Genomic DNA, 57,671 nt, shown 5'->3' on the forward strand with positions numbered 1-57,671 from the left:
ATGTTTAAACCAGTAAATGCTAACCTTTAGCATAAATAGTGATACAACAAAAGATACGAATGCCGAAACAAAAATATTGACCATCTCTCTCCTCCTTTCTATCTGTCTTCAACCGAACGGAGATTATTTTCGGTGGGGATGGGTTTGTGCGAATTTTCGTGTTTTTGCTTAAAATTTTAAGCAGTAGATACTGCTTCACTAAAAAGATAAACTAAATCATACTCAGGAAAAAAATGTCTTTGAAGTGCAACCGTCTCTTCGAAAGTGAAAGGGTACTTACCTTTTATTTTGTCACTAACAGTCTGATAGCGAACTCCTAAGAGATCGGCCATATCAACCATTCCAACACCTTTTTCTTTTCGTGCCAATTCTATGTTAAGCATATAGACCTCCTTTCTTAAACACGATTTTTCGTGTTTTTTTACTGTTTAAAAAAGCTTTTTCAAGCTTGAATAAATAATAACACGAAAATTCGAACTTGTCAACAAACAATATAAACTTTTTTAGAAATTCTTTTTCTTGACATGCGAAAAATCGCACTGTATAATGTAGAAAAGGAGTTAAGAAATGATCGAAAAGCAACTGAGAGAACTTATGGAATTAAGGTTTGGTTCTGTAAAAGCCTTTGCAGTACAAAATGACATACCTTACTCGACCGTTAGGTCTATTTTAGAACGTGGTGTTCTAAAATCAAATTCAGAAAACATTTTCAAGATTTGTTCCATACTAGGTATCGATCCCAAAGCATTAGTAAAAAACATCACCTTTATACCTGACCAACCAGAAATCGTTTCAATCTACAAACAACTAGAGTCTGAAAGACAGGAAGTCGTTCTAAATACTGCTAAGGAGCAATTAGAAGAACAAAACAAAGTCGTTTCTATGTTCGATAAAAAGATTGATGATGAGGATTATATTACTGATTATGTTGAGGGGCTAGTTGCTGCTGGGCTTGGAACTTTCCAAGAAGACAATCTGCACATGGAAGTGCAATTGCGTTCTGCTGACATTCCAGACAAATATGACACAATCGCAAAAGTAGCCGGCGATAGCATGGAGCCACTTATACAAGACAATGACCTTTTGTTTATTAATATCACTTCACAAGTTGATATTAACGATATTGGTATTTTTCAAATTAACGGAAAAAACTTCGTTAAGAAGTTAAAACGTGACTATGACGGAACTTGGTATCTACAAAGTTTGAATAATGTTTACGAAGAAATTTACTTGTCTGAATATGATAATATCAGAACAATCGGCGAGGTTGTGGATATTTATAGAGATTAGGAGAATAGAATGAAATTCATTTGCAATATTGACGACAGATATAAAGACTTACCTCTAACGATTACTTTAGTAAATACAACTTCTGATAATCCCTATCTAACTAATAATAGTCGAGCTATCGGAGTAATAGTTAAAGATGCTCCGAATTTATTAGATTATATTGACGATGGAGATTTACTACAAATCGAAGGAAGTGCTGGAACAAACAACGATTATCATTTAGCGAAGGTTAGGTTCCAAGGAGATACTGCTTATTTCTCAAAGACTTCCTCTCTCATCAAGGAACTTCCGGTTACAGAAATTGAAATAGCAGATCTAAATCAAGTTGGTATTTTTTCAAAAATCCTTTTCTCAATATCAAAAGCATCAAAAGATGAATTATTGTTCGAAACCAATATGAAACGCTATATCTAATAAATACAGCAACTTCCGTATTATTGGTGAAATTATCGGTAGTTTTACGCCGATTGAGATGTAAAGGAGAAAAAATGTTAGAGAAAGTAGAGCGTCTAATTTCTGAAATAAATAGAATACATCTGGTTTATTCGCAAGATTATTTTGAGACTGGAAAAGTTGAAAAGATTAACCTAAAACATACCGTTTCAAAAGTACCTGTTCAAGCTATTTTAGACTATCGCTTGAACTTACACGAATCCATCAATGATTATTTGATGAAAGCCGACGTTAAAGATATACCTTACGTCTATCGTGTCAAAACGTCAGAAAGCATCTTGGATAAGATTGAACGCTTTTCGCAAAGACAAGATGGCTATCCTGTGAATTCTATTCTTAATGATATCTTTGGCGCTCGTATCATTCTATCTTCTGATGATATTTCACAAGTGATGGAACAACTTGATGGATGGAAAGATACGTTTGATTTTTGTAACTTGAAGAATGATCCATCAGAAAGAAAAGTTCCTATTGATAGAAAAACAATAGAAATCTTATATGTGTATAGACAAAACTATTGGCAAGCAAATATCAAGAATAGAATCTGTTTTGGTGTATCTAATTCAGCATGTAATAAGCTAATTAAAAAGATTATAGGCAGACCCGTCAGAAACCATACTCTGAGGCACACATACGCATCATTTTTGATTTTGAATGGTGTTGACATTGTGACCATCTCCAAGCTTCTTGGTCATGAAAGTCCAGATATTACTCTGAAAGTTTATTCACACCAAATGGAGGCACTAGCTGAGAGAAACTTTGAGAAAATCAAAAGTATTTTTCTAGCGTCATAATTTGGGGCGAATTTGGGGCGAACAGCTCAAAACCCTTGATATATAAAGAGTATTTAAGCCGTCTACCGCCTTGACGTGAGAAAAGTACTCTTGTGAGTGCTTTTTGTTTTCCAGAATAAAAGAAAAAATCGCCTTCAGATGTGGGCGATTTTTTCTTGGATATACCATAGCACTTGAAACAGTGGCAAATTCAGAATGATTACTATCTATAATTTAACCGATCTAGTGGTCTACAAAAGGAGTTGACCCAGTCAAAAAATGTTTCAAGGCCTATAATTCTGCGATTTGGCTAAGATTAACCTCAGCTACTGTATCGTTACCAAACATAGAAATAATCATTTTAACTTTGTGGTTATCGATTTCAGAGACCTTACCTTCATAACCAGAGAAAGCACCATCGATGATGCGGACAGTATCGCCCACTTGGACTTTAATATCGAAATTCTCAACTGTTTGACCCATGGATACCAAGATATGACGAATTTCTTCTTCCAATAGTGGAGTTGGCTTAGAACGGTTCCCGTGGGAGCCCACGAAACCGGTAACGTTTGGCGTGTTACGGACAACAAACCAAGCTTCGTCCGTCATCACCATTTCGACCAAGACATAACCTGGGAAACGGTTCTCTTCTACTTCCTTGACTTCTCCATTTTTCTCAACTCGAACGGTTTGCGTTGGAATTTCTACACGCAAGATATTTTCAAGCATGTTGTAAGTATGGGCACGTTGGAGAAGATTTTCCTTTACCTTATTTTCATAACCAGAGTAAGTCTGAAGAACAAACCAGCCTTTGTCAAAACTATCGTACATCTCTATTTCCTTTCCTTTTGGAACATGTTTTTTAGACGCTAAAAAAAGCCCGAAGGCTTTCGCTTTCTTTTATTATAGCATTACAATTTTCAAAATTGCAAGCAATAACTAGAAATTATTGAGAATTTCACTGACTCCCTTGGACAAAAGAAGGTCAAAGAGGTAAACGATGACCACAAAGAAGGCTGAGTATTGCAAAACGGAAATAAAATCTGTCCATCCTTGCTTCTTACTTGGCCAAGTTGTTCCTTTTAAGATTTGAACCGTATCCTTGAAAAAATTCATCCTGTACTCCTATCTGGTCTCTTTGTGACTAGTGTATTGGCCACAATGTTTACAATATTTATTGACTTCTAACCGTGTTGGTTTTGGGGTACTAGATAGTTTAATCGAGTAATTTCTAGAACCACAAACCGTACATGCTAGGCTTGCTTTTTTTAGTGCCATAAGCCCTCCATCCCTATCATTCTATCATGTTTTCTTTCTTTTGACAACTAGTCAAACCAGCCAGTAATGGAATCCCATAGAGATTTTGCCCTATTGGGTAAATCAGCATCAGAGATGTTTTGCTTGGTCTGATCAATGAGTTCTTGGGCTTTCCCTGTCCAGTAATCTACCTTGCTCTCAGCCTGCTCAGCTGGAGCCTGTGGCGTCTGTGTTCCAACATTTGATATATCCAAACCATTTAAGGCATAAGCATTTTCAACCTGAAAGGCTGTTCCATCGGTATACTGTAAAAGATTGGCTGCAACAGAGCGGAAAACCACTTGATCCATCCATGAATTACTATGATCAATATAATGAGTTTGGTCTGTTTTTTCAAAACCAACCCACTGACTAATCACCAAATCAGGAGTATAACCAATAATCCACTGGTCATTAATAAGGTTGACATCGAAACTTGTTTCTGTTGTTCCTGTCTTACCGGCGATATTATAACCATAGACATCAGCATTAGTAGCTGTTCCGTTAGTAAAGGTCCCTAACATCATGGAAGTCATCTTATCAGCGACAGACTGGTCAATAACCCGCTTGCTATTGGCTTTATGATTGGCAATGATGACACCATTAGCGGTTTCAATGCGACTAATTAGGTGGGCATCCTCCATGATTCCCTCATTTGCGAAGGTTGAGTAGGCTTGGGCCATCTGCAAGGGGTTGGTGGATACGCCACTACCAATCGAAACGCCCAACACACGGTCAACATCATCCATATTCAGACCGAATTTTTGACCGTATTCAAAGGCAGCAGTGAGCCCCAAACTATGAACGGTATTCGCAGCTGGTAGGTTCAGCGAGCGAGCGAGTGCTTGATACATAGGAACAGGCTCTGATGTTGTCCCATCATAATTATGAAGACTGTAGCCATCATAAGTGGCAGTTTGATTGTCTAATTCTCTATTGATAGACCAACCGGCCACTAAGGCTGGAGTGTAGGCAACCAGCGGTTTGATGGTGGAGCCTGGACTTCTCTTTGATTGAGTGGCAAAGTTAAAGCTACGGAAATTCGCATTTTCTGAACTATTGACCCGACCAACTAAAGCACGGACTCCTCCCGTCTTAGGATCCAAGGCAACACTAGCTGCCTGAGCAGATTGACCATCATAAGCCGAGGTAGGAAAGAGGGTCTCGTCATTATAGATAACCTGCATACTAGCCTGTGATTTCTGATCCATTTCCGTATAGATACGGTAACCATTATTGATGATGTCACTTTCCTTGAGGTCATAGCGTTCAATAGCCTCAGCAACAACCGCATCAAAATAAGATGGATAATTGTAATTGCTTTGTTTCCCGCCATAATTATCATAGAGATAGTTGGACATATCCACTTGCGCACCCGCATCAGCAGTTGCTTGATCGATGTAGTTAGCATGGACCATGGCTTGCAGCACTGTATTGCGTCTGTTGGTCGCATTTTCTAGAGAATAATAGGGATTGTATATCTCTGGCCCTTTGAGCATCCCTGCGATGGTCGCCGCCTGCTCCAAGTTCAACTCTGCAGCACTCACAGCAAAGTATTTGTGACTGGCATCTTCAACACCCCATACCCCATTGCCAAAGTAAGCATGGTTGAGATACATGGTTAGAATTTCTTGTTTACTGTACTTCTTATTGATTTCCACAGCCAAGAAAAATTCCTTTGCCTTACGCGTAATGGTTTGTTCCTGGGTCAAAAAAGCATTCTTTGCCAATTGTTGGGTCAGGGTGGAACCACCACCCGATTTCCCCAAGGTTAAAATGGCTAGAAGAGTCCGTTGGTAGTTAATTCCTGAATTTTCATAAAACGATCGATCTTCCGTAGCCACAACGGCCTGCTCCAAATAATCGGAAATAGCATCCAATTCGACATAGGTCCCCTTCTGCCCGGACAGGGTTCCTGCCTCCTCACCATCCTTGTCATAAATGACAGTCGTTGTCTTGAGAGCAGCTTGTAAATCACTGACATTAGCTGTTTTGGCCAAGTAGAAGAGATAGCCACCCACCGTCAATACTGTTAGGCCAATGATAATTAAGAGAATTTTATTGATTTGGTAGCGACGCCAAAAACGACGGATTGGCTCTGGTATCCGTGACTTCTTCTTTGATTTTGGCTCTTTTTCATCACTCTGACCCCGATGGCTTCTGGATCTGGTGGCTCGACGAGAATAGTTCTCCTCTTGATTAGAACCGTATTCCTCACTCATTGCTTTTTCCCTTTCTAGTTTTTTATCATTATACTACAATAGCGCTCTTTTTTCAGCCAAAAGTCTTTTGTTAGGCCTGTGACAGCCCATAAAATCGGTCTTAGGGAGGAAAAAACACTTGACTTTGTGGTAGAATAGACTATTATACACAAAAGGAAATTCTTATGACTGAACTCTATGATATTACCATTATTGGAGGGGGACCTGTTGGTCTCTTTACAGCTTTTTATGCCCATCTCCGCCATGCTAAGGTGAAAATCATTGACTCTCTTCCACAATTAGGCGGTCAGCCTGCCATTCTCTACCCCGAAAAAACCATCTTGGATATTCCTGCCTTTCGCCAATTAACCGGTCAGGAATTAACCGATAATCTCCTGGACCAATTGGAGCCTTTTCAAACAAGCATTTGCTTAGACGAGACGGTAATCGGAATTGAAACCGGAGAAACTTTCCAGATCACAACCAACAAGGGAATTCACGCTACAAAAACAGTGATCATTGCCATGGGAGGAGGCGCTTTTAAAGCACGTCCTTTGGAAGTTGAGAATGCCGATCAATTTGATAATATTCATTATCATGTCGCCAATATCCAGCAATATGCCAATCAAGATATCGTCGTTTTAGGCGGGGGGGATTCCGCAGTGGACTGGTCACTAGCTTTTGACAAAATCGCTAAAAAAACCAGGATCATTCACCGCCGTGATGCCTTTCGGGCTCTTGAACACAGCATGGCGGACTTAAGAGCATCCGATGTCGATATTTTGACACCCTATCTCCCCAAAGCCTTACAGGGACGAGACAAGCAGGCTAAAGAATTAGTCATCCAAAAAGTCAAGAGTGATGAGACTCTAACCATACCTTTTGATCATCTCTTTGTCAACTACGGTTTCAAGTCTTCTGTTGGAACCTTGAAAGATTGGGGAATGGACTTAAAACGCCATCGCATCTTGGTCAATCAGAAACAGGAAACATCTCTTCCTGGTATCTATGCAGTTGGAGACTGTTGCTTCTATGAGGGCAAGGTCGATTTGATTGCGACAGGCTTTGGTGAGGCTCCGACTGCCGTTAACAATGCCATGCACTACATCAATCCGACTGAAAGAGTCCAACCAAAACATTCCACGAGTCTTTAATATGCAATTTACTATTCCTATTCCAGAAGCTCTGCCGACCATGACTGTCAAGGAGCTCTTAGAAGACTACTTCCTCATCCCTCGTAAAATCAGGCATTTCCTCCGCACCAAAAAACATGTTTTGGTCAACGGTGAAACCGTTCATTGGCAAGAAATCATTCAAGCTGGTGACATGATCTCTTTGACCTTTGACCAGGAAGATTATCCTGAAAAAAGCATCCCTTTAGGAGATGCCAATCTGGTTGAAGAGCTCTATCAGGATGAGCATTTTATCATCGTCAATAAGCCAGAAAGCATGAAGACCCACGGTAATGATCCAAGTGAAATCGCCTTGCTCAACCATGTCTCAGCCTATGTCGGACAAACCTGCTACGTGGTCCACAGGCTCGATATGGAAACGAGTGGTGCTATCCTCTTTGCTAAGAATCCTTTTGTCTTACCTATCCTAAACCGGCTCCTAGAAGATAAGAAAATCTCGCGTGAGTATCTGGCTCTCTGTCAAGGAAGTTTCCAAATGGAAAAACTGACCTTACGTCATAAGATTGGGCGCGACCGCCATGACAGGCGAAAACGTGTGGTTGACTCTCGAAAAGGGCAATCAGCTGTTACTCATGTCAGAGTCCTTGAGAAGATTGGCAAGAATAGTTTAGTAGCTTGCCAACTAGAAACCGGACGGACCCATCAAATTCGAGTCCACCTTGCCCACGAAAGTCATGCCATCATTGGCGACCCTCTATACAGTGACATAAGCGCCCCTCGTCTCATGCTCCATGCCAGAAGCCTCCAATTGACTCACCCCTTTACCTTGGAAAAAATCCATGTTATAGCAGACTCAAAATCCTTTGATCACTATTGCTAGTTAAACCACATATAGTTCTAGAAAAGCGTAGATAGATGAGGCACAAATCTAGTGGTAGACAAGAAATTTTACATAACATAGTTTTGACTTTCAAAGAGTAGTATAAATAGAGAAAAAGGCCTAGAAGCAGTGTCAAAATCTTCTAAGCCTTTTTCATTATTTAGTAAAATAAGTCAAGATGAGAAACAAATCTCCCATTCCTTAACCTAAATGTTTACTTGTTCTTCTTTCTTTAACAAGCCTTTCTTCATCCAGTCCTTGCCTTCGACAATTCGAGCAATCATCATGGCCAAACCTGTATCACCGGTTACGTTAACTGCTGTTGCCGGAGCGTCTGTAATGGTTCCGATTAAGACCATGATTGGAATGGCTTCTGGAGGGAAACCAAAGGCAGAGATGATAAATATCTCAGCTACATAGCCACCCGCAGGAATACCACCCATAACAACTGAGGCAATAACAGATACCACAATAGCCATTAAGATATTACGAGGTGTGACAAAGTTGACATCAAAAACTGAACACAAGAAGGCGATTTTTATAATTTGAATAACGCAAGCACCATCTTTATGCAGGTTAGCTCCTAGAGGTATGACAAGGTCGGCAATTTCATCTGGTATTCCCAATTTCTTGGCATGCTCTAAGTTGATAGGTAGAGTAGCTGCTGAAGAACAAGTCCCAAGTGCGGTTAAAGTTGCTGGTACACAGGTTTTCCACCACAACTTCACACCATCCATTCCCGCAGCAAAATAAGCTTCCAGACTTTGAGAAACAATGAAATACAGCACAATGACAACCATATAAAGTCCGATAGCTTTTGATAAAGGACCAACGACATTGCTTCCATTATTACCAATAAGAATCGCGAAATAGCAACCCAAGCCGATTGGAGCAATTTTCATAACAATACCAATCACTTTTACAATGACAGCTGTTAAATTCTCCATTAAATCGACGATTGTCTTTCCTTTTTCGCCCGCTTGAATAATTCCGATTGAGAAAATAACTGTAAAGACAATCAAGGCCATCAAATGGCTCTTAGACAAGAGAAGTGGGAAGTCTCCTACCGTAAACATGCCCAGTACATTGAGACTGCTATTAGCAGTGTCCACTTGCTCAGTAAGATTCAATGTCACACCTGCACCCGTATCAACGAGGATGGATGGAATCAACATGAAAATACAGGAAATAACACCCGTTACAAGAGTCAAAACTAAGAAAATTCCCATAATTTTTGCCAGTTTTGATAAATCTGTCATTTTCGCAATAGCTGCAGATAAGGAACAGAAGATCAAAGGGACAACACAGCAATAGAGTAAGTTGAGGAATGTATCCGCTACTGGCTGTAAAATGGAAGCTCCAGGACCCCAGAAGAAACCAATCATACCACCAATGAACATGGAAGCTAGTAAAAGAATAGAGGATCTATAGGTACGAAATAACTCTTTCATTTTTAGTTCTCCTTTTTATGTGAGTCAATCGCTGTTTTCAGCTGCTCCATTGCTCTAACCACTGTTGAGCGAGGACATGCAATATTAAAACGTTCAAATTGTGCAGTCTCAGGACCAAATATTTTACCCGAATCCAACCACAATTTTGCCTCTTCGACCATAATATGTTCTAATTCTTCATCAGTAAAACCATAGCCAGAAAAATCAATCCAGATTAAATACGTTCCTTCAGGTTCGACAAAGGTTGCTTTAGGAAAGTTCTCTTTTACAAAATCACGGACATACTCCATGTTTCCTTGAAGATAAACCAAGAGTTCGTCCACCCACTGAGCTCCCTTAGTGTAGCAAGCTTTTACAGCTACTTGCCCCATGAGGGCACCGTTTGAATAAGCGGACGCATCATTGGATACGCGATACTTCGCTCTTAGTTCTGCATTTGGAATAATGATATTTGCAGGCTGGAATCCAGCTACATTAAAGGTTTTTGATGGAGATAGGAAGAGTACCAGATTGTCATGATACTTTTCATCTAGATTCATCATACTTGTGAAGGTATTTCCAGGATAAATCAAATCACTATGAATTTCATCATCTAGCATAATGACACCGTGTTTTAAGCAAATATCTGCCAAGCGAATCAATTCTTCTCTAGTCCAGACACGGCCAATAGGGTTATGAGGATTGCATAGAATAAAGACTTTGACTTGATGGTCAATGATCTTTTGTTCAAAATCTGCGAAGTCAATAGTATAGCGGCCATTTTCATAATGCAGTTGGCTATTGATAAATTCTCGGCCATTGCACTCAATGACATTTCGAAATGGATAATAGACTGGTTGTTGAATGAGTACAGCATCTCCTGGCTCTGTATAAGCTGTGACAGCAGTTGCTAAACCATAAACAATTCCCGCACCAAGTGTCACATGTTCTGGATTGATAGTATAACCATTGCGGCTAGAGGCCCAATGATTTAAAGCATCCCAATATTCCTGATCCGGATCGGTATAGCCGAAGATTCCGTGGTCAATTCGCTTGTGAAACTCTTCAAGAATTTCATCTGGCAACTTGAAATCCATGTCCGCTACCCACATTGGCAGAAGGTCGGTACGTCCCATCCGTTCCATCCCATAATCATACTTGATACAACTTGTACCGTAGCGACTAACTTCTTGATCAAAATTATATTTTCCCATTGTTCAATCTCCTTTTCTTTTTTATTTAACCGCAATGGCTTCAATTTCCACACGTGCATTCTTTGGCAAGGCTGCAACTTGGAAGGCAGATCGCGCAGGATAAGGTTGACTAAAGAAATGACCGTAAACCTCGTTCATATCTGAAAAATCTGCTATATCAGCCAATAAGACCGTTGTTTTCACTACATTGCTCAAATCCATATCTGCTTCCTTCAAAATGGCTTGTAAATTCTGAAGTGATTGTTGAGTTTGTAATTTGATATCTTGACCAGCAAATTCTCCTGTCAGGGGATCAATAGGCAATTGTCCAGATACATAGACTGTTTGAGAGGACTGCTGTGTGTCAATAGCAGTAGAATAGGGACCAATTGCTGCCGGAGCAGCTTCACTAACTAGTGTGCGATTCATAATCGCCCTCCTTTAAAATGTTTTGATATTTTTTTTATCTTTTGATAATTATTTTATCTACACGATAATCATACTACTTTTTTCCGAACTTGTAAACGCTTTTTTATCATATTGATAAAAATTTTATCTTATTTCTTTGTTTTTTTAAAAATTTGAGCTATTATATAACTAGAGAACCATTTGTAAATAGACAGAAAGGAGCAAAAATGACCGATCAAGAATTGCTCAATTTTTACATTCAACTCCTCCCTTTCCTAGGTCAGATACTGGGAAATCATACTGAAATCGTGATTCATGATGTTAGCCAGCCTGCGCATTCTCTCATTGCCATAGAAAACCCGATTTCCGGTCGAGCAATTGGCGCCCCATTGACAGATATGTTTCGACAGATGATTGCAGACAAAGAATATGAGGAGAAAGACTTTGTCGCAAATTACAACGGTAGTTCCAAGCATACCAGCTTTCTATCCTCTACTTTTTTTATTAAAAACAAGGGTAAATTAATCGGTCTGCTTTGCGTTAATAAAGATACCAGTAGTGTCAATGATTTTACTCTTTCTTTAAAAAACCTTTTACAGGGTTTTAACCTCTCTCTTCTCCAGAATAGTCAATACTCAGAAACTTTTATCAGTAACTCTATGGAGGATGTCATAAAGGAACGCATTCAAAATACCATTGTCAAGAGCCAAACTCATCCTAAGAGAATGTCGTCAGAAGAGAAAGTCACGGTGATTAGACAACTTCAACAAGAAGGAGTGTTGACCATGAAAGGGGCTGTCAATGAAACTGCCAATCAATTGAATGTTTCCGTCCCCACCCTCTATCGCTACATGAAACGAGCATCCAAAATTGATGAAGATGAATGATCAATATGCTATTTCTTGCTGAACTGTCCTAGCATTTAAAGGGCCAACCGATTAATCTAAAAAATAGGACTAACAAACCCTTGCGCTTGTTAGTCCTATTTTTTATGATTAATCCTCTTTACTTTACTTGCTCGTCATTATAAAACATATTTCCTAAAGCAACCTTTACTTTACCTTCTTTGACATCAATGTCTGTTACGGCTAGGAGAGATTTATAATTGGCTACACTACGAGCCCCCTTTTGGTTCTCTGCAAAGACTGCTACTCCAGCTAAGCTACTGTCAAACTCCGATAGCAGACTGATCATCCCGTTAATCGTACCACCATTTTTCAGGAAATCATCTACAATGAGGACACGGCTCCCAGCAGGTAGACTGCGTTTAGACAGAAACATCTTTTCGATGCGGTCACTGGAACCAGAAACATAGTTGACCGAAACAGTTGAACCTTCTGTGATTTTTAGGTCACGGCGAACGATGACAAAAGGTACGTTTAGAACATTGGCTACAGCATTGGCCAGAGGGACACCTTTCGTCGCTACTGTCATAACCGCATCAATATTTTCGTTTTTAAAAGCATTGGCGATAATGCGGCCCACATCTTTCAAAATATGGGGTGTGGATAGCAAATCAGATGAGTAAATGTAGCCACCTGGCAAAATACGGTTACTTTCCGCAATCTTAACCCGTAAATCTTCTGCAATGGCTAAGGATTCTTCCTCTGAGATAGACGGTGTAAAGACTACTCCCCCGCTGGCTCCCGTTACGGTCTCAATTTGACCAATGGAACTTTCTTCAAAGGCTTTTTTGATGATGGCAATATCTTCTGAAATAGAAGATTTAGCAGACTCGTACTTTTCAGCAAAAGTGTTCAGACTGGTCAATTCGTAAGGGTGATTAATGAGGTAATTTGAGATAACTACCATCCGCTCGCTTCTTCTAAGTTTCATACGCTATTCCTTCTTCATTTTTTTCCATTATACCACAATCAACAGAAAAAACGAACCTTTTACATTTAAAAGCATCCGTTTTTTCGTTTTTTATTTATCAATATTCGGTTTATAGAAAGATCGGTTATCCATGGCGAAGATGCGGTTGGTCATCTCACCCTCACCAACCTTATCCAGAGCAGAAATCATCATCATCATTTCTGCGTCAATATTGTCAATCATATGCAAGATCTCTGCTTCCATGATTTGCGGACGAACAGGGCTACCGTACTCTAGTTGACCGTGGTGGCTCAGGATGAGGTGGCGCAATACTGTCACGTCTTCCTTATCATCGTCAATTCCCAACTCCATCACAACCTTGGTGATTTCTTCATTGATGAGGGAAATATGACCGATGAGATTGCCACGAACTGTATAGGAAGTATTGTCTGGACCTGTCAGTTCGATTACCTTTGCCAAATCATGGAGCATGATTCCTGCAAAGAGCAGACTCTTATTCAGTTGAGGATAAATATCACCGATGGCATCAGCTAAGCGGACCATGGTAGCCGTGTGAAAGGATAGACCCGAATAGAAGGCATGGTGATTGGTTTTCGCAGCCGGATAAGAATAAAATTCCTTGTCATATTTGCTATAGAGAGCGCGGACAATCCGTTGCCAAGTGGCATTCTCAATCCGAAAAACAATCTGGCTCAAGTATTCTTTGGTATCCTTGACATCTACAGGTGGTTTTTCCTTAAAGTCAGCCGGATCTTTTGGTTCGTCAAAACGCGGTAAACGCAGACTGATTTGGTTGACTTGAGGTGTGTTATTGTAAACTTCTCGACGTCCTTGCATGTGGACAACAACACCCGCTTCAAAGTCCTTGATTTTTCCTGGTTGAGCATCCCAAAGCTTGCCTTCTATTTGGCCTGTATCATCTTGGAACACTAAGGCTAGATAATCTTTTCCAGCTCGGGTTTGACGAACTTCCGCCGACTTAATGAGGTAGAAGCCATCAAAGAGTTCATCCTGTTTCATTTGGTTAATTTTCATCTACGTTTCTCTCTTCTTCTCTTACTTGTAAAAGGTTACGGGTTTGATCATCCTCGTAGAGTTCGATGGTTCGCAGGGTCCGCTCAATAGCAGAGGTTCTACGGGTCAAAAGCTCATCGAGATTGCTACTGGCATTGCTGAGGTGTTTTTGGGCTTTGACCAAAATGTCGCCAAATTTACCAAATTCTCCCTTGACATTGCCCAAGATCTTGCTGATATCATCTGCTGATTTTTGGATATTGAGGGTTTTGAAACCAACAGATAAGGAATTGAGCAGGGCAGACAGGGTAGTCGGTCCCGCTACCACAATCTGCTCATTGCGGCGGAGTCCATCAAAGAATTCTGGGTTGCGAACCACTTCCGAATAGAGTCCCTCTGTTGGCAAGAAAAGGATACCAAAGTTCGTGGTTTCAGGAGGATTGAGGTACTTGCCAGCAATATCTTTGGCAAAGCGCTTAATAGAGGCTAAGAGACTCTTGCGATAAAAATCGATTTGTTCCTTGTCCCCCTCCTCGTAAGCTTCTTCCAGACGGTAATAATCAGCCAGTGGAAACTTGGAATCAATGGGCAGATAGACATAGTCCTCGCCTGTCTGCCCTGGCATCTTGATAGCGTACTCCACTCGTTCGCTTGAACCGGATACCGTCACATATTCTCGTTCATACTGATTGGGTGTCAGGATGTCTTCGATAATCTGACCAAGTTGCAACTCTCCCATGATTCCACGGGTTTTGGTATTGGACAAAACTTTGTTGAGAGTACCGACATCGCGGGCCACATTTTGCATCTCACCTAGGCCACGATTGACCGATTCCAACTGTTTAGAGACTGTTTCAAAAGAAGCCTGAAGGCGGGTCTGCAAGGTTTTCTCCAATTTTTCCTCAACGGTCTGCCGCATTTCTTCTAGACGTTTTTCATTGGAAGCTTGTAGAGCCTGAAGGCGTTGGTCGGTTGCATCGCGATTTTGCAAGAGATTCTGAGTCATTTCCTGACGAATTTCTGTCAGGTGTTGGTAGAGTTCCCTACGCAGTTCTGTCAGTTCCTGATTGACAAGACCTTGTTGCATCAGGAGCTTGTGGCTGTTAGCCTCCAACTGATAGGTCAACTGGTCAGAAAGTTGATCTGCTGTTGCTTCCGCTTCTCGCGATAACTGTCGGCTCATATCCTGGTTTTTCATCCAAAGGACAGCCAAGCCGACCAGGACCAAAACCAGTAGGATAATGATGACGATGTCCATTCTAACTCCTATCCTTACTGTAAATGATGACGACATAGCCAGTATCCAAATCAATCTGGATATCGCCTTCTAAAAATTCATTGCTAGAATAGCATTTCTTAAAAAAGAAATTTTCTTCCCCCAATGGGTATTTCGCATTTTGGATGGTCAAACGACTACCATCTGATGGCATAAAGGAAATATAGGTCATTCCCTCCTTAGGCGACAGATGATGCTGACCAGCTGGACGAAAAAGGATACGGTTGTCTGCACCCACCAATTCTATTTGTCCCATAAAAGGAGCAAGCTCCGGTTCACTGGCCAAAAAGAGATTAGAGAGCAGATGATCCATCCGGCCACCCAGAGCACCAAAAACCGTGGCTTGAGCCCTGGGATATTTTGCAAAAACTGTCTTGAGGGCCAATTCCAAATCCGTATCATTCTTTTCAGCAGGTGCCACTAAAACTTCTTTGGTAATTTTCTTGATTTGTTGAAAATCTGCTGGACTGACCGAATCAAAATCTCCAACTGCCAAGTCAAGTGGCAAGTCATTGTCAAGAATAAAAAGAGAACCTGCATCCACTCCGACAAAGACATCAAAGTCTGTCTCCAGTACATCCAGGTCTCCACCTGCAAAGAGGGCAATTCTAGTCATGGAGGACCGCTTTCAAGCTATCGACATTGGCTTGAAGATTGCCTTTGAAAAGGTAAGAGCCGGCCACAAAGACGTTAGCACCTGCCTCTTTAGCAGAGAGGATTGTCTTGTTATCAATACCCCCATCCACTTCGATATCAAAGCTCAAGCCCTTAGCTTTACGCAGAGTTACCAAAGCCGCAATCTTATCTGCCATTTCAGGAATGTAGGCTTGGCCTCCAAAACCTGGATTGACCGTCATAATGAGAACCTGGTCCACTAAGTTAAGAACGTGCTCGATACTAGCTAGTGATGTTCCTGGATTGATGACAACCCCAGCCTTCATACCAGCTGCCTTGATTTTTTGCAATGCCCCGTGTATATGGACCGTTGCCTCGGCATGAATGGTCAAGATATCTGCTCCAGCACGCGCAAAAGTTTCAATATGATTTTCTGGATTGGATACCATGAGATGGCAATCAAATACTAGCTTACTATGTGGACGCATGCTAGCTACCACATCTGCACCAAAGGAAATATTGGGTACAAAATGACCGTCCATGACATCGATATGGACATAGTCAACCCCAGCTTCTTCCAGGCGTTTCAGTTCATGTTCAAAATTGGCATAATCCGCTGCTAGGATGGAGGGAGCAATTTTATAGTGTGACATAGGAACCAACTTTCTATTTTTTAAGACGGTATTGTCTCTGTAGCAACTTCATCTTGCCAAAACCGAGCAATATAAGCTGCCTAAGTGAGAGAAAAACTAAGAACTAAATGATTACTTTTTATTATTGCTTTTTAGAAACTTTCTTATAGGTTTCGCGCGTATTTTCGATTTCACTGAGGAATTGTAGGTAATTATCATACCGACTTTGTGCTACCTGTCCAGTCTCTAAAGCTAACTTAACAGCGCATCCCGGTTCATGAGTATGAGTACAGGTACGGAACTTGCAGTTCTGGCTGATCTCCGCCAATTCTGGGAAACAGTCATTGAGCAACTCGCTCTCTTTGACTTCATAGTCCAAAGAGGAGAAACCTGGCGTATCCGCAATTTTTCCACCTTTAACAGTGAAGAAACTGACGGCTCTTGTTGTGTGGCGACCACGACCCAAACTATCGGAAATCTGACCCGTCTCCAAGGCTAATTCGGGAGCAATTTTATTCAGTAAGGTAGATTTTCCAACTCCTGTCTGACCCATAAAAACGGTCACCTTTTCTCCAAGATGGGAGAGTAAGTCTTCTAGATGATAGAGGAAGGGATAACCAATCTTTTCATACATAGCTTTAAAAGCATCTAATTCAGAGCGGTCTTCTAGCAAATCCAATTTAGTAATATAGATGATTGGATCAATGGTTTTTTGCTCCAAAAGCACCAAGAAGCGATCCAGCAAATTGGCATTAAAATCGGGCTCTTTTGCCGACATGATGACCACAGCCTGATCAATATTGACGATCGGAGGACGAACCAAACTATTCTTCCGCTCATGAATCTTTAAAATATAACCTTCGGAATTTTCCTCAGCTGAAAAATCGACAAAATCTCCCACATAGGGCGTCTGACCTTTTTTCCTAAAATTTCCGCGAGCTCGTGTTTGATAAACCTGGCCATCTGTCTCTACATAATAAAAACCGGCCAGCGATTTGATAATTCTACCTTGCAATACTACTCCTTTTGGTGGACCTTGGGTCTCACCACATCATTACCCTCTATTATACCAAAAAATCAAATAGGATGGGGATTGGGTAGGCATTTCCTTTATGAAAATCTTTTACAAACAATCAAGATAGACTTGTTTTTTTGAGAAAAATCATGTATGATAATATCATTCATTACCTGCGGAGGTGGTGGAACGGCAGACACGCATGCTTCAGGCGCATGTGCCCATCGGGTGTGAGGGTTCAAATCCCTTCCTCCGCATTAGAAAGACAAGAAGAAAATCCCTACCGATTTGGTGGGATTTTTTGTTTACCTGACTTAACTCATTTTAAAGGAGCTCGTTACAGCTTAGTAGTCTGATAACTTTCTTGCCAATCTCTTGTAAAATCATCAACTGCTTTTTGGATAGACGGCATAGCAAAGCTGCTTTCAAAAACATCTGGGCTGAGGGTAACAGACTGAGCACCTGCCTTGATAGCTCTAGTAACCTGCGAAACATTTTTAAAACTTGCTGCTAGGATTTTACAACTTTTCTTCTCACGAGCGATTACTTGACTTAAATCCTGAATGACTTTCTCTGGATTGATATCCAAATTTTCCATGCGATTAAAATATGGAGCTAGATAGTCCGCACCTGCTTCAATGGCTAACAAGCCTTGAAAAGTAGTATAGATTGCCGTTGCGGTTACTGAAAAGCCTTCTGCTTTAAGTTTCTTGATAGCCACTAGACCCTCTGTGGTGACTGGTACTTTGATATAGGTATTCGAACCACATTCTTGAACGATACGAATCGCATCTTCCAAGATTCCTTGGCAGTCTCTAGCAATTACTTGAACATGAATAGAAACTGAATCTCCAATGATGTGACGAACTTGTCGAATCTGTTCAAAAAATGGAACTCCACCTTCTAACTTAGCAATTGATGGGTTTGAAGTAAGACCAGCAAGAGGCAAAATTCGATGCCATTTCTTTATTGCTTCTAAATTTAGGCTATCCAACATATAGTCCATTTTAATTCCTCCCTTTTAAAAATCTTCTCTGTCACCGCCATTTTTACTAGACAGTTTCTTTTAACTCCTTCTTACGAGAATTTAAGCCGTCATTTTTATAATTGTTCCCTTTTCTAATGTAGGAAGACAATCTGCTTGCGCATGTAATGTTCCGGGAAGAGAAACATCTGCTGAACCATCAAAATTCACACTGATATGACCCAAATTTCTTAAATTTTTCTCTACTAAATCGCCAACAGCTGTAATGACAAACTCTTGATTGTCAATGATTAATTTTCCCCCAACTTGGATTGGACCATTTAGGTTTTTATTGTCAATTGAAAAGCAAAATTCTGCTAGGTCGGCTGGAGCTTCCTCACCAAAGAGGATCAACATATTGGCCCCTTCAATCATTCCAAGTGCCTCTGGCCCGATAGCGACTACTTTTGTTTCAAAAATCACTGACATGTTTTCCTCTTTTCCTTAAGTAAGTTAATAATAAGAGGGTTGAGAGGGAAGTCGATGTAAGTTTCCAAATTCCATTCCAACCCACCCTTATTATACTCTTTTCCTTGTTATTTTGAAGTCTTTTTCATTTTATTGATAGAGACCGATTGAAGCAATCCAAGCCACAATAACACGCGGAACACCACTTAAGAAGCGTGAATACAAAACTGACGGTACCCCAACTTCAACAGTTTCTGCTTCAGCCTCTGATAAACCAAGAGCAACCGGAATAAAGTCACAACCATTTTGTGTATTGATAGCAAAGAGAGCTGGAAGGGCCATCTGTGGTGGAATATTTCCTTTGCCAATCTCCACACCAATCAGTGTCCCAATGATTTGCGAGATAACTGCACCTGGACCAAGGAGAGGGGATAAGAAAGGAAGCGAACAGATGAAGCCGATAATCACCAAGCCCCAAACGTTTCCAGCTAAAGGTACCATGAGTTTTGCAATCCAGTTACCAACCCCCGAACCATTGATAATCCCAATCAAAAGAGATACAAAGGCCATAAATGGCAAGATGGTATTGAGCATGGTTTGAATAGCATCACGCGCCGCTTGGTTAAAAACAGCAACTACTTTCCCAGCTCCCATACCAATACGAGCTACGAAACTTGATTCCGCTCGTTGTTCGGTAATTTTTTTGCTTGTATCATAAGTACCTGTCTTCGGAACTTCTTGAACCTCTTCAAGAATTGTTGCTGTTTCACCTGTTGCTGTAATTTGATTCAAGCCAACTGCTGAAACATAAATGTCTTCTGTGATGTATTGTGCAAGAGGTCCTGATTTACCGGTTGCTACAATGTTAATAGTTGGAATCCCTTTTTTAGGATAAATTCCACAACGAAGCGTTCCGCCACAATCCACAATTGCAAGTGCAATTTCCTCATCAGGAATAGAGGTTTTGAAACCATTAACAGCTTGCATACCCGTCAGATCCGCAATTTTATCGACGATTGCCGGTTTTTCACCTCCACCAGTAATATAGATAAATTTATGTTTTGCTTCAGTTGGTGTAATAACCAAAGGACCACCAAATCCACCGCTACCTTTAACAACTTTAATGCTATTATATGCCATGATTTTTCTCCTCTTCCTTGTTTAGTTCAGTGTCTTGCTCAAGGTAATGCCCTGTTGTTTACATACCCAGGCAATCGTAAAGTCAGTAATCCAACCTGCAAAAAAGTTCATGACAAGTCCGACTAACATATAGCGGATTGCTAAATCCATCGTACTGAGCCCAAGAGCTTCTACACCAGTTGCAATCCCCAACCATACAAAGAGCTCCCCTGGATTAATGTGCGGAAAAACACCGTTTGAAGTGTGACAGAATTGCATCTGAGATGCTACAAAACCTGGCTTGTAAAATTCAGGCATAAAACGTCCCATAGAGATAGCCATTGGATTGCCCAGCATGAAAGCTGAAATAAATGGCAAAATCATATAGCGACTGATTGGATTTTTTGCTGAAACTTGTGCTAATTTATTGACCCTCTCCTCACCAAGTATAGCAATTAAGGCATTCATAGCAACCATCAGCATAAGAACAACTGGAACAATCCCAGTCATCCACGAAATAAAGGTTTCCCCACCAAGTTGGAAGAGTTTCATAAAACCTTCAGCAAATTTAATAATGAAATCCATAGTAAACTCCTTTTTATATAAAATACAAAGATTGTTAGAAATAAAGCAAAACTAGGAATTTAGGCCAAGTACCAAAAGCACTGGAAAAATTATCTTTTTGCACAACTCCTAGGTCATGTTAAAGTTCTTAAGATACAAAGGCCACCGGCCTTATACAAATCATTTTAGATTTCAAGTGAAATCCTATTGTTTTTTAAACTGAAATTTTAAACGGGTCACTAGCATTTTGATCTGCATAGTAACATCAACAACTGGTGTATATTTCGGAACATCTTTGTAAACACCAGCTTCAACTCGAAGAAAAACTTCACGTGCATCTTCAATGGCAATTTGCAAAAGCTTATTTTCTTTGCGAACCAGTGGGTTATAATGATCAAAATAATGAATATCTTGTCCGAGATAGTCGGGCATTTCCCTAAATTTTGCAAGAACGGTAACTCCTTGCATCTTCTGAGCAGCTAAAACTTTTCCATCCTTGTCCAGAGCAAACATCACAATGGTTCCAGATTTAATCTTTCCGGAACGTCTTCCAATCGCTACCCTACCGATCCTTCTCAATTGACCATAGGTCATGTTGAAGTTCTTAAGTTGTTTTAATCCAAGCATTATTTGTAAGGTGTAGGCAGCTAGACAAACAATAGCAAATACGATTATGAAATTCATTTAGAATACTCCCTTATTCCTTGTTAAGTCGATGAAATCTGCCTCAGTGCGAATGGACGTCAATGCTTCTTTTAAGTTCTTATCGCCAGCAATTCTGAAGATATCATCATATAGTTCTAACAATTCAGTCTCCATCTTGTCTTCAATCTTTGGAGGGATGGCGACAAGGAAAATCAAGTCAACAACTTCACCTTTTTCACAATGGGTCTCATCAAGAACTCCGAGCATGAGAATCGTTTTGTTTCCAACTTGATTAATGGTATGGGGGAAACCGATACCGTTTCCAAAAATGGTGGATTCTTGCTTTTCTCTCTCTAAGGTTCGTTCCCTGAATCCAGAATCAACCAAATCCTCTTCTTCCAACAAGTCAACCATCCTAATCAAATAATCCTGATAAGAGGCTTGCTGCGGAAGATATAAGAATTTTAAAAGGATGGTTTCCAAATGTTTTTGGTGATAACAATTGACCCTTTGCCATTCATCCCTCAGCCACTGATCGTCAAAAAGATTTGTAATCTGAATCACTGGTGATTTTAAACTAACTAGTTTTAGCGGAATAGTAGTGAAGACAGCAAAGTAATCGTCATCTCTGTTTGGATTAAATTCTTCTTCAGAATATTGCTTTATCTCAATATCCTGACCCAAGACTCGCTTTAACTGTCGGCAAATCATATTAGCTGTTCCCCGACCAGTGGTACAGACAACTGCAATTTTTCGATTTTTACGGTCTCCTTCAAAACTCTCTTCCCTCAATATCATTTCGAAGTAGAGTGCCAAGTAGCTCAGTTCAGATAATTCCAATTCATAGCCAAACTTACTTTGTAACTCTTGGCCAGCAACTCGAGCCATCTCGAAAGCTAAGGGATACTTACTTGGGATGTCTCCATGAAAGATATCTTTGGCTTGCACATGGAATATCAAGCGGTTAAGCAGAAATTTCAAATGTGTGTAGATTTCGAGATAGAGGCGCTCCTCGTCAAAAGATAGCAAAAGTGTATTCTGAATTTTTTGGACCATACTTTTGAAAAGAAGTTGTAGTTCTTTGCTTTGTGTAGATTTGTAAGATAGACCATCTATATACTGAGTGTTCAAGGGAAAGCTAATGAAATCTTGCTCATACTGACTAAGAGAAATTTGGTACGTTACTTCTAAATGATAGATTAGCTGACCGATAATATCCGAATCAGGTAACTCATTGCTATAGTATTTTATAGAAGTATCCAGTTGTTTTTTACGAGATAATCTAGAAACAGTGATGGAGATAACCTTGGTCAAAAGTTCTTGTGTTTTTTTAGGAATCCTATATGTTTGATAGAGCTTTTCTAAAAATATAGATGTCTCTTTTTTTAAACTGTCCGAATCAAAATAGGAATAGACATGATGAATATAGAAAAGTCGTAAATTTAATTCCGAACCTATAACCTCTAGTCCTCGATTAGGTTTCCCCACAATGTTAACTTGATAACCCTTTGCCAAATCCTTGACATTCCGTAAATCTTTGTTGATAGTTGTCCGACTAACGCCAATCTCTTCAGCCAAATCATCAATCAAGAGCGGTTCTGAAGTTCTAACCAAACGCTTAACTAGGTAGGAAGAACGTTTACTGGAAGAGTTAAAATCACTCTCCTTGCGCAAGCTTCCAGACAAGACTTCTTCCAAACGACTATAATCATAGACTTCTAGTCGTAAAGTATTGCCAACCTGTTTGATTTGGATATCGGAATCTAGTATTTCGTTTAATTGCTCAATACTTTTTTGTAGGGTAGACATGCTGACATTCAAATTTGAACGCATCTCTTCTAAAGTGATAACATGTCGTGCTACTAAAGATTCTAAGATACGATACCACCGATTTACCAATGCCACAATTTCCTACCTCAACTTTTATCCGCGAGTTTTTCCACCTGCTACATTACTTGTAATTCCTGTGATGTAGCTTGAACGGTCAGAGATGTAATAGGCTACAAGATCTGCAACCTCACGCAAGTGACCACTGCGCCCCAGCGGAGTGGTGCTGGTTGAAGAATAGCCTGCACGAATCTCATCAACTGTTTTTCCTCTAGTATACCCGAGTGCTTCTTCATAGGCAAGAGTGCGTAAGCCTGTAGCTTCCATAATCCCTGGTGCAACTCCAACAACACGAACATTGTACTTACCAAGTTCCTTAGCCCAAGAACGAGTATAACTATAGACGGCAGCCTTAGTAGCCGCGTAAGCACTCTGACCTTCAGACCCCTCCAGTCCAGCTTCCGAAGCCATATTAATAATGACACCTTTCTTTTTCTCGACTAAAATTCTACCAACAGCCTGGCTAACTAGATAAAGTCCCTTTTGATTAATCATGGTAATTTTCTCAAAGGTAGTATCATCCAATTCGTACTGGCCATGCGGATCCTTGGGATCAATCAAGAGTCTTGGGATGTTGATACCAGCATTATTAACCACTGCATCAATCGTTCCAAAATGGTCCACCGTAGCAGCTACCGCTGCTTCAACCTGTGCACGAGATGTTACATCTACTTCTTGGAAAAACAGATTCTTGTGACTAAGCTCATTGTTTGTCAAATCAAAATTTGCAACCTTGACACCTAATTCTAGAAGTTCTTCTGTGATCGCTTTGCCAATGCCAGAAGATCCTCCAGTTACCACAACTGTTCTACCAGTTATATTCAACCAATCCGTCATTTCATCCTCCTTTTTGTGATATCTATTTGACAGCTCTATTATAAAACGCTTTCACAAAGCAATTAAGACACACTTTTTTAGAAGATAAAAAAATATGCTGACCTAATTTCTAGCATACTGCTACTTGAGGCGCATGTGCCCATCGGGTGTGAGGGTTCAAATCCCTTTCTCCGCATTAGAAAGACAAAAAGAAAATCCCTACCGATTTTGGCGGGGATTTTTCTATTTCACTTGATACGCTAGGCCAAGCACGCCTGTCGTCATGGTTTCACACTTCAATAATTCCAGATCAGCATCAACTCCGTCAAAGAAATGTAATCCACTACCAACTAGTACAGGCGATACAGTTAATTTCAGCTGATCAACCAACTTTTCCTTGAGGAGATATTGTGCCAGACGAGGGCTTCCTAGAACCACGATATCCTCACCATCTTGCTCCTTCAATGTCTGAATCTGGCTGACAAGATTTTCTTTGACAAGACGGCTATTGTTCCAGTTGACCTCATCAAGAGTTCTTGAACAAACCACTTTTTCCACAGCTTGAATCCAGACTGCATGGTTTTGTTCATGCGGACTGGCCTCCGGATTGCCTAACATGGTTGGCCAATAGTTGTGCATCATTTCATAGGTCCCACGTCCCCATAAAATGGTATCACAAGTCGATAAACCTCGATTAGCAAATGCTTCCAGCTCTTCATTGTAGCGAATAAAGCCAATATCCATTGCCCCATTGGGGCCCTCTACAACGCCATCCAATGACATGTGTAAAAAAACAACTAGCTTTCTCATTAGAATCCCACTTCCTTAAGCGCATCTGCCAATCGTCCAAAGTCAGCAATGGATAGAGCTTCACCACGAATGGTTGGCTTAATTTCTGCTATTTCTAGCGCTTTTTCTAGTTTCTCTTTGGTTTCTTCAGCTTTGCCAAAATGACTGGTCAGATTGTTCCAGAGGGTCTTTCTACGATGGACGAAACCTGCTTTTGATACACGGAAGAAAAAATCCTCATCCTGAACTTGAACCAGGGGCTCCTCGCGACGAACCATTTTAAGAATAGCCGAATCCACATTTGGAGCTGGCACAAAGACCGTTCTCGGCACGATAAAAGCCACTCTGGCTGTCATATAGTATTGAACAGCGATGGATAACGACCCATAAGCCTTGGTATTTGGCTCCGCCGAAATGCGGTCCGCCACCTCCTTTTGCATCATGACCACAAACTCACTGAAAGGAATCTTGGACTCAATCAGGTGCATGAGAATCGGTGTCGTGATGTAATATGGGAGGTTAGCTACTACCTTAATCGGTAGGTCTGGGTTGGCAAAATCCTTGATACGGGTCTGTAAATCTGATTTTAAAATATCTTCATTGATAACTTGAACATTGCCAACATCACGAAGAGTATCTTCTAAAATAGGTACCAAACGGTCATCGATTTCAAAAGCCATGACCTCGGCAGCATTTTCCGCCAAGAACTCGGTCAAGGCTCCAATACCAGGACCGATTTCAATAACATTGACATTTTTGTCAATCTCCGCCGTATCCACGATCTTCTGTAAAATATTGGTATCGGTCAGGAAATTCTGCCCGAAGGATTTTTTAAATGTGAAACCATGTCGCTCCAAAATAGCGCGGGTTACGTTTTTATCTGCAATTCTCATGTGTGTTCTCTCGTTCTTACTTATAATGGTCCTTGACCGACAGAATATGAATCTTATCTTCTTCTATCATGTAAACCAATCTATTCTCCGCATCAATTCGCCGTGACCAGGCACCTTGGTATTCATACTTCAAGGGTTCTGGCTTTGCAATCCCTTCAAAGGGATGTCGCTGGATATCTTTGATAATCTTATTAATCCGCTTTAATGTTTTTTTATCTTGACCTTGCCAATAGAGGTAATCTTCCCATGCTTCAGATGTAAAGTAAATCTCCATGGTTTATTCCTCAATTAAGGTGTGCAATAGAGTTTGTCCTGCTTTTACCTGATCTATCCCTCGCGTAATCTTCTCGGATAGATATGGATTTTTGGCAATAGATAAGGTTTCTTGGATACTATTCCATTCACTTTTCGAGATGACGACGATATCTTCTTCTGGATTTTTATTGACAACAACTAAAGGCTCAAATTCATCATTGACCTTTTTCATATAATCCTTCAAATGGTTACGAAAATGAGAATAAGCAATGGCTTCCATAGTCTACCTCCTAGATTAAACTTTACCTTTAGTATAGTCAAAAAAAACAGAGTTGTCAAAGTTTTTGTACAACTCTGTTTTTTAATATTTCTGACAAGCTAAATCACCGCTCCCAATAAATCCATAACCGTCGCCAACTCTTGATTAACCTCTTTAGGTCCAAGAATTTTGTATTCATCACACCAGAAATAGACTATTTCTAACTCTTTACCTGTCCACTCTCTTACATCAATAGCGATATAAGAAAAAGGAGCGAACTCTGGTGTTTGCACGAATATCTGAACGGTCAATTGTTGATAAACAATCCTAGTATATAAGTAAAACTCTCCAGAATCACCTTTACTTTCTTTCTGAAAAAATTCTGAGCAAAATTCTTCAAAAAAACTAAGATTCTGCTGGTACCAGTTCTTAACAAGATAGCTGATTATCTGAAACTGTTGCAATTCCTGCTCACGGTTCTCTTCCATACCCCTCCATCACTTCCTCGACTTCTTCTAGGCTAATTCCAAATAATTCCAAGCGTTTGAGGAGTTGTTTGCCATTGCTGTAGCCGATGCGCAAGCCTTGCCCCAGATATTCTCTGCGGCGACGGCTGTCCGTTCCCATAAGTAGGCCCAAGCGCATGAGATCAGACTTGCTAATGTCGAAGTTATTCTCATCATCGTAATGACCAAGGACGCCAGATAAAGCTTTTTGTAGGTCTTCAAAGTTGGCATGCTCGATTCCCAATGAGCGCCCCTTGCTCTTTGAGCCAGGACGAGCTTCATCACGATTAAGGAAGGCATGTTTAGCAGTCGGTATCGCTTGCATGATCATTTTGCGAATACGTTCACCATTGTAGTCTGGATCAGTAAAGACGATAATCCCACGGAGTTCGTGGAGCTTAGCAATACGTTCTAGATCATCCTCATTAATGGCTGAGCCTCTAGTCTCATAAGTGTCCACCTCATAAAAACGCCGTAAATTAGCTGTATCATCCTTGCCCTCGACAACAAGGACCTCTTGAATCTTGATTTTATCAGTCAAGTTTAAATAACCTCTTCGCATTCTCTGTGGTCGCTTGCGCTACCTCTTCTGCAGTCAAACCCCTAATTTCTGCCATCTTATCGACCACGTAGCGGGTATAGGCTGTGCGGTTTTCCCGTCCACGTTTGGGAACTGGAGCTAAGTAAGGTGCATCTGTTTCTACTAAGATTTTGTTCAAGGGGAGCTGTTTAGCTGCTTCTTGCAGGTCTATTGATTTCTTGAAGGTTAACACACCTGAGAAGGAAATCATCATACCCAGATCAACAAAAGCCTGCGCTTCTTCTAAAGTCCCAGAGAAAGAATGCATAATGCCACCGCGAGGACCAACGCCAGCCTCCTTGATGACCGCATAGGTATCTTGCAAGGCATCACGAGTGTGGACAACGAAGGGCAAGTTATAGTCCTTTGAAAGCTGAATCTGCCGCTTGAATACCTCAATCTGAACTTCCTTAGGATCTTCCATCCAGTAGTAGTCCAAGCCAATCTCTCCCAATGCAATTACCTTGCGGTTCTTGAGATGACTGATAAGATAGTTTTCTGCCTGCTCATCAAAGGAACCTGCTTCGGTTGGATGCCAACCGATGGTAGCATAGATTTCAGAATGTTGACTTGCCAATTCAAGAGCCTTTTCAATAGTTGGACGATCAAAACCGACCACATTGTGAATGGTTACTCCCATTTCTTTGGCCAAGGCCAATTCTTCTTCCACACGGCTCTCAAAGGCTTCTACATTGAGGTGGGTATGGGTATCGAAAATTGCTAGTTTTGCTTCATTTATCATGTTCTCATTATACCACAAAAAAAGGTTGGAATTGACTTCCCCAACCTTTAAAGATGCTTATTTACTAAGGAGTGAGCTTATCATCTCTTGATGATAATAAGCTAGATAGACGACAAGCAGAATGACAAATAGGACAAGGAGAAACCTGATGACGCTTCTGACAAGCTTGAGGACAATAAAGACAAGTATCGAAAAAATCAACCAAATCCAGGCTCTATTGTTCACAAAGGACGGAACTGCAAGCAGATTTCCCCTCATAGGACTTCCTCTATTAAAGAGAAAAAGTCCAGTTATCAGGGGATGGTACTTGATGAGACTGGAAAATGTTCTCAACTATCGGATACTCTCATTCTGGATATAAATCCCTGACTGCCTGGATATCCCTTTCTTGAATACCGTGATAGGAACCAGCAGACTGCATGACCGAATCATGGTCATCATCATGATCTAAGCCAATGGTATGCCCTAACTCATGCTCAGCCGTATGAACAATCCTATCAAAGGTATAGCCATAACGGTCATTTTTCAGATAGAAGGCATTTAAATAAACCCTAGCACTGACCAGTTGATTGGTGGGGGCATTGGTCTTGATCTCTGCCAAACCGGCAGCTTGTGACTGTTCATCAGAATAATCCCTAGCAAGAATATTCGCCTGACTAACATCTTCCGTCAGGACGAAGGTAAAGGCAGTTGTCGCATTCCAGTTGGCAACAGCTGTCTCATAAGCTGAGCGAAATTCGGAATCTGTACTTTCTATATAAACCGTTGCGCTATTGCTGGCCCAGCGGGCTCCAGAATAGGAAGCATAATCATCCGTTTGTAGGCTCTCTAAGCTATTCAATAGGTCTCTGGTCAAGTTGCCTTGATTGTTGGCAAAGTAGACCATCGCATTGTCAAAAATAACCGAAAGGTTCCGAGCGACTTGAGAGGTCCCATTATTAGCATAAATATAGAGTCCGACCATCACCACGGCAAAAACAAAGACTGTCTTAACGAAACTCCAGACTAAGGAGATGGTAAATCGGATAAGCCTTTTAGGAATCGATAGTAAGAATTGAACTAGTTTTTTCACACTTTACCTCATTTAGGAATCATAGAGTCGAAATTTCTATCCAGTATAGCAAAGGCAATCTCCAAAAAGCAACCAAAAGGCTGTCTGTTACAGACTTGTAAAGCTAGGATAATCTATCTGCTTTTTTACTACTCGTTCTGTTACAATCATTCCAGATCTTCTCAAGTCTTGCGACGAGAAAAGAAGGAGAAAAAAACTTCAGAGTATAGTAAAAGGCATAGGATTCCGTTCTCAAAACGTTCAATCTATACCTTCTTACATATTCACTTTTTCAAAAGAAAAACGGAGTTTTGAGTTTTGTCCAGACTCTCTATCTTTATTTCAAGTCTTCAAACTTACCGTCTTTGACTTCTTTCATCCCGAGTTTTTCAAAGTTTTCTTTTGTCAACTTGTAACTGAGATACTCTGCCTTCTTCCCATTAGCTGTCTGCAGCGGCATCAACTTACCTAATTCGTCAAAATCAACTTCGACAAGATCAATGCTTGTTGTTTCAATCAGTCGGTCTTCCTTGTACTCAACATCATGCGTGATGCCTTTGATGCCATTCCATTGATTACCACCTTGTTCTGCTATAAACTGCTTACCATCTTCTTTTGAATTTCCACCAAAAGCAGTATAAAGAACTGTGCTCGTCGTTTTCAGCAAGGTCATCTTATCGCCCTGATATTCGATATGGTTGCGGATATCACTTTGTCCCGGTGTAAACAGTTGAAACTCAACCGATTCTGATTTTGCTGTTCCACAAGCAACCAAGACCACTGCTCCGAGCAAGGCGAGTACGCCTGAGATAACTTTTTTCAGTTTCATAATCTTACTCCTTTTTGTTATTTTTCCTTAGTCTACTCCTTTTTCATCCTTTATACAAGTAAAAACCTTTTGTTCGGAAGGAAAAGAAAAAAGCTAGCCTTGGCTAACTTTCAGACTGAAGACAAAGTCCTCGGAATTAGGTTTCTAAGGGCTTTTCTTTGTGAATAGGAGTATAATTACAGTATCTAGTATGAGGAGGTTTGGCTATGCTTCATAAGGAAAAACCAGATTACAACCGCAATCAATATGGTTTCTATACACTGATGACCTTGTTCCAATTGATCATTTCCTTCGTCAAGTTGATGAGGTGATTGATTTTAACTTCATTTATGAGTTGGTAGAGGACACCTACTCAACCACAGACCCAGAGAGCGGTTGGTTTCATAAGGGCGAACATAAGGAAGTATTTGCCTATTCTGCTCAGGTAGCTTGTGATAAGCACGGTTGGGCACTGGCTTATACAGTTGAGGCAGGCAATATTCATGATAGCCAAGCTTTCCCTACTCTATTTTCTAAAATTGAACCCTTTCAACCACACTACCTGATTGCGGATGCCGGCTATAAAACACCAAGTATTGCCAAGTTTCTTCTAGACCAAAATATTACTCCTGTTTTTCCATACACTAGACCTAGAGGAAAGAAAGGGAAACTACGACCAAAAGATTTTATCTACGATGAGTATTTCGACTGTTACCTTTGTCCAGAAAATCAAGAACTAACCTATCGAACAACAACCCGTGAGGGCTATCGTGAATACAAGAGTGATCCTAAAATTTGTGCACAATGTCCTTTACTATCTGTCTGTACAGAAAGCAGAAACCATCAGAAGGTTGTGACGCGTCATATATGGAAAGAGGCCCTTGAGATTTGTGAAGATATCCGACATCAAAAAGGAATGAAGGAGCTTTATCAGAAGCGTAAGGAAACCATTGAACGGCTCTTTGGAACAGCCAAAGAGTACCATAATTTGCGCTATACAAGAGAAAGAGGAAAGTCCAAAATGGAAGACAAGGTTGGACTGACTTTGGCATGTCTCAATATCAAAAAACTGGTGAAAATGATGGCTGGGAAGCCTTTTTATTTTGTCCAAATCTGTCAATTTTCACTACATTTCGCATCATTATTCCGAAAATGTAAAAAAGACAAACCTCCAAATGAAGTTTGTCTTCAATCTGAAAGCTAGCCTTGGCTAACTTTATGGTCATTTCAGTCCCAGTTTTTTCATTTCTAACTCGATCAGGCTGTAGGCTTTTTGCCAATCTCTCTCCTGCGAAATATCCAAATCATCCGTTGAAATCTTCATCTTGGGACCGTAGTTGTAGTCTTCATACCACTGAGCATAGTGCTTGTGGAGCAGCTGATAGTAAGCCAAGAGTTCTGGATTATCTTGCACCTGTTCGTAGCTACGTCCGCGTTTTTGAATATTGTCGATAATCGTCTCAAAACTAGCATCCAGATAAATCAATAAATCCGGTGCTTTCTTGGGGAGAGCCTCAATCTCTTCCATCATATTGTCCAAGAGCTCCAAATAGATGGCATATTCTTCCTGACTGATGCTGCCTTGCAACATATTGATATAGGTGAAGAGAGCGTCCTCGTAGATGGAACGATCGAGGATATTGTTGTCCGATAAATAAGCCTCTTTGATGGACTTAAAGCGTTTGTTTAAAAAATAAATTTGCAAGACAAAACCATAACGATCCGGATCTTCATAATATTTATCTAGAATAGGGTTATCATCAACAGGTTCAAAAAAGGCTTGCGTCCCTAATTCTTGCGCCAACCGATTGGTATAAGTGGTCTTTCCTACCCCAATCATCCCTGCTAAAATAATCACTATTTCAATTACCTCCAAGTCATCAGCCTAGCCCATTCACTAGAATTTTTAAAAAATGATATTCTTCTTCAAAAAAAAGCAACAGACTCGAGTTTCCGTTGACTTCTTCTTCTTTTATTAAGCTACCGCAAGCACTTTGCGTCCTTTACGACGACGAGATGCTAAGACACGGCGACCATTTTTAGTGGCCATACGGTTACGGAAACCGTGTTTACGTGCGCGACGGATTTTACTTGGTTGAAAAGTACGTTTCACAATGAATACCTCCTAATAGATTTTCGTATTCGTTTAGCCGGCTAGTTTGATCAGTTACTAAACATACCCAACTATTTTATAACAACTAATGCCCCTTGTCAAGAGATTCTTTTCGCTCTCGTAATTTTTCATTGATTTTAGCAACTTTTTGCTGGGTTAAATAGACCACCACAAGCCAAACCAAGAGATAAATCACTATAAATTGGAGGAGGCTATACAGTGAGAAGAGGTGAACTTCCGTATCTACTTGCCAGTTTAGAAAAAGAAACAAGCTATAGATAAGAAGAAAGTGGAGGAATAATCTCCATGAAAAAGCTGGTTTTTCCAGCTCAAAAATTAGGCTAACGAGACCCATACACCCACTGACAAGAACAACTGTTACAATATGTCCCACCGTCTGTGTGACCGCACCATTCGCCAACAGAGTCAAACTATAGATAATACCGCCAAAGCCAATCCCAATTAGAAAATAAAGGATGACTGTCTTCAAATTAATATTCATATTGCCCTCACAGCCCCAATCGTTTTTCTAAGTTTTTCAGATAGCGCCTGCTAACATCAACCTTGCGTTTCCCAGTTAAAATAGCCAGCATATTACCAGAAAAACTAGCTTCCAGAGCTTCCAAATGGTTGATATTGATAACTCCATGCTTTGAAACTTGGATAAAATCTGGATTGTTGAGCCGCTCTTGAAATTTATAGAGTCGCTCAGTGGTCACTTGTCGCCCTTTTAAGGTATCCAGAATCAAACGAGTCCCCTCCACATCTAGTGACACCAATTCTTTGACCTTAAGCATCTCTATGCGATCAAGCGTTTTAATGGGCAGAATCCTAGGAGCTTCTTCCTCATAAAGACGGATATAATCCATTAACTGCTTCACTCTGGGCGTTAAATCTTGACTACTGATCAAGACATCAATCTGATTGATTTCTAGATTTTTTTCCTCTTGAAAACGAATATCCACCATTCTCTCTCCCTTTGTTTATATGTCTACCATCATACCCTTTTTAGGTTTTTTCTGCAAGAGCAGGACAAAGAGAACAAACAAGCTACTAGCTACCAGGGTCAGAAGGAGTACAATCGTTTGATGTAAACTCAGCATACTTTCCCATTTGAGACCAATTCCTAAATATTCCTTGGCATCCATGCCCGCTAGGTTCCAATCTGTCAGAGATTCCTTAATGAGGATTTGTCGAAAAGCAGCAGCGACATAGGCCGCAGGTGTCAGCTTGACCACAGTTTGTGCAAAGTCAGGCAAAGCGCCAATAGGCATATAAACGCCGACCAGAAAGCCTGATGCTGTGCCCACAATCAGAGCCAAGCGTTCAGCTACTTCAACAGTTTTGATAAAGCAACTACTAATCAATCCCAGAAGAGATGCTAAGAAAGAACTCAAGATCATAAGACCAAGCAAAAACGGATACCGAGATAGGCTAATCACTAGTTGGTCTTGCCAATAAAAGTAACCAGCCATAATCCCATACATGATAAGCTGCATAGCTACACCAATCAAGCTAGCACTTATCAAGTAGGTCACATGTAACCTACGGGGAGATATCCCCGTCAAGAGGAAATCGTCAAATTTCTGATTTTCCTTGTCCCTGATAAGACGAGAAATTCCCGTCCAGGTTGTTGTAACCCCAGTAACTGCTAAAGTTCCACTCATGACCCACTGATCAAGAATCACTGCTGGATGCTGGACGGACGACCAAGCATCCAGCATATTTTTCTGTAGAAAAACAATATAAAGGGCAAAAGCAATCCAAGCTCCCATCAGAGAGAAAAAGACACTGGCCTTGTTGCTAAAATAAAGTGAAAGTTGTCGTTTAATACTGGCAATCATGAGGGTACCTCTCTTCCTGTGATGGCGATGAAGGCTTCGTTGATAGTGCCTTGTTTGAATTCAAAATCGGAAATGATAGTTTGGTGCTGGTGGAGAAGTTTCATAACTTGCTGGGAAGTCAAACCTTCAAGGAGATAGCCGTCTTCTACTTCATTAACATCTAAATCCAAGTCTTTGATAGCTTTTTTGTCTCTTAATTTTAAAAGCAGTTGACTCTTGGCATATTTCTTTATGAGGTCAAGGGCGCTTCCTTTGGCTAAAATTTGTCCCCTATCAATAACATAGGTCACTTCGGCATTTTCTGCTTCTTCCAGATAATGAGTGGTCAAAAAGATAGTCAAACCTTGCTCTCTTTTCAATCGGTAGAGTAGATCCCAAATCATCCTGCGCGTTTGAATATCCAAACCTGTCGTCGGCTCATCTAAAAAAAGCAATTCCGGCTTATTGAGCAGGGCACGAGCAATGTCCACCCTCCTACGTTGTCCACCAGACAGGGTTCCATATTTTTGATTAAGAACTTCCTTTAAGTCCGTCAATTCTACCAATTGTGCCTGCCAATCCTTGTCCAAGTTGTCATAGAGACCTGCCCGGTACCGGAGATTGGCCATAACTGTCAATTCTGGATCTAAGATGCTCTCCTGAAAAACAATCCCGATTTTCAAATCTCTTGCCAAAAATATTTGCCCAGAACTGGACTGGAGCAACCCAGTCAGCATCCTGATGGTGGTTGATTTGCCTGCTCCATTGGTTCCGAGATAGGCTACCAGACTTCCCTTAGGAATTTCTAAATTGAGTTGCTCCACTACTTTCTTTTTTCCATATAACTTGCTTAGATTTTTCGTTTGAATCAACATGATGTTTCCTCCTTAAACTTTAACTTATCTTAGCAAAAAGAAGGATACTTGTACCGCAATCGTCGCTAAGCGGTTAAAATGGAAGCTTATGCGGTTGAAAAATGCGCTAAAAAAGCCGAAGACGATCTTCAGCTTCTTCTTATCTATGGTATTTAGTCGCGGTTGCCTTCAATATCTACGACAACATAACGGTTTGGTTCGTTTCCTTCTGAGTAACTGGTCAAACCGGACATTTTAGAAATGATGCGGTGAATAATCTTACGTTCACTGCTAGACATTGGGTCCGTGTGGTAAGCTTCCTGATCTTCCAGTACACGCTCTGCTAATTTCTGAGCATAGCCTTGGAGAACTTCAGCACGATGCTCTACATAATCATTGACATTGATGGTGATGTAGAAATTGCGCTCATAACGATTATAAAGGAAGTTTTGAGCCAAGAGTTGCAAGGCTTTCAAGACCTTTCCATGGTAGCCGATGACACGACCAGGTTCATTGGTATCCACTTGGATGTTAATGGTACGGCGGTTATAGGAACTCTCAATACGAGCCTCAACATCCATGTCATCCAAAATCTCTTGAACATAGGCAGAAACCTCTGACACTACTTGCTCAATAGCATAAGAAGGTTCAACCTTGATATCTAAATCAGAGAAAGTTTCGCTCTTAGGCTTGAGATCCTCATCCTTGATAATTTCGATTCGACCTGTTTCTTGCAAGATTGTTTTAGCTTCCTGGTCATTCTTCAAAATCTTAGCCTTTATACCCTCATCTAAGGTTTGACCCGATTTTTCAAATTCTTTGACAGCAGAAACCACTTTCCCAAGATCAATGGTTGCTTCTGAAACGCTCTTAACAGGCTCATTCTTTTCATTGATTTCAGTTGGGACACCGCGAACTGCTTTTTGATTTGCCTTCACAACTGTTGTTTCGCTAATGACATTAATTTCAACTTGAGCCGGCTTTTTACCAAATCCAAGGAACCCTTTCTTTTCACGAGCTAAAACAGTAATGTGGGCTTTCTTACGTGGAATATTTAATTCATTTAAGCCATTTTGAATAGCTTCTTCAACAGTAACACCTGTAAATTTCATATCTCTATTCTCCTATTTTTTCTTACGAGCTTTTTTCTGTGCCCGACGAATCTTAGCTTGACGGTCCTTCTCAGCATCCAGTTTGGCCTGGCGTTCCGCGACAATCTTAAAGGGATTATTGAGCAACAAGGTCTGGAAAACCTGATAGGCATTGGATACAGTCCAATAAAGAGCAACCCCACTGGCAGCAGTAGCCGCAAACCAGAGAATCATCAGGGGCATAGCATAGGTCATGACCATCGTTGCAACGTTTTTTTCCAAAGCTGCTTTATTGGTCAACCACATGCTAAGGAAAGTAAAGAAAGCTGCTAGAACTGGTAGAACGAAGTAAGGATCCCGATCTCCCAAGTTCAACCAGAGAAACTGTCCAACCTTTAGGGCTTCGATGCGGGTCAAGGCTTGGAAGAGAGCCATCAAGATGGGCAATTGAATAAAGATTGGAATAAAGGAAGCTGACATGTTGACGCCATTATCCTTATAGAGCTGGCGCGTCGCATCATTCAAGAGTTGACGACTTTCCATATCTGTGCCTGAATAACGCTCCTGTAACTCTTTCAACTGAGGTTGAATTTCCTGTATCTTCCGAGTTGATGTCATCTGCATTTGGAAGAGCGGTAGCAAGAGAGTCCGAATCAGAATGGTAAAGAGAATAATCCCGATTCCGATATGTCCATTAATGGATAAAAATTGAATGATTCTTCCGAACCAATAAATGAGTTGTTCCCATTGGCCAGTGGATTCGCTTGTAACAGCACTGGTCCCACAGGCAGAGAGAAGGACCAAGGACATTGATAGGAGTCCGGCCCACTTAAGTTTCTTCTTCAAGACTTGTACCTTCCTGGTATAAATTCGCTAGTTTTAAAACATGGAGGAGATTCTGTTTGGTCTCACGGTAAGTCAGCTCTTCCACACCTTTTCGTGCAATGATGACGAAATCATCTGTCACAAGCTGAGGTTGGCATTCTATCAGTACATGTCGGATCTTCCGTTTGATTCTGTTACGTGTTACAGCATTTCCCAGTTTTTTGCTGACGGACAAACCTACTCGAAAGTGTGGCTGATCCTTGGGCAAACGATAGACAACGAACTTGCGGTTGGCTACACTTTTTCCCTGAGAAAAAATCTGGTTAAAATCCTGCTCACGCTTGACGCGGTAGCTTTTTTTCAAAATGTCACTCCATCTTTCAAAATTACTATTATTATACCACAATTTTTAAAAAAGCCAATAAACTCTCAGTTTATTGGACTGTCTTACTATTTCATAAATCTTTTTTAGCTTCTTGGATCTGCCAAATAACTTGTTCAAAACCAGTTCCACCCAAGGAGTTGCGCCTTTTTACAGCAGTCTTTGATTGCAGCGCTACATAGATGTCTTCTTCAATCAAGTCCGATACTTCTTGGTAACGCACCAAAGGCACATCTTGCAAATAATAACCGGCTTTTGTGCACTCCAAAACCAATTTCCCAACAACTTCGTGGGCTTCCCGGAAAGGTAAGCCTTTTTTAGCTAGGTAGTCTGCCAACTCTGTTGCATTGGAAAAGTCCTTCTCAGTGGATAGGGCCATGTGGTCTTTATGAACGGTCATCGTTTTGAGCATGCCAGCCAAGATATCGATTGCAACCGTTATGGTTTCAGCCGTATCAAACATCCCTTCCTTATCCTCTTGTAAATCCTTATTGTAGGCCAGAGGTAGGGATTTCATGACGGTCAAGAGACCAAAAAGATTGCCGTAGACACGGCCCGTCTTACCTCGAATGAGCTCAGCCATATCAGGATTTTTCTTCTGGGGCATAATGGAGGAGCCTGTTGAGAAAGTATCCGACAGGCTGACAAATTGAAACTCATGAGAGCACCAATTGATGATTTCTTCACAAATCCGGCTCATGTGCATCATGAGGATGGAACTATTGGCTAAAAATTCCAGAATAAAATCACGATCCGATACCGCATCCAAAGAGTTGCTGTAAGGTTTGGCAAAGCCCATAAGGTTTGAAGTCAGTTGACGATTGATAGGAAAGGTCGTCCCAGCCAAAGCCGCCGCACCCAGCGGTGACAAGTCTGCGTGCTGAACATTAAATTCAAAACGCTCGCTATCACGAGTAAACATATTATAGTAGGCCATGAGGTGGTGACCAAAGGAGATAGGCTGGGCATGATGGTTTCCACATGCTCCTCTGCCAGATCAACCAAAGCGGAACGCAGATTGTGTAATTTCCCAATGACTTCTTCCAACTTAGCCTTGAGGTAAAGGTGCATATCCGTTGCTACCTGATCATTACGTGAGCGGGCTGTGTGGAGTTTGCCAGCTAGTGGCCCGATTTTTTCTGTCAAGAGAGACTCCATATTCATGTGGATATCTTCATTGGCCACATCAAATGCCAACCGACCTACCTGATAGTCCACTAAGAGTTCTTTTAGTCCTGCTTTGATTTGATCAGCTTCATCCTGGCTGATAATACCTGTCTGACCAAGCATGGTCACATGGGCAATGGAGCCTTTGAGATCAAATTCAGCCATTTTTTGGTCAAAGGAAATGGAAGCTCCAAATTCTTCCACCCATTTTTCAAGGCCAGCCTCGAAACGGCCACCCCATAGTTTTTGATTTGCTTTTGTCATAGCTTCTCTTTCTATTCTTGAAATGCAAAAAGAGGCCGGACTCGTCTTCCAGTCTCCTCTGCTTGCCTCACGGGACAATTACTTAAATGCTTCTCACAGGAAGACTTTATTTAAGTCTAGGTGCCTCACTGAACACCTTAGTGTAAATAGTTTATAAGAAAAGAAAATCAGATGGGGCTCCCTGTCCCCTTTTATCTGAAGTTTGACGAAGATTTTCTTTGTCACTCGTCGTCATCACGTTTGCCGTACTCCAGTACTAGCTGTAACGCTCTTCCTCGATTGACGTGAAACCTTCTCACCAAAACTTATCTTCCCTTTTTGGTTTATTTCTATGTCACCATCTTGATAATTATCTTTTTACCACAGCGAAAATTATGGACTAAATTGCTGCTAAAGTAGTTTTTCTTGTCTCATAATGCTGACTAACTGTCCCTAAATCTAAGCAATCTACGGCCGAATAAAGATACAGTCAGACATGCTTCATTATTTATTATTGTTCACTTGACTGTTTACCTGTGTAGGCAATCCCCAGAGTTTGATGAAGCCGATGGCTGCATCCTGGTCAAAGCTATCAGCTGATGTGTAGGTTGCCAAGTTTTCATCATAGAGTGAATTGGGCGACTTACGAGCAACCACTCTTGCTGAACCTTTGTAGAGTTTCACTTTAGCCGTACCGTTGACAACTTTTTGTGTTTCCTTGATGTAAGCCAAGATGGCTTTTGTCGCCGGACTAAACCAAAGGGCATTGTAGATTAGGTTTGACAATTCATTTTCCAGGATTGGTTTGAAATGAGACACTTCACGTACCAAAGTCAAATCTTCGATTTCTTTGTGGGCTGCCAAGAGGGTTACCGCACCTGGACACTCATAAATTTCCCGCGATTTGATCCCCACCAAGCGGTTTTCCACATGGTCGATACGACCAATACCGTGTGCACCTGCCATAACATTGAGTTTTTGGATGAGGTCTGCCAACTTCATCTCTTGACCATCGATGGCCACGGGTTTGCCTTCTTTAAACTCGATTTCAACATATTCTGGTGTATCCGGTGCATCTTCAACAGCACTTGTGATACCAAAGGCATCTTCTGGAGCCTCATTCCATGGATTTTCCAAAACACCACACTCATTGGCACGACCCCAAAGATTTTGGTCAACTGAGTAAGGGCTATCCAAATTAGCTGGAACTGGGACGCCGTGTTCAATCGCGAACTTGATTTCTTCCTCACGCGCCCATTTCCACTCACGGACTGGCGCAACAACCTTCAAGGATGGATCCAAAGCCGCAATAGCTACTTCAAAACGAACTTGGTCATTCCCTTTCCCTGTACAACCATGAGCGATTGCGGTTGCACCTGTTTTGTGAGCAATTTCAACCAATTTCTTGGCGATAATGGGACGACTAAGGGCAGATACCAAGGGATACTTTTGCTCATAGTAGGCATGTGCTTGGAGAGCGGGCAACACATACTCTTCAGCAAATTCGTCCTTAACATCCAAGACATGAGATTCAACTGCCCCAATCGTCAAGGCTTTGTCATGGATAAAATCGAGGTCCTTGCCCTCACCAACATCCATGCATACCGCCACAACATTGTAATCTTTTTTAAGCCAGGCGATTGCAACCGATGTGTCCAAACCACCGGAATAAGCTAAAATTAATTTTTCTTTTGTCATTTTGTTACTCTCTTCTCATAAAGTCATAGCTCCTGTTTTTGCTATGTAAAAAGTATTATATTGTATATTTATACACAAGTCAAGGGTTTTATTCAAATAATTTGGATTTTTATCTAAAAATGCCATTATTTTGCAAAAAAATAAAACCAACCTGTATTTTGGTTGGTTTTATGCAGTTTATTTAATCACTTCTAGCATGTCTTCCAAATGCTTGATAGCTTTTTCTCGACCAAGGAGGAAGATGGTATCTGGCAATTCTGGTCCGTGCATTTCACCTGAAACGGCGATACGGATTGGCATAAAGAGGTTTTTACCCTTGATACCCGTTTCTTTTTGAACAGATTTAATTTGTGGGAAGATATTTGCTGTGACAAATTCTTCATCCGTCAGTGCTTCCAACTTGGCTTTAAAAGCTTCAAGAACAGTCGGAACCGTTTCACCAGCCATGATTTCTTTCTCAGCATCTGTCAATTCTGGGAAATCCGCAAAGAAAAGGTCTGTCAATGGAACAATTTCATCAGCTGATTTGAGCTGTGGTTTGTAGAGTTCCACTAACTTCTCCGACTTGTCTGTCAAACGACCTGCTTCTTCCAAGAAAGGTTTGCAGAGTTCGAAGACAGGTGCAAAATCAGCATTTTTAAGGTAATCATTGCTCATCCAATCCATTTTCTTCTGGTCGAAGGCAGCTGGAGATTTAGAAAGACGGTTCTCATCAAAGAGTTCAATCAACTGTTCACGAGAGAAAATTTCTTCCTCACCACCTGGGTTCCATCCCAAAAGAGCAATGAAGTTAAAGACCGCTTCTGGCATATAGCCTTTTTTACGGTAGTCTTCGATGAACTGTAACGTATTCGTATCTCGTTTTGAGAGTTTTTTGCCTGTCTCAGAGTTGATAATTAAGGTCATATGGCCAAATTCTGGTGCTTCCCATCCTAGTGCTTCATAGATCATGAGCTGTTTAGGGGTATTGGCAATATGGTCGTCGCCACGAATCACATGTGAAATTTGCATATCGTGGTCATCCACAACGACAGCAAAGTTGTAAGTTGGGTAACCATCTTTTTTCTGGATAACCCAGTCACCACCGATGTTGCCACCTTCAAACTCGATATCCCCCTTGACCATGTCCGTCCACTTGTAGATACCAGCCTCATTAACAGCCAAACGAACTGTCGGAATGACTCCTGCAGCTTCGCGTTCAGCGATGTAGGCTACTTTTTCTTCTTCAGTCATGCCGATAAATTCGTTGATGTAACGCGGTGTTTCGCCAGCAGCTTCTTGGCGCTCACGCTCTGCAGCCAGTTCTTCTTCGGTCACATATGATTTGTAGGCCTTACCTTCTGCCAAGAGTTGATTAATATATTTTTGGTAGAGTTCCAAACGCTCCGATTGGCGGTAGTTTTCATGTGTTTCTGGACTTTCATCCCAGTCCATGCCCAACCAACGCAGGTTCTCAAGCTGTGAACGCTCACCGTCTTCCACATGACGCTTGCGGTCAGTATCTTCGATACGGATGATAAATGTGCCATTGTGGCGACGAGCGTAGAGGTAATTAAAGAGCGCAGTCCGCGCATTTCCGATGTGTAGGAGTCCAGTTGGACTTGGTGCATAACGCACACGAATAGGTTTGGTCATTGTATGCTCCGTTATCATTTTTTTACATTGTTTCTATTATAGCACTAAATCCAAAAAAAGAAAGCCGACAGTGACTTTCAAGCGCAATCAGCTACTCTATCCTATGCTTATCAGGTTTGCTAAAATTCACCATCCATCACTCTAGCGTCGCCTTTCTATTGAACCGCAGAGCATAGACCAAAACCAGCAGACCAAGCAGTAGAAAACCTAGACTAATCCAATCCACTAGCAAGACCACAATCAAACTGGAGACAAGAAGTCGCAGAAGCATCGAACCCATTTGAAAATAGGTGGAGATTCCACCACCAATCATGGCTAATTTCTCTTCAGGTAAACGATTCATAATAAGAGCATTCATCTTTGGATTGATAGCCCCTGCTAAAATCATGACCAAAAACATGGTCGCAAACACTCCATAAACATTGTGGTTTAGAAGAAAGAAAAAGAAAATCGGAACAAAGATGCAGGCAAGACGAAGGGCTGATAGAATGTCTAATTTCTTCAAGACTGACATGGCTAAAACACTCCCGACAATTCCTCCAACTAAACTACAAGTGGTCACCAAAGCTAAGGTTGTAGCTGGATTGATAATGACAAAGGTCTTATCTTGACTCAGCAGGACTGCAATAATAATGGGAATCACATTGAAACAGCCATTGAGAAGCGGGGTAATGATGATGGAATGTTTGATTTCTGGAATCTTCAGACACTCATGAACAGCTTCTCTCATACTGGTCCAAAGGTCTCGAAATAAGGATGCATCCTTGCTTTCCTCTATCTGAAGTGGACGTTCTCCAAGCAATCTTTTTAAACTCGGTGTGACTAGTAATAGAATAAGTGCCGCAAGGGCAAAGGTTCCTGCATTGACAAATGCCAAGGCTTGATAAGTCATGATAGAAACCAATACAGCCCCAATCGATTGAAAGCCGATATAGAAAACAGAACCAACCGCCTGACGAAAGGCGAAACTATCAGACCGTTCCTCATCAGCCACAATCCGCAGACTCAAGGGAGTATAGAGGCCATTTTAATACTGACCTGCTAGGTCGGATAAAAAGTTGATGAAACTGGCAATAATAACGACCCCTAAGCTAGGTGTCAAACCCATAGCTAGACCAACCAAACTATAGAGAGCAACACGGAAATACAGGGTGTGCAAAATGGTCTTGACCTTATCCACCGCCCGATCCGCCACATACCCCATGATAAAGCCTGTTAAAATCGGCAAGGTCTCAGATATACTAACAATGGCAATCCCCAACTTTGCATCCGGTAGCTGAAGGACATAGGACATAAGCGCCAGATAATACATAACATCCCCAAAATTGGACAACATATCACTGGCAAACATCGTCATAAACAATTTATTTTTAAGAAGTTTTTTCATTTTTTACCTCATATTTTCAGAATATTCAGATAATGATTGTGATAATTTTTAGAGCAGAATACTGCCCTAAAAACTAGATATAAATAATTTCCAATTGACTAAAAACGTAATCCCCTGTAACCACTAGGGTTTTGCCAGATAATCCTCCGCTCGGATACGATTTGATGGTACTAAATACCTTATCGCCTGTAAATTCCACATGCCAATCTTTGGGTACATAGAGTTTGACACTAGAGAAGACTGCATCACCTGAATAGATAGCCTGATCCCCCAGAATGGTCGCATTGGCAAAATAGATGGAGGTCCCTGAAAAAACAACATCCCCACCAACTCTTGTCAAATTTTCGTCATTAATGTAACGGGTCGTATTCCCAAAAACAGTGTCCGAATCGTTGTTGCTAGAGAAAGTTCCATCAATTGTATCATGAATCGTATCGCTGATACCATCCCCAAATCGAAAGTCTTTAAACTGACTGACCGTAGACTTAGGCTTTAGAAGCATACTCAGACCAATACCCGCTAAAACCGCCGCAAAAATCATCGTTCCTGTGCTAATCCGTAACCAGTTAAATTGATTTTCCAAAATGATCACAGAAATCACACCACTAATATAGGCACTAGTATAGTTTTTTCGCAGAACATTTTGAATGGCAGAAACACCGAATCCAACGATAAATAAGAGAGCCCAGATAGAAATACCAAACTCCGGAAGCTGCAACCTATTTCCAAACAGGACATAGACTGCTACTGCAATCAAACCTGCACCCAACCATGTTTTTTTCATATTCCTTACCTCATTTCACGTAATTTTTCTTTTAAGAGTTGATAGTAGTGCCTCGATACATGAATCTGTTTGACCGTATCATAGAAGCGAATGGTGCTGGTGCCGGAGAAGGACTTATCCAGCGAGTAAATAGCGCGGATATTGGCAATACTAGACTTAGAAATCCGACTAAAATAAGCAGGCAGACATTCTTCTAACTCATAGAGTTTGAGCTTGACCTCATAAGCATTGTCTCGACTATGAGCAAAAATTCTAGCCCCATCTGTTTCAAAGAAGAGGATATCTGCCAATTCTAAGAAGTATTCACTGGTCCCCTTATAAAAAACCAGGCGAGGACGTTCTATTTGCATCAAGGCTTGCTGAATTTGCTCAATTTCTACTGACAAGCGATTGGTCCGAATGACTACTTCTACATCATCCAAACCATCATCCAGCTCAATCCTGATCTTCATAGACTCCTCCTCTCTTCATTCTGTCAAACAATCTCATCTTCTTTGTTACCATTATATCAGGATGACAAAATCTTACAAGTCCTTTTCAGTAAGTGGTTGATTTGGGCAAGTAAGTGGACAAAGAAAGGACACAAGTTTCCTTGCATCCTTTGACGAAATTCTATTTAATTCCTTCCTCTTGAGAATAAACTTCCCAGAAGCTGGCTCCAAGCTACTTGGCTCCGGTATTCCTGAGCAATTTTTTCAACTGCCATAGCCAATTCTATGATTGATTTAGGCGCTTGGTATTTGTGACATACAAGATACCAAGATAGACTACGACTAAATCGTGTGAAAACAAGATTTTCTGGTTCCTTCTGTTCCAATTCCTTCTTAGCCTGTAGGCAAATCCCATATAATTCTGGCTGACCAGCTACTTCCTTATCCAAGAGAGCATTATAAAGTTGATCGATAATTGTTGAATAATCCATATACACTCCTAGAGCAATATCTTTACAAATTAGGAGCTACTACCTGTAGAAATATAGTTTCCAATGACATGTGCAAAGGTTTCAACATTGAGACTCTGTACGTAAATCTCCCCAGTTCCACGGAAGGTATTGACCACACCTTCACCAGTTCCGATGGATTGCATAAAGCTATTTTCTAGGTGAATATCATAGTCCAAGTCGCGACTCCAAGCGACAACATGAGCATTGTCAATGGTGATGCTCCCACCCTTTAAATCAATTTTCTTGATGGAACCAAAGCTATTGGCCAAAAGAGTTCCCTGCCCTTGGGTTGTCATAACAAAGAATCCACCCTGTCCACCAAAAAGAGCCCGACCGACCGATTGGCGTTCCATGGTATACTGAGCGGAACCGTCCAGAGCTAGAAAAGCTCCATCATTGATGCGGTACTGCTTTTCACCTAATTCAAGTGCAATAACTTGACCTGGCATACTTGGTGCAAGCGCTAAAACACCATCCGCAGCAGTTGAAGTCGCCTGAGTGATAAACATAGACTCACCAGATACAATCGAGCGTCCGATAGCCCCCATTAACTTGCCGATCCCAGAACCCTTAGCATTGAGGCGAGTATTGAGCGTCACACTATCAGTATGATAGACCATACTGCCCTGTTGAATGTAGGCCATCTCCCCCGCTTCAAGGGCAATTTCCACTAGAGGAAACTGCATATTGCTATCAATGGTGTATTTCATGCGATTATCTGACATGGTTTTTTCTCCTTTGTACTATTTATTTAATACAATTGTAAACCCTTTTAAAAACACTGTCAAGCAATAACATATTTTTTATTTCTTTTTCTATTAAATAACTTCTGTCATCAAACCAGTATCCACATCATAAACTGCTCCACTGATAATCACATCATCTGGAATCAGAGGTGAGTTACGGAGAATAGCCATATCTTCTCTGATACTTTCTTCCACATCGGTAAAAGGTAGAAAATCTTGGCCAGTCACATCGACCCCCAGTTCCTTATGGATATGCCGAGCAAAATCTTCGTTTCGGAAAGTCTGAGCCCCACAATCTGTATGGTGGAGGACGACAATCTCTCGCGTTCCCATCTGTTGTTGGGAAATAACCAAGGAACGAATCATGTCCTCAGTGACACGGCCACCTGCATTCCGTAAAATATGAGCATCCCCCAGAGCCAAACCTAAGGCTGGTGCCACATGAAGTCTGGAATCCATACAAGTGACAATGGCAACTTGAGTTTTGGGTTTAAGAGGCAAGTGGGCACTGCCATGAAAGTCGGCATAAGCTCGGTTAGTGGTTAAAAATTTTTCAAAATAAGACATAGTTTCTCCTTCATTGCGACGACTACTCAAAGAAAATCAACCAAAACTAGCTGAGCAAGTCCTAGGTAAGTTCAGCGACCCAGAAAGAAACTCTTGAAAATAAAAGCTGACTATAGACCATCGGCATCTAATAATCCTCAAGGCTGGACAAGAAAGCACGGTTTTGATGTTTACAGAGTATAAATCTTGTCACTATGCTATCATTTTCTAGGTTTTTTGTCATTGAAAAAACCTGACTAAATCAGGTTCGTTCGGTTTATTTTTATGTAATCTTTCAGTCTTTCTTCAGCTGGCACAATTAAGCAAAGACTTTTTGCAAGACTTGCCCCAGGGTTGTGACTCCTACCACTTGGATCCCATCTGGTACTTGAATACCGTAGAGAGAATTTTTAGGAGCGTAGACCTTGGTGAAGCCCAGTTTGGCAGCCTCGTTAATGCGTTGCTCGATGCGGTTGACACGGCGTATTTCTCCTGTCAGACCGATTTCTCCGATGAAACATTCTTGGGCATTGGTCGGTTTTTCCTTGTAGCTGGATGCAATGGCCACAGCCACAGCTAGGTCAATGGCTGGCTCATCCAGACGGACACCACCTGCTGACTTGAGGTAGGCATCCTGATTTTGGAGGAGAAGACCAGAACGTTTTTCCAAGACCGCCATAATCAGGCTGGCACGGTTGAAATCCAGACCAGTCGTCGTCCGCTTGGCATTACCAAACATGGTTGGCGTCACGAGAGCCTGCACCTCAGCTAAGATCGGACGTGTTCCCTCCATAGTCACGACAATGGCAGAGCCCGTTGCTCCGTCTAAACGTTCTTCCAAGAAGACTTCGCTTGGGTTGGTCACTTCGACCAGACCTTGAGACTGCATCTCAAAGATGCCGATTTCATTGGTAGAACCAAAGCGGTTTTTGACCGCGCGCAAGATACGAAAAGTATGCTGGCGCTCACCCTCAAAGTAAAGAACCGTATCCACCATATGCTCCAAGGTACGCGGACCTGCGAGCGTCCCCTCCTTGGTCATATGCCCAACGATGAAGGTGGCAATATTGTTGGTCTTGGCAATCTGCATGAGCTCATGGGTCACTTCACGAACCTGGCTGACAGAACCTTGTACGCTGGAAATTTCAGGACTCATGATGGTTTGAATCGAGTCGATAATCAAAAAATCAGGTTGAATCTTCTCGATTTCCGTGCGAATGGACTGCATATTGGTCTCAGCGTAGAGGTAAAATTCGCTGTCAATATCTCCCAAACGCTCGGCACGCAGCTTGATTTGCTGGGCAGACTCTTCCCCCGAAACGTAGAGTACAGTGCCGATGGTCGATAACTGGGTAGAGACTTGCAGGAGCAAGGTTGACTTCCCAATCCCGGGATCGCCACCGATGAGGACTAGACTTCCTGGTACCACACCGCCACCCAAGACGCGGTTAAACTCATCCATATTGGTCTTGGTTCTAGCCACTTGGATAGAAGACACTTCATTGAGTTTCAAAGGGCGCGTTTTTTCACCGGTCAGGGAAACTCGTTCATTCTTGACCTCTGCGACCTCTACTTCCTCCACAAAGGAAGACCAAGCCCCACAATTTGGACAACGACCTAGATACTTAGGCGAGTGATATTCGCAATTTTGACAAACAAAAGTTGTTTTTTTCTTAGCGATGATGTTCCTCCTTATACTTCTACTTCGATTAGCTCGCAGTATTGGATTTTTTCTTGATCGAAAAATTGGCGAATGAGCATGCCATGGCAGACAATAGCTACGCTATCATAGTGACGATATTTCTCTAAAGCCTTCAAAAAACGTTCCCGAACCTGCGCTGCAGTTTCATAGCGAACAGGCGAATCCGCTGGTAACTGCCCCTTGTTTTCCCAAAAGAGCTGATAGGCCTTCTCAACCGTCGCTGCTGTATAGTTTAACCCATCCAAATCAGGGCGCCATTCATGAAAGAAAGGCTCTACTAAGAGTAGCTTGTCTTGATGGCGAACAATATAAGTAGCTGTCTCCAAGGCCCTTGTGATAGAGGAAGAAATCACAACTTGAACCTGTGCCAATCGGGCGTCCTGTGCTGCTTTCTCAGCCAGCATGCGTCCATTTTCAGTCAAAGGAGCCAAGTCACGACCGAATCCTGCGTAAGCATCCGGATTCACTGCTTGATCCAGCATAGAATAATCAGGTTCCGAATGGCGAACAAACACTATTTTCATCTGCTTTTCCTATCTGTCACCATGAAGACAGTACCCTTTCGTCAGACCTATTTCCCAGTCGAGCCAAAACCACCCGTGCGGACACCGTCTGCTTCATCTCCATCCACCACTAAAAATGGCATGAAGACGCCTTGGACAATACGTTCGCCGACTTCAAGCACAACCGACTCATCCGTGATGTTTTTCATCTGAGCAAAGATATGGCCTTCATTAGCAGGGTTATCATAATAGTCCCCGTCAATAACGCCAACTGAATTGATGAGGACCAGGCCTTTTTTACGAGGATTGGACGAGCGATCAAAAAGATATAGCACCTCACCTGCTTGCATGTAGGCCTTGACACCAGTTGGCACCAGAACGATTTCCCCAGGACCGATAGTGGTTTCCACCGCCACCTTCAAATCATAACCCGCTGCATGGGCTGTTTCTCTCTTTGGTAATAAAGTTTCATCTGTAAACTGGCTGACCAGTTCAAATCCACGAATTTTCATCTTGTTTTCCTTTCGCATCTTATCTGTCTATTCATTTTTGTGTTTCCTGCTAAGCAAGAGTCGCTTTTTGTGAGTTCACACGCTAACCAACGGAAATCATCGCATCCAGATTTTAATAAGCAACCTCTTTGGTCTGCATTTTCCCTATCCTGGCGCCATGTTGAGTGTTTGTTCCCATTTTTGAAACAAACACTTTCTCATTCATATCACAGGTTACAAGACACTGACTTTTTTCATCCAATCGGTCTTTTGAGAGCTAAAACACTTACTCTCTATTATAAGTTATTCGTAAGTGAAAAGCAAAAAGCAAACTGCTTCGATTTGGCGGCTACTGCATGGTCGAAAACGGCCACTATCAGGCAAAAATCAGAGAACTATACTTTGGGATTGGAATGTTGATGATAGCTCTATCTATTATGGTCTCTGTCCTTAAGTTTTTTGAGTATATCAATGCAGAATAGATGGCAATGTTTTAAAGCCTATAAACTAAAAATATGGCCTGCAAAGACCATATTTTTAGTTTGTTCATATTGTGATAGAGTTCATGATTGAGCCGTTATTTAACTTAGGATTTTTGGGTTAAAATACCATCTCTCATTTCGTAAACCTTGTCACATTTCTCCACCATTCGAATATCATGGGTTACCATGATGATGGCTTTCTTCTGTTCCTTAGCTTCCTTGGCTAAAAGCTCAACAACCTCAAAAGCGCGTTCGCTGTCAAGACTGGCAGTTGGTTCATCGGCTAAAATGAGAACCGGATCATTGTATAGAGCCCTAGCGATGGCCACCCGTTGGCGTTCTCCACCCGACAAATCACTTGGAAACTTCGTTTTCAGGTGGGAAATCCCCAAATCCTCAAAGAGTTCATTTTGGCGTTCTTTGTTGGCTTTTTTATTTATTTTATCCACCAAGTCCAATTGTTTTTCAATGGTTAGGAAAGGAATCAAATTGGAGCTTTGTAGGATAAATCCGATATCTTTGTATCTGAGTTTAGCCCTTTCTTTTTCACTGAGTTTAGAGTAGTCAGACTCATTGATAGTGATTTCTCCCTTAGTCGGTGTTTGAAGACCACCTGCTAGGGTTAAAAAGGTACTTTTCCCTGACCCTGAAGGTCCGATGATAGCTACGAATTCACCTGACTTAACGGAGAAATCGGTTGGTTTCAAGGCAACAATCGTGTTGGAACCGTCTTTAAATTCTTTTGTAATATTATGGAATGTTAATGTCATATCTGATCTCCTAACTAATCATTTTAAGAGGGTCTACTTTGACAACTGCTCGAACAGAGAAAATCGCTCCCAATACAGCAAAGATTACTAGTGAGGCGAAAATAGCGCCGTAGAAAGGCCAATTGTTTTGGAAAGGAACAGCATTAGGTAGAGCTAACGAAGACAGGTAGGTTCCCAAAAGCCCTAGACTTGTTCCAACTGCACTTAAAAGGAAGGTTTGTGCCAAAACTGACTTAGAAATAAAGGCATTGGATAACCCTTGCACCTTCATCAAGCCGAAATTTTTTGTCTTCTGAGTGGTTAAAACATAGATAAAAATGCTCACCACAATGGATGAAATCACGATCAAAAATCCAATCATAAACCCAAAGGTCATGTTCTGAGCTGAATAACCTGGTAGATTTTGAATAAAATCTGAAATAGATAATTTTTCTAAGTCTTCATTTGTTGTGCTAGAGTTTTCGTCTCTGACAACAATAGCATTGGCAAAGTCTGGAGCACTCTCAGGTCGCTCACCATAGACAGCCTTTTGAAAATCTTCAAAGGACATGTACACAACGGGTGACACACTAAAACGCGCCTGTTCAGTTACTCCGACAATGGTATAGGTTTCATCGGTATCCGCCAGATACAGGGTATCACCAAGTGCATAGCCTTCATTTTCAATCAAGGTCTTGTCGACAACGACTTGTCCACTAGCTTCTAAGCCATAACCTTCTATAATGTTTGGTGCGATAAATTCGTTGGCATGAATACCAAAGACACTAATGCGGGATTTATCATCTACTCCTGCATCAACCTTGTTCCAAGCTACAATTGCTCTCTGAGCTAGAACCGCTTTGTCTTCTGCTTTAACATCATCCAAGAGGGCAACATCAAAACGAGAAGCAGCCAGCATGCTATTGGAATTGGTGGATAGGTAAACGGATGTCGCTTCCCACTTGTCGACAGCTGCTCTGTTTTCTTGCATCAATCCATAAGATAGACCTGACAAAAAGAAAACCAGATAGGAAATCAAAAACAGGAGCCCCAGTATTAGACTGTAGCGTAATTTGGATCGCTTCATTTCTTCTAAAGCTAAAAACATCTCTCTTCTCCTTTGGTTGAAGTTTTTTTCAATCTATTCAATAGATATGAAAGAATGACGACTAATTATTTATTATATAGCCATTTGAATTAACGTTGATACAGCATCATTTTCTACTTGCAGTACTCTAGTAAAGCCTGCATCTCAATTCCTTATTCAAAAATTAATTCGATTAACTATAAAAGTCTACTCAAAGACAAACTGGTTGTGGTAGAGCTCGGAATAGAAACCATCTTGGCGGAGCAGTTCTTGGTGATTGCCTTGCTCGATGACTTGACCATCTTTAAGAACGATGATTTGATCAGCATTCAAAATGGTCTTGAGACGGTGGGCAATGACGAAGCTAGTCCGTCCAGCAACGATAGCTTCCATGGCTTTTTGAATCTTACTTTCCGTTACTGTGTCCACGTTTGAGGTTGCTTCGTCCAAGATCAGGACTTGGGGATCGGTCAACAGCGTTCTAGCAATGGAAATCAGCTGTTTCTGACCAGTTGAGAAAACATTCTCATCATCTGAAACATGAGTTTCATACCCATCTGGCAAACTCATAATAAATTCATGAATATGGGTCGCACGCGCAGCCGTTTCCACCATCTCTTGAGAGACTTGAGGGTTACCAAATCGAATGTTATCGGCAATTGTTCCGCTGAAAAGAACAGACTCCTGCAGAACAATCCCTGTATTTTGACGCAGGCTATCTAAATCATAATCTCTGATGTCTTTACCATCAAATTTAATGGCGCCCGCATCCACATCATAAAAGCGGTTAATGAGGTTCATGATAGTCGTTTTACCAGAACCTGTCGGTCCAACAACGGCCACCATCTTGCCTTTTGGAGCTGAAATCGACACGTTGGAGAGGACTTTTTTACCAGGAATATAGGAGAAATCGATATTCTCAATCTCAACTCCCTCGCGCAATTCCGTAAACTGAGGAGCATTGACAGGACGAACTTCCTCGGGCTCGTCAAACATTTCTTGAATACGGTGAGCACCTGTGAAGGCCAATTGCAATTCGGCCCAACTAGAGGCAATCTGCATGAGGAGTTGATAATATTGCTGGGAATATTGAACAAAAGTCACCACTAGACCCAGAGCTGCAGCTGTTGTGAGGCTAGAATCATTGAGGACCATGGTAGAGCCAACAAAGATAACAATAGCTGTATTAACCAGACCCATACCATTCATAACAGGGAAGAGAAGACCTGCAAAGAGTCGACCTTTGAAGGTAGCAGCCCGAACATTTTCATTGAGAGTTAAGAAGCCTTTAATGGTATCTTCTTGCACCCCTTGGACGATAATAGCTTTCTGACCAGAAATCTTCTCATTCATGTAGGCGTTGAGTTCCCCTACTGCTGCTTGTTGGCGATCTGTATATTTCCGAGCTGTTTTGATAATAAACACTAAGAAAATAAGAGCTACTGGCGTCGAGGCTACCGTTACAAAAGCGAGCTTGACATTGAGGTCAAACATGATCCAAACTAGACCGATATAAAGAGCAATATTGGTCATGACCTGGATGAAGCTCATATTGAAGGAGTTTTGGATATTATCCAAATCACTGGTGAAGCGAGAGAGGATATCCCCATCTTTATGGCTATCAAAGAATTGAATCGTTAAGCGTTCCAACTTGCCAAAAAGACCTTTGCGCATACGGTTCGTTGAATGACCAATGATGCGTGTAAAGAGAAAGGAGAAGATCAATGTTGCACTCGTTTGACTCAGATAGGCCATCAAGAGCCTGCCCATCACTGCTTGGAAAGCGTCCATGGTTGGCTTCACAAAATCCTTGCCACTTGCTTCCGCAATAGCTTTGGTCTTAAAGTATTCTTGAACCCAGGTTCCTAATTCTGTCAAAGCTTGGCCCAAATAAACCGGAGCCTTAACCTGCATATAGGTAGCAATAATGATCATCAAAAAGATGACAGCAAAGGATAGTTTGTAACGTTTTAAATAAAACCAGAAAAATCGTGCTGTTTTCATTAGTCTTCAAGCTCCTTTCCTTTTTGGGTTTCATAAATTTCACGGTAAACCGCATTACTGGCTACTAATTCTTTGTGGGTTCCCTGACCAATCAGGCGACCTTCATCTAGAACTAAAATCTTATCAGCCTTAACCACAGATGAAATCTTCTGAGCGACAATAACGGTTGTCGTTTCTTTCAAATCTTTATTGAGAGCTTCTTGAACCAGTTTTTCACTCTTAGCATCTAGAGCTGAGGTCGAGTCATCCAAGACTAGGACTTTCGGCTGTCCGATTACACCACGCGCGATAGACATCCGCTGCTTCTGTCCACCTGAGAAGTTATTGCCTCGCTCTTCCACATGACTCTCGTAAGAGTTATCCAAACGATCAATAAACTCCTTGGCCTGGGCAATACCTGAGGCCCGCTCGAGGGCTTCCAAATCAGCGTTTGGATTCCCTTGACGCAAATTATACGCAATCGTCCCTGAAAAGAGAACAGCTTTCTGAAGTACGATAGATACCGTATCTTTCAGGGTTTCTTGACTGATTTCTTTCAAATCTCGGCCACCGATGGTAATCTTCCCTTCTTGTGGATCAAAGAGTCGTGGAATCAACTGCGCAAGAGTGGATTTGCCTGCACCCGTCGCACCGACAATCCCAATCATCTGGCCACTTTTAGCCTCAAAGGAAACATTTTTCAAACTGGGTTCGCTATCCTTAGGATAGGTAAAACTGACATTATCAAAGACTAGATCCCCTGACAATTCCTCCAACGGGCCTTCTTGATAGGTCATGGCTGGTTCAGTATTTAAAATCTCCCCAATACGCTTGAGGGAAACGAAGGCACGACTGGCTTGCATACCGATGAAGCTAACCATAACAATAGCAAACATGAGCTGCATCATGTAGGTCATAAAGGATGCAATATTTCCGATAACTTCAGGCTCTGTCTCTACCAATCCAGAAACTAAATAAATAGAAGAAAAGATGGCCATGTAGGCAACAAAGCTCAAGAGAGGTTGCATGATTGAGAAACCATAGCCAATAAAAAGATTAAGATCTAGCAAATCATTGGAAACTTCCTTAAATTTTCCGTACTGGTCTTTTTCTTGTACAAATGATTTGACTACACGAGCCCCACGCAAGTTTTCCTTAGCGATAGCATTCATTCTGTCCATGAGTTTTTGGAACTTCCCAAAACGCGGCCCCATAGCCCCCATGGTCACTGCCATGATGATGGCAATGAAGATAACCATCAGAACAATCACCCACCAAAGACTTGGCAGTGTGGAAACAGCCAGAATAAAGGCACCCACAAAGAGAATTGGAAGGCGTAGGAGGACTTGGAAAAGCATCATCATCAGGTTTTGGATTTGATTGACGTCATTAGTCAGTCGAACAACCAAGTTCCCTGCATTAAACTCTTCCACATTGGCATAGGAGAAAGACTGAATTTTACGAAAAGCTGCTTCCCTTACATCTGCAGAAACCCCTTGCGAAATCTTGGCTGCCAAAACGGTATTGGTAGCACCAGCTAGGAGTCCCAGTCCAGCTATCATCAAGAGCCAAAAACCAATACTATAAATCTTATCCTGATCGTTTTCTAAAACTGCAGCTAGGACATCCTTAAGAAATTGAGGTTGGGATAGAGCACTGGTAACCACCAGGCAGGTCATCAAAATCGAGCCCGCTACATACCATTTATAGGGTTTCAATGCTTGTTTAAGCATGATTATTCTCCTTATACTTACTAATATTTTGTTTAAGCTGTTGAATCAAGCGTAACATGACTTGAAAGTCTTCAAAAGGGATTCCCACAAAAAGCTGATCAACTAACTCCTGATGCCATTTTTTCAAAGGCTCCAATTTATCCAAAGCTAAATCTGTCATAACGACTTGCTTAAAACGCTTGTCTGTAGAGGAAGGAATGGTCTCAATAAAGCCATTTTTCTCCATTCTTTTGACCAGATTACTGGCTACAGATTTAGAAATCTTTAACTGGGCTTCAATATCTTTGACAAAAATTTCCTTGTCTTGGTTCTTTGTCAGATAGAGAAGAACATGACCTTGCGGACCTGCCAAATGTTCCACACCATGATGTTTGGCCATTTCATCGCTGAGATATTCTAATTGATGAAAAACCTGACGGATTTCTGCCATATGGGACATGATTTTTCCTCCTTAGTTAGCACGGAAACCATTATAGTTCTTAAGAGAACTATTGTCAAGAGAAGCATTCCTTTATTTTCAAAAATAAAAATAGGAGTGACGAGATATTCCATCTCGCACCCCATTCATAGCAAATCGGTAGCTTATTAAATATTATTTTGCCAAATAATCTAGAGCCACCGCCAAGTCTACATCTCTTTCTATATGTTCAGGTGTCCAAGGGATTTCAATATCTGGTAAAACTCCTTTATCTGCCAGACTTCTAGATGTTGGATAGAGTAATTCATAATCCCCAAAATCAGCCACACAACAGTTGGAATAATCTAAAATCCCCATGGTTGGACGCCCAATCACTGTCACCTTCGGCATTTGTCTCATGATATCCACAAAATTATCTCCAGAAGAACCACAAGTTACATCTGAAAGGACAAGAATCTTTTCTGGCGCTTCTTCCAATCCTATAAAGTGACCAAAATAATCATCTTCATCCTCACCATACGTTTGATAATCCTTGTCTTGATTGACTTCTAACTCTTTGATGAAGGCTTCAATCATCCGCTTGGATTCCTCTGAGATAGCTGGATCTGCCAAGTGATTTTCAAACTGTTTGAGACGATGCGCCACATTGGTCGGAGTATAGAGAATTTCCATCCCAAAACCACCATCTCCGTTTAGATCTTTAAAGCCTTTCCCGACTGAGAGTGCATAGGGGAATAGAGGAAAGTAAAGCGAATCGCTCCCACCATGATTGATGCGGACATCTATGATGAGATACTTAACCTTGGCTAGTTTTGGAAAAGAGCTTTCATATAAAGATGCAATCCCTGCTTCATCATGAAAATTCTCCATCCGCATATAGTAGGTATCTGAATTGATGAAATGAGCCTCAAATGCCGACCTATTGACCACTTCTGAAACGGTAGCAACGACCACATGTAGAGACTGACCATCTCGGATAACTTCAATCGAAGCTGCACCTTTGACTAATTTTGCCCAGTCCATGTACTGGCGCTCAACTGTCTTGCTGACAAAGAAGTCCTTGTGTTCCTCAAAAAATACTGGCAAAGCCAACCCATCGATGGCGACAATTTGATCTCCTTTTTGCAGTCCAGTCTCTTCATAAGCATCAACTACGTATAAGCCATGAGGAGTCGAACGCAAGCGAAAACCGAACGGATGACTTTTTTTCGGATGAAAACTAATATGAGAAAGAACCCCAAAACTTGCCACATGAGATTCCATCAAATACTGGAAGTCAGCATCTGACATATCTTCTGAAATCTTCTGGCGAAATTTCTCTGGATTTGCTCCTGAAATGTCTTTCTTGGTGGAAGAATCTTGGGTCAATATCTTTACAACTGCATCAAAAATAGCCAGTTTGTTCATTCTCAAAGCTCCTTATAAGTATGTTTTAAAACAAAGTATATCTTGTTTTTGGGAGCTTTTCAAGTTTTTCACGAGGCTGGGCAAAAAGCCCAGACCTCTTTAATAATGTTCGGTATATGAACAATACGCAGTAGCCTAGTGGAGATTCCTTCGCTTTTTTTAAAGCTTGGACATTGACGCTGACCTTGTCAGCTCCATTTCCACACTCTAACAGTCTCCCAGACTATTAGAGCTACTAGGCTTGCGGGGTGGGAGTGAAAGAGCCTGGGAAGAGGCTTTTTCAGCCCGAACCTAGAAATTAGGACGTGAGGGGAACTATTTTTTCACTTGTCGTGTTCTGTCCCACTCCCCTTCTAACAGTTCTTGCTATCAGTAAGCCCTTTCTTATGATATAATGAATAAAACAATCTTTTACAAGGAGAGACCATGGAAAAACAAACAATTGCCGTTCTCGGTCCTGGTTCATGGGGAACAGCCCTATCACAAGTATTGAATGACAATGGACACCAGGTCCGTATCTGGGGGAATATTGAAGACCAAATTGATGAAATCAATGAGAAGCATACCAACACACGTTACTTTAAAGACATCGTTTTAGATGAGGGGATTAAAGGCTATAAAGATTTGGCCGAGGCCTTGGATGGTGTCGATGCCGTTCTTTTTGTTGTGCCAACAAAAGTAACTCGTTTGGTTGCCAAGCAAGTAGCTGCTATTCTGGAGCATAAGGTGGTTGTTATGCACGCATCAAAAGGTTTGGAACCAGATACACATGAACGTCTCTCAACCATCTTGGAAGAAGAAATCCCTGCAGAACTGCGTAGTGAAATCGTTGTCGTATCCGGCCCTAGCCATGCCGAAGAGACAATCGTTCGTGACCTGACCCTCATTTCTGCAGCCTCTAAGGATATGGAAGTGGCTACTTATGTACAAGAAATCTTTAGCAATCGCTACTTCCGCCTCTATACCAACAACGATGTGATCGGTGTAGAAACAGCTGGTGCTTTGAAAAATATTATCGCTGTTGGAGCCGGTGCTTTACATGGTCTTGGTTTTGGTGACAATGCTAAGGCAGCTATCATCGCGCGTGG

The 57,671-nt window shown here is 41.4% G+C and carries 64 protein-coding genes, 1 tRNA gene and 3 pseudogenes (1 of these 68 running past the window's edge); 10 read left to right on the forward strand and 58 right to left on the reverse strand.

The window, feature by feature from the left end:
• Positions 1–176: 176 nt before the first annotated feature.
• Entirely contained in the window at positions 177–383 is a 207-nt protein-coding gene (locus BN1356_RS00005) for a helix-turn-helix domain-containing protein (RefSeq protein ID WP_093649365.1), read from the reverse strand.
• Between the two features lie 184 nt (positions 384–567).
• Between BN1356_RS00005 and BN1356_RS00010 the strand changes: the two genes are divergently transcribed.
• From BN1356_RS00010 to BN1356_RS12530, 4 genes and pseudogenes are all read left to right on the forward strand, one after another.
• Positions 568–1,290: a S24 family peptidase gene (locus BN1356_RS00010; protein ID WP_093649367.1), complete on the forward strand. Its 723-nt coding sequence runs from the start codon at positions 568–570 to the stop codon at positions 1,288–1,290.
• A gap of 9 nt (positions 1,291–1,299) precedes the next feature.
• Positions 1,300–1,704, forward strand: a complete 405-nt coding sequence (locus BN1356_RS00015) for a hypothetical protein (RefSeq protein WP_093649368.1) — start codon at positions 1,300–1,302, stop codon at positions 1,702–1,704.
• A 74-nt stretch (positions 1,705–1,778) separates the two neighbouring features.
• A pseudogene (locus BN1356_RS00020) lies at positions 1,779–2,180 on the forward strand (GTP pyrophosphokinase); the annotation flags it as partial.
• A complete protein-coding gene (locus BN1356_RS12530) occupies positions 2,181–2,537 on the forward strand; it encodes a tyrosine-type recombinase/integrase (protein ID WP_425423506.1) in 357 nt (118 codons plus the stop codon).
• A gap of 270 nt (positions 2,538–2,807) precedes the next feature.
• Here the strand turns inward: BN1356_RS12530 and nusG are convergent, their stop codons facing one another.
• The 4 genes from nusG to pbp2a form a co-directional block, all read right to left on the reverse strand.
• Entirely contained in the window at positions 2,808–3,347 is a 540-nt protein-coding gene (gene nusG / locus BN1356_RS00025) for a transcription termination/antitermination protein NusG (protein ID WP_093649370.1), read from the reverse strand.
• 108 nt (positions 3,348–3,455) lie between these two features.
• Entirely contained in the window at positions 3,456–3,632 is a 177-nt protein-coding gene (secE, locus tag BN1356_RS00030) for a preprotein translocase subunit SecE (protein ID WP_093649372.1), read from the reverse strand.
• A 9-nt stretch (positions 3,633–3,641) separates the two neighbouring features.
• Positions 3,642–3,794 (reverse strand): 50S ribosomal protein L33, encoded by a 153-nt coding sequence (gene rpmG / locus BN1356_RS00035; RefSeq protein WP_093649373.1) that lies wholly within the window; start codon positions 3,792–3,794, stop codon positions 3,642–3,644.
• A gap of 47 nt (positions 3,795–3,841) precedes the next feature.
• A complete protein-coding gene (gene pbp2a, locus BN1356_RS00040; protein ID WP_093649374.1) occupies positions 3,842–6,034 on the reverse strand; it encodes a penicillin-binding protein PBP2A in 2,193 nt (730 codons plus the stop codon).
• Between the two features lie 164 nt (positions 6,035–6,198).
• Here pbp2a and BN1356_RS00045 point away from each other — a divergent pair, with 164 nt between their 5' ends.
• Together BN1356_RS00045 and BN1356_RS00050 are read left to right on the forward strand one after the other, a co-directional pair.
• Positions 6,199–7,167 (forward strand): NAD(P)/FAD-dependent oxidoreductase, encoded by a 969-nt coding sequence (locus BN1356_RS00045; RefSeq protein ID WP_093649376.1) that lies wholly within the window; start codon positions 6,199–6,201, stop codon positions 7,165–7,167.
• A gap of 1 nt (position 7,168) precedes the next feature.
• Positions 7,169–8,026 (forward strand): RluA family pseudouridine synthase, encoded by an 858-nt coding sequence (locus tag BN1356_RS00050; RefSeq protein ID WP_093649378.1) that lies wholly within the window; start codon positions 7,169–7,171, stop codon positions 8,024–8,026.
• A 206-nt stretch (positions 8,027–8,232) separates the two neighbouring features.
• Here BN1356_RS00050 and BN1356_RS00055 read toward each other — a convergent pair whose 3' ends face one another.
• The 3 genes from BN1356_RS00055 to BN1356_RS00065 are packed head-to-tail and all read right to left on the reverse strand — an operon-like array spanning position 8,233 to position 11,078.
• A complete protein-coding gene (locus BN1356_RS00055) occupies positions 8,233–9,477 on the reverse strand; it encodes a dicarboxylate/amino acid:cation symporter (RefSeq protein WP_093649380.1) in 1,245 nt (414 codons plus the stop codon).
• A gap of 2 nt (positions 9,478–9,479) precedes the next feature.
• The gene (locus BN1356_RS00060) at positions 9,480–10,670 is read right to left on the reverse strand and encodes a MalY/PatB family protein (RefSeq protein WP_093649381.1); all 1,191 of its coding nucleotides are present in this window, start codon (positions 10,668–10,670) and stop codon (positions 9,480–9,482) included.
• A 21-nt stretch (positions 10,671–10,691) separates the two neighbouring features.
• Complete coding sequence (locus BN1356_RS00065; RefSeq protein WP_093649382.1) at positions 10,692–11,078, reverse strand: RidA family protein; 387 nt, start codon at positions 11,076–11,078, stop codon at positions 10,692–10,694.
• A 206-nt stretch (positions 11,079–11,284) separates the two neighbouring features.
• On the opposite strand from BN1356_RS00065, the gene BN1356_RS00070 reads away from it, so the two are divergent.
• The gene (locus BN1356_RS00070) at positions 11,285–11,944 is read left to right on the forward strand and encodes a helix-turn-helix transcriptional regulator (RefSeq protein ID WP_093649383.1); all 660 of its coding nucleotides are present in this window, start codon (positions 11,285–11,287) and stop codon (positions 11,942–11,944) included.
• Between the two features lie 118 nt (positions 11,945–12,062).
• Here BN1356_RS00070 and purR read toward each other — a convergent pair whose 3' ends face one another.
• The 6 genes from purR to rsgA form a co-directional block, all read right to left on the reverse strand.
• Positions 12,063–12,893, reverse strand: coding sequence for a pur operon repressor (gene purR, locus BN1356_RS00075; protein WP_093649384.1), 831 nt, complete (start codon positions 12,891–12,893; stop codon positions 12,063–12,065).
• Between the two features lie 90 nt (positions 12,894–12,983).
• Complete coding sequence (locus BN1356_RS00080; RefSeq protein WP_093649385.1) at positions 12,984–13,928, reverse strand: 3'-5' exoribonuclease YhaM family protein; 945 nt, start codon at positions 13,926–13,928, stop codon at positions 12,984–12,986.
• Positions 13,918–15,165 (reverse strand): DNA recombination protein RmuC, encoded by a 1,248-nt coding sequence (locus tag BN1356_RS00085; protein WP_093649386.1) that lies wholly within the window; start codon positions 15,163–15,165, stop codon positions 13,918–13,920. Before BN1356_RS00085 ends, BN1356_RS00080 begins: the two co-directional genes overlap by 11 nt.
• Position 15,166: 1 nt before the next feature.
• Positions 15,167–15,799: a thiamine diphosphokinase gene (locus BN1356_RS00090; RefSeq protein WP_093649387.1), complete on the reverse strand. Its 633-nt coding sequence runs from the start codon at positions 15,797–15,799 to the stop codon at positions 15,167–15,169.
• Positions 15,792–16,451 carry a ribulose-phosphate 3-epimerase gene (rpe, locus tag BN1356_RS00095; protein ID WP_093649389.1) on the reverse strand — a complete coding sequence of 220 codons (660 nt, stop codon included), beginning with the start codon at positions 16,449–16,451 and terminating at the stop codon, positions 15,792–15,794. The genes BN1356_RS00090 and rpe overlap by 8 nt, the downstream gene beginning before the upstream one ends.
• Positions 16,452–16,572: 121 nt before the next feature.
• A complete protein-coding gene (gene rsgA, locus BN1356_RS00100) occupies positions 16,573–17,445 on the reverse strand; it encodes a ribosome small subunit-dependent GTPase A (protein ID WP_093649390.1) in 873 nt (290 codons plus the stop codon).
• Between the two features lie 175 nt (positions 17,446–17,620).
• Between rsgA and BN1356_RS00105 the strand changes: the two genes are divergently transcribed.
• Positions 17,621–17,702, forward strand: a tRNA-Leu gene (locus tag BN1356_RS00105).
• Positions 17,703–17,782: 80 nt separating this feature from the next.
• Here the strand turns inward: BN1356_RS00105 and BN1356_RS00110 are convergent.
• The 16 genes from BN1356_RS00110 to BN1356_RS00190 all read right to left on the reverse strand — a co-directional run bounded on the left by BN1356_RS00110 (position 17,783) and on the right by BN1356_RS00190 (position 29,812).
• Positions 17,783–18,451, reverse strand: coding sequence for a fructose-6-phosphate aldolase (locus BN1356_RS00110; protein WP_093649392.1), 669 nt, complete (start codon positions 18,449–18,451; stop codon positions 17,783–17,785).
• Between the two features lie 81 nt (positions 18,452–18,532).
• Entirely contained in the window at positions 18,533–18,898 is a 366-nt protein-coding gene (locus tag BN1356_RS00115) for a PTS glucitol/sorbitol transporter subunit IIA (RefSeq protein WP_093649393.1), read from the reverse strand.
• A gap of 129 nt (positions 18,899–19,027) precedes the next feature.
• Positions 19,028–20,017 carry a PTS glucitol/sorbitol transporter subunit IIB gene (gene srlE / locus BN1356_RS00120; protein ID WP_093649394.1) on the reverse strand — a complete coding sequence of 330 codons (990 nt, stop codon included), beginning with the start codon at positions 20,015–20,017 and terminating at the stop codon, positions 19,028–19,030.
• A gap of 21 nt (positions 20,018–20,038) precedes the next feature.
• Positions 20,039–20,581 carry a PTS glucitol/sorbitol transporter subunit IIC gene (gene srlA, locus BN1356_RS00125; RefSeq protein WP_093649395.1) on the reverse strand — a complete coding sequence of 181 codons (543 nt, stop codon included), beginning with the start codon at positions 20,579–20,581 and terminating at the stop codon, positions 20,039–20,041.
• A gap of 183 nt (positions 20,582–20,764) precedes the next feature.
• Entirely contained in the window at positions 20,765–21,244 is a 480-nt protein-coding gene (locus BN1356_RS00130) for a transcriptional regulator GutM (protein WP_093649396.1), read from the reverse strand.
• Complete coding sequence (locus tag BN1356_RS00135) at positions 21,245–23,110, reverse strand: BglG family transcription antiterminator (protein WP_093649398.1); 1,866 nt, start codon at positions 23,108–23,110, stop codon at positions 21,245–21,247. It abuts the gene before it with no gap.
• A gap of 18 nt (positions 23,111–23,128) precedes the next feature.
• Positions 23,129–23,929 carry an SDR family oxidoreductase gene (locus tag BN1356_RS00140; protein ID WP_093649399.1) on the reverse strand — a complete coding sequence of 267 codons (801 nt, stop codon included), beginning with the start codon at positions 23,927–23,929 and terminating at the stop codon, positions 23,129–23,131.
• A gap of 222 nt (positions 23,930–24,151) precedes the next feature.
• Positions 24,152–24,718, reverse strand: coding sequence for a dihydrofolate reductase family protein (locus BN1356_RS00145; RefSeq protein ID WP_093649401.1), 567 nt, complete (start codon positions 24,716–24,718; stop codon positions 24,152–24,154).
• Entirely contained in the window at positions 24,718–25,590 is an 873-nt protein-coding gene (rsmA, locus tag BN1356_RS00150) for a 16S rRNA (adenine(1518)-N(6)/adenine(1519)-N(6))-dimethyltransferase RsmA (protein ID WP_093649402.1), read from the reverse strand. Before rsmA ends, BN1356_RS00145 begins: the two co-directional genes overlap by 1 nt.
• 16 nt (positions 25,591–25,606) lie before the next feature.
• On the reverse strand, positions 25,607–25,864 hold the full coding sequence (locus BN1356_RS00155; protein WP_093649404.1) for a Txe/YoeB family addiction module toxin: 258 nt from the start codon (positions 25,862–25,864) through the stop codon (positions 25,607–25,609).
• A gap of 3 nt (positions 25,865–25,867) precedes the next feature.
• Entirely contained in the window at positions 25,868–26,125 is a 258-nt protein-coding gene (locus BN1356_RS00160; RefSeq protein WP_093649405.1) for a type II toxin-antitoxin system Phd/YefM family antitoxin, read from the reverse strand.
• Positions 26,126–26,223: 98 nt separating this feature from the next.
• Positions 26,224–26,592: a hypothetical protein gene (locus BN1356_RS00165; protein ID WP_093649407.1), complete on the reverse strand. Its 369-nt coding sequence runs from the start codon at positions 26,590–26,592 to the stop codon at positions 26,224–26,226.
• The gene (rnmV, locus tag BN1356_RS00170; protein ID WP_176694192.1) at positions 26,576–27,151 is read right to left on the reverse strand and encodes a ribonuclease M5; all 576 of its coding nucleotides are present in this window, start codon (positions 27,149–27,151) and stop codon (positions 26,576–26,578) included. The genes BN1356_RS00165 and rnmV overlap by 17 nt, the downstream gene beginning before the upstream one ends.
• Positions 27,144–27,932 carry a TatD family hydrolase gene (locus BN1356_RS00175; protein ID WP_093649409.1) on the reverse strand — a complete coding sequence of 263 codons (789 nt, stop codon included), beginning with the start codon at positions 27,930–27,932 and terminating at the stop codon, positions 27,144–27,146. Before BN1356_RS00175 ends, rnmV begins: the two co-directional genes overlap by 8 nt.
• A gap of 346 nt (positions 27,933–28,278) precedes the next feature.
• Positions 28,279–29,004 (reverse strand): M57 family metalloprotease, encoded by a 726-nt coding sequence (locus BN1356_RS00185; protein WP_093649412.1) that lies wholly within the window; start codon positions 29,002–29,004, stop codon positions 28,279–28,281.
• Positions 29,005–29,320: 316 nt separating this feature from the next.
• Entirely contained in the window at positions 29,321–29,812 is a 492-nt protein-coding gene (locus BN1356_RS00190; protein WP_093649413.1) for a DUF1307 domain-containing protein, read from the reverse strand.
• 349 nt (positions 29,813–30,161) lie between these two features.
• On the opposite strand from BN1356_RS00190, the pseudogene BN1356_RS00195 reads away from it, so the two are divergent.
• Positions 30,162–31,005 (forward strand): annotated as a pseudogene (locus tag BN1356_RS00195) (transposase); the annotation flags it as partial.
• Positions 31,006–31,013: 8 nt separating this feature from the next.
• Here the strand turns inward: BN1356_RS00195 and BN1356_RS00200 are convergent.
• From BN1356_RS00200 to BN1356_RS00330, 28 genes and pseudogenes are all read right to left on the reverse strand, one after another.
• A complete protein-coding gene (locus BN1356_RS00200; RefSeq protein WP_093649415.1) occupies positions 31,014–31,649 on the reverse strand; it encodes a deoxynucleoside kinase in 636 nt (211 codons plus the stop codon).
• Positions 31,650–31,766: 117 nt separating this feature from the next.
• Entirely contained in the window at positions 31,767–31,904 is a 138-nt protein-coding gene (rpmH, locus tag BN1356_RS00205; RefSeq protein WP_093649417.1) for a 50S ribosomal protein L34, read from the reverse strand.
• An 85-nt stretch (positions 31,905–31,989) separates the two neighbouring features.
• The gene (locus BN1356_RS00210; protein ID WP_093649419.1) at positions 31,990–32,406 is read right to left on the reverse strand and encodes a DUF3021 family protein; all 417 of its coding nucleotides are present in this window, start codon (positions 32,404–32,406) and stop codon (positions 31,990–31,992) included.
• Between the two features lie 7 nt (positions 32,407–32,413).
• The gene (locus BN1356_RS00215; RefSeq protein WP_093650024.1) at positions 32,414–32,869 is read right to left on the reverse strand and encodes a LytTR family DNA-binding domain-containing protein; all 456 of its coding nucleotides are present in this window, start codon (positions 32,867–32,869) and stop codon (positions 32,414–32,416) included.
• An 18-nt stretch (positions 32,870–32,887) separates the two neighbouring features.
• Positions 32,888–33,748, reverse strand: a complete 861-nt coding sequence (locus BN1356_RS00220; RefSeq protein WP_093649420.1) for an ABC transporter permease — start codon at positions 33,746–33,748, stop codon at positions 32,888–32,890.
• Positions 33,745–34,602 carry an ABC transporter ATP-binding protein gene (locus BN1356_RS00225; RefSeq protein WP_093649422.1) on the reverse strand — a complete coding sequence of 286 codons (858 nt, stop codon included), beginning with the start codon at positions 34,600–34,602 and terminating at the stop codon, positions 33,745–33,747. Before BN1356_RS00225 ends, BN1356_RS00220 begins: the two co-directional genes overlap by 4 nt.
• A 152-nt stretch (positions 34,603–34,754) precedes the next feature.
• Positions 34,755–35,693, reverse strand: coding sequence for an RNA-binding cell elongation regulator Jag/EloR (jag, locus tag BN1356_RS00230; protein WP_093649424.1), 939 nt, complete (start codon positions 35,691–35,693; stop codon positions 34,755–34,757).
• A 12-nt stretch (positions 35,694–35,705) separates the two neighbouring features.
• A complete protein-coding gene (locus BN1356_RS00235; RefSeq protein WP_093649426.1) occupies positions 35,706–36,518 on the reverse strand; it encodes a YidC/Oxa1 family membrane protein insertase in 813 nt (270 codons plus the stop codon).
• A complete protein-coding gene (rnpA, locus tag BN1356_RS00240) occupies positions 36,502–36,861 on the reverse strand; it encodes a ribonuclease P protein component (protein WP_093649427.1) in 360 nt (119 codons plus the stop codon). Before rnpA ends, BN1356_RS00235 begins: the two co-directional genes overlap by 17 nt.
• A 91-nt stretch (positions 36,862–36,952) precedes the next feature.
• A pseudogene (gene argH, locus BN1356_RS00245) lies at positions 36,953–38,310 on the reverse strand (argininosuccinate lyase).
• 483 nt (positions 38,311–38,793) lie between these two features.
• Positions 38,794–39,987 carry an argininosuccinate synthase gene (locus tag BN1356_RS00250; RefSeq protein WP_093649429.1) on the reverse strand — a complete coding sequence of 398 codons (1,194 nt, stop codon included), beginning with the start codon at positions 39,985–39,987 and terminating at the stop codon, positions 38,794–38,796.
• Between the two features lie 177 nt (positions 39,988–40,164).
• The gene (gene gltX, locus BN1356_RS00255) at positions 40,165–41,622 is read right to left on the reverse strand and encodes a glutamate--tRNA ligase (RefSeq protein ID WP_093649431.1); all 1,458 of its coding nucleotides are present in this window, start codon (positions 41,620–41,622) and stop codon (positions 40,165–40,167) included.
• A 136-nt stretch (positions 41,623–41,758) separates the two neighbouring features.
• Positions 41,759–42,631, reverse strand: coding sequence for an MFS transporter (locus tag BN1356_RS00260; protein WP_245620268.1), 873 nt, complete (start codon positions 42,629–42,631; stop codon positions 41,759–41,761).
• Positions 42,632–42,649: 18 nt separating this feature from the next.
• Complete coding sequence (locus BN1356_RS12760; RefSeq protein ID WP_245620269.1) at positions 42,650–43,009, reverse strand: MFS transporter; 360 nt, start codon at positions 43,007–43,009, stop codon at positions 42,650–42,652.
• A 73-nt stretch (positions 43,010–43,082) separates the two neighbouring features.
• Positions 43,083–43,793 carry a LiaF transmembrane domain-containing protein gene (locus tag BN1356_RS00265; protein WP_093649433.1) on the reverse strand — a complete coding sequence of 237 codons (711 nt, stop codon included), beginning with the start codon at positions 43,791–43,793 and terminating at the stop codon, positions 43,083–43,085.
• A gap of 5 nt (positions 43,794–43,798) precedes the next feature.
• Positions 43,799–44,245, reverse strand: a complete 447-nt coding sequence (locus tag BN1356_RS00270) for a LytTR family DNA-binding domain-containing protein (RefSeq protein ID WP_093649435.1) — start codon at positions 44,243–44,245, stop codon at positions 43,799–43,801.
• 164 nt (positions 44,246–44,409) lie between these two features.
• Positions 44,410–44,715: a bacteriocin immunity protein gene (locus BN1356_RS00275; protein ID WP_093649436.1), complete on the reverse strand. Its 306-nt coding sequence runs from the start codon at positions 44,713–44,715 to the stop codon at positions 44,410–44,412.
• A 29-nt stretch (positions 44,716–44,744) separates the two neighbouring features.
• Entirely contained in the window at positions 44,745–45,461 is a 717-nt protein-coding gene (locus tag BN1356_RS00280; RefSeq protein WP_093649438.1) for a TIGR00266 family protein, read from the reverse strand.
• A gap of 93 nt (positions 45,462–45,554) precedes the next feature.
• Positions 45,555–46,049 (reverse strand): beta-class carbonic anhydrase, encoded by a 495-nt coding sequence (locus tag BN1356_RS00285; RefSeq protein ID WP_093649440.1) that lies wholly within the window; start codon positions 46,047–46,049, stop codon positions 45,555–45,557.
• A 298-nt stretch (positions 46,050–46,347) separates the two neighbouring features.
• A complete protein-coding gene (gene radA, locus BN1356_RS00290) occupies positions 46,348–47,724 on the reverse strand; it encodes a DNA repair protein RadA (RefSeq protein WP_425423507.1) in 1,377 nt (458 codons plus the stop codon).
• Entirely contained in the window at positions 47,721–48,254 is a 534-nt protein-coding gene (locus BN1356_RS00295) for a histidine phosphatase family protein (protein WP_093649444.1), read from the reverse strand. The genes radA and BN1356_RS00295 overlap by 4 nt, the downstream gene beginning before the upstream one ends.
• A gap of 47 nt (positions 48,255–48,301) precedes the next feature.
• Positions 48,302–48,745, reverse strand: a complete 444-nt coding sequence (locus BN1356_RS00300; protein ID WP_093649445.1) for a dUTP diphosphatase — start codon at positions 48,743–48,745, stop codon at positions 48,302–48,304.
• A gap of 565 nt (positions 48,746–49,310) precedes the next feature.
• On the reverse strand, positions 49,311–49,976 hold the full coding sequence (locus tag BN1356_RS00305) for an ABC transporter ATP-binding protein (protein WP_093649447.1): 666 nt from the start codon (positions 49,974–49,976) through the stop codon (positions 49,311–49,313).
• 10 nt (positions 49,977–49,986) lie between these two features.
• A complete protein-coding gene (locus BN1356_RS00310) occupies positions 49,987–51,063 on the reverse strand; it encodes an ABC transporter permease (RefSeq protein ID WP_093649448.1) in 1,077 nt (358 codons plus the stop codon).
• 186 nt (positions 51,064–51,249) lie between these two features.
• Positions 51,250–53,046 (reverse strand): ABC transporter ATP-binding protein, encoded by a 1,797-nt coding sequence (locus tag BN1356_RS00315; protein WP_093649450.1) that lies wholly within the window; start codon positions 53,044–53,046, stop codon positions 51,250–51,252.
• Entirely contained in the window at positions 53,046–54,758 is a 1,713-nt protein-coding gene (locus BN1356_RS00320; protein ID WP_093649452.1) for an ABC transporter ATP-binding protein, read from the reverse strand. The genes BN1356_RS00315 and BN1356_RS00320 overlap by 1 nt, the downstream gene beginning before the upstream one ends.
• Positions 54,751–55,197 carry a MarR family winged helix-turn-helix transcriptional regulator gene (locus BN1356_RS00325; RefSeq protein WP_093649453.1) on the reverse strand — a complete coding sequence of 149 codons (447 nt, stop codon included), beginning with the start codon at positions 55,195–55,197 and terminating at the stop codon, positions 54,751–54,753. The genes BN1356_RS00320 and BN1356_RS00325 overlap by 8 nt, the downstream gene beginning before the upstream one ends.
• 153 nt (positions 55,198–55,350) lie before the next feature.
• On the reverse strand, positions 55,351–56,583 hold the full coding sequence (locus BN1356_RS00330; RefSeq protein WP_093649454.1) for a S41 family peptidase: 1,233 nt from the start codon (positions 56,581–56,583) through the stop codon (positions 55,351–55,353).
• A 426-nt stretch (positions 56,584–57,009) separates the two neighbouring features.
• Here BN1356_RS00330 and BN1356_RS00335 point away from each other — a divergent pair, with 426 nt between their 5' ends.
• A protein-coding gene (locus tag BN1356_RS00335; RefSeq protein ID WP_093649456.1) for an NAD(P)H-dependent glycerol-3-phosphate dehydrogenase crosses the window boundary here: on the forward strand, positions 57,010–57,671 show its 5' portion. It continues 355 nt past the right edge of the window; 662 of the gene's 1,017 nt are visible here — the first part of the coding sequence; the start codon lies at positions 57,010–57,012; its stop codon lies beyond the right edge, outside the window.

Origin of the sequence: Streptococcus varani (genome assembly GCF_001375655.1) — a bacterium.
GTDB lineage: Bacteria > Bacillota > Bacilli > Lactobacillales > Streptococcaceae > Streptococcus > Streptococcus varani.

Coding starts and splice junctions, on each gene's coding strand:
- BN1356_RS00005 (WP_093649365.1), bottom strand. CDS start 383: ATGCTTAACATAGAATTGGCACGAAAAGAAAAAGGTGTTGGAATGGTT.
- BN1356_RS00010 (WP_093649367.1), top strand. CDS start 568: ATGATCGAAAAGCAACTGAGAGAACTTATGGAATTAAGGTTTGGTTCT.
- BN1356_RS00015 (WP_093649368.1), top strand. CDS start 1,300: ATGAAATTCATTTGCAATATTGACGACAGATATAAAGACTTACCTCTA.
- nusG (WP_093649370.1), bottom strand. CDS start 3,347: ATGTACGATAGTTTTGACAAAGGCTGGTTTGTTCTTCAGACTTACTCT.
- secE (WP_093649372.1), bottom strand. CDS start 3,632: ATGAATTTTTTCAAGGATACGGTTCAAATCTTAAAAGGAACAACTTGG.
- rpmG (WP_093649373.1), bottom strand. CDS start 3,794: ATGGCACTAAAAAAAGCAAGCCTAGCATGTACGGTTTGTGGTTCTAGA.
- pbp2a (WP_093649374.1), bottom strand. CDS start 6,034: ATGAGTGAGGAATACGGTTCTAATCAAGAGGAGAACTATTCTCGTCGA.
- BN1356_RS00045 (WP_093649376.1), top strand. CDS start 6,199: ATGACTGAACTCTATGATATTACCATTATTGGAGGGGGACCTGTTGGT.
- BN1356_RS00050 (WP_093649378.1), top strand. CDS start 7,169: ATGCAATTTACTATTCCTATTCCAGAAGCTCTGCCGACCATGACTGTC.
- BN1356_RS00055 (WP_093649380.1), bottom strand. CDS start 9,477: ATGAAAGAGTTATTTCGTACCTATAGATCCTCTATTCTTTTACTAGCT.
- BN1356_RS00060 (WP_093649381.1), bottom strand. CDS start 10,670: ATGGGAAAATATAATTTTGATCAAGAAGTTAGTCGCTACGGTACAAGT.
- BN1356_RS00065 (WP_093649382.1), bottom strand. CDS start 11,078: ATGAATCGCACACTAGTTAGTGAAGCTGCTCCGGCAGCAATTGGTCCC.
- BN1356_RS00070 (WP_093649383.1), top strand. CDS start 11,285: ATGACCGATCAAGAATTGCTCAATTTTTACATTCAACTCCTCCCTTTC.
- purR (WP_093649384.1), bottom strand. CDS start 12,893: ATGAAACTTAGAAGAAGCGAGCGGATGGTAGTTATCTCAAATTACCTC.
- BN1356_RS00080 (WP_093649385.1), bottom strand. CDS start 13,928: ATGAAAATTAACCAAATGAAACAGGATGAACTCTTTGATGGCTTCTAC.
- BN1356_RS00085 (WP_093649386.1), bottom strand. CDS start 15,165: ATGGACATCGTCATCATTATCCTACTGGTTTTGGTCCTGGTCGGCTTG.
- BN1356_RS00090 (WP_093649387.1), bottom strand. CDS start 15,799: ATGACTAGAATTGCCCTCTTTGCAGGTGGAGACCTGGATGTACTGGAG.
- rpe (WP_093649389.1), bottom strand. CDS start 16,451: ATGTCACACTATAAAATTGCTCCCTCCATCCTAGCAGCGGATTATGCC.
- BN1356_RS00110 (WP_093649392.1), bottom strand. CDS start 18,451: ATGGACTATATGTTGGATAGCCTAAATTTAGAAGCAATAAAGAAATGG.
- BN1356_RS00115 (WP_093649393.1), bottom strand. CDS start 18,898: ATGTCAGTGATTTTTGAAACAAAAGTAGTCGCTATCGGGCCAGAGGCA.
- srlE (WP_093649394.1), bottom strand. CDS start 20,017: ATGGCATATAATAGCATTAAAGTTGTTAAAGGTAGCGGTGGATTTGGT.
- srlA (WP_093649395.1), bottom strand. CDS start 20,581: ATGGATTTCATTATTAAATTTGCTGAAGGTTTTATGAAACTCTTCCAA.
- BN1356_RS00130 (WP_093649396.1), bottom strand. CDS start 21,244: ATGAATTTCATAATCGTATTTGCTATTGTTTGTCTAGCTGCCTACACC.
- BN1356_RS00140 (WP_093649399.1), bottom strand. CDS start 23,929: ATGACGGATTGGTTGAATATAACTGGTAGAACAGTTGTGGTAACTGGA.
- BN1356_RS00145 (WP_093649401.1), bottom strand. CDS start 24,718: ATGAGAAAGCTAGTTGTTTTTTTACACATGTCATTGGATGGCGTTGTA.
- rsmA (WP_093649402.1), bottom strand. CDS start 25,590: ATGAGAATTGCAGATAAAAACGTAACCCGCGCTATTTTGGAGCGACAT.
- BN1356_RS00155 (WP_093649404.1), bottom strand. CDS start 25,864: ATGGAGATTTACTTTACATCTGAAGCATGGGAAGATTACCTCTATTGG.
- BN1356_RS00160 (WP_093649405.1), bottom strand. CDS start 26,125: ATGGAAGCCATTGCTTATTCTCATTTTCGTAACCATTTGAAGGATTAT.
- BN1356_RS00165 (WP_093649407.1), bottom strand. CDS start 26,592: ATGGAAGAGAACCGTGAGCAGGAATTGCAACAGTTTCAGATAATCAGC.
- BN1356_RS00175 (WP_093649409.1), bottom strand. CDS start 27,932: ATGATAAATGAAGCAAAACTAGCAATTTTCGATACCCATACCCACCTC.
- BN1356_RS00190 (WP_093649413.1), bottom strand. CDS start 29,812: ATGAAACTGAAAAAAGTTATCTCAGGCGTACTCGCCTTGCTCGGAGCA.
- BN1356_RS00210 (WP_093649419.1), bottom strand. CDS start 32,406: ATGAATATTAATTTGAAGACAGTCATCCTTTATTTTCTAATTGGGATT.
- BN1356_RS00220 (WP_093649420.1), bottom strand. CDS start 33,748: ATGATTGCCAGTATTAAACGACAACTTTCACTTTATTTTAGCAACAAG.
- BN1356_RS00225 (WP_093649422.1), bottom strand. CDS start 34,602: ATGTTGATTCAAACGAAAAATCTAAGCAAGTTATATGGAAAAAAGAAA.
- jag (WP_093649424.1), bottom strand. CDS start 35,693: ATGAAATTTACAGGTGTTACTGTTGAAGAAGCTATTCAAAATGGCTTA.
- BN1356_RS00250 (WP_093649429.1), bottom strand. CDS start 39,987: ATGACAAAAGAAAAATTAATTTTAGCTTATTCCGGTGGTTTGGACACA.
- gltX (WP_093649431.1), bottom strand. CDS start 41,622: ATGACCAAACCTATTCGTGTGCGTTATGCACCAAGTCCAACTGGACTC.
- BN1356_RS12760 (WP_245620269.1), bottom strand. CDS start 43,009: ATGAAAAAACTTCTTAAAAATAAATTGTTTATGACGATGTTTGCCAGT.
- BN1356_RS00265 (WP_093649433.1), bottom strand. CDS start 43,793: ATGAAAAAAACATGGTTGGGTGCAGGTTTGATTGCAGTAGCAGTCTAT.
- BN1356_RS00270 (WP_093649435.1), bottom strand. CDS start 44,245: ATGAAGATCAGGATTGAGCTGGATGATGGTTTGGATGATGTAGAAGTA.
- BN1356_RS00275 (WP_093649436.1), bottom strand. CDS start 44,715: ATGGATTATTCAACAATTATCGATCAACTTTATAATGCTCTCTTGGAT.
- BN1356_RS00280 (WP_093649438.1), bottom strand. CDS start 45,461: ATGTCAGATAATCGCATGAAATACACCATTGATAGCAATATGCAGTTT.
- BN1356_RS00285 (WP_093649440.1), bottom strand. CDS start 46,049: ATGTCTTATTTTGAAAAATTTTTAACCACTAACCGAGCTTATGCCGAC.
- BN1356_RS00295 (WP_093649444.1), bottom strand. CDS start 48,254: ATGAAAATAGTGTTTGTTCGCCATTCGGAACCTGATTATTCTATGCTG.
- BN1356_RS00300 (WP_093649445.1), bottom strand. CDS start 48,745: ATGAAAATTCGTGGATTTGAACTGGTCAGCCAGTTTACAGATGAAACT.
- BN1356_RS00305 (WP_093649447.1), bottom strand. CDS start 49,976: ATGACATTAACATTCCATAATATTACAAAAGAATTTAAAGACGGTTCC.
- BN1356_RS00310 (WP_093649448.1), bottom strand. CDS start 51,063: ATGTTTTTAGCTTTAGAAGAAATGAAGCGATCCAAATTACGCTACAGT.
- BN1356_RS00315 (WP_093649450.1), bottom strand. CDS start 53,046: ATGAAAACAGCACGATTTTTCTGGTTTTATTTAAAACGTTACAAACTA.
- BN1356_RS00320 (WP_093649452.1), bottom strand. CDS start 54,758: ATGCTTAAACAAGCATTGAAACCCTATAAATGGTATGTAGCGGGCTCG.
- BN1356_RS00325 (WP_093649453.1), bottom strand. CDS start 55,197: ATGTCCCATATGGCAGAAATCCGTCAGGTTTTTCATCAATTAGAATAT.
- BN1356_RS00330 (WP_093649454.1), bottom strand. CDS start 56,583: ATGAACAAACTGGCTATTTTTGATGCAGTTGTAAAGATATTGACCCAA.